Raw genomic sequence first — 54,765 nt, 5'->3', positions numbered from 1 at the left:
CAGGCGGCGGACGGGTTGGGAAAAGACGATTTCCAGCGCGGCGGGGAAGGAGAGGTCGGAATAGAAGTGGTCGAAGGCGAGCCATTTTTCGAGGGCACGCGGGGGGAGGCTGGAGAGACCTTCATATACGGTGGGCCAGCTGCCGAATACTTTGAGCCCGGCGGGTCGGCCTTCGAGCAGGGCGGCTTCGAGGTCGAATGTGCCTTGGTAGCAGACGTCGTGCACGAAATCCATGTTGATGGGGGATATGGGGTCTTTGATTAAAAACCAGCCGACTTTGCTGATGCGGTAGCGTTCGTTTTCGCAGAGGACGGTGCCGATGGAGAGGGAGGCTTCGAGCAGCACTTGGGCGGCGTAGCGGCTGAGCTTGGCTTCTTGGGCGATTTCTTCGAGGGTTTGGCCTTTGGCGGCGCGGTTGAGCCGATTGAGGATGCCGAATTTCACCATCAGGCGGGAGGCTTGGAAGGCGATGGGGCCGAAGATGATTTGTTGGGCAAGGCGCTGGGCTTCTTGGGCGGTGTACTGCTCTTGGTTGTAGCGTTCGAGGGTGTGTTTGGCGTTCATAAATGGATTGGCCGATGAAGGGGTTTGGGTTTCAGGTAGCCTTTAAGCAAAGGAGAAGGCTACCTGAAAGCGTCAGCTTCAACGAAGTTAAAAAGAGGCGGAATTTCTATAAAACTAAAACGGATTTTGGATCAATCAGTATCAGCCTGCCCATTGCCCGCTGATGCGGGCGGCTTCCTGCAAACGTTCGGGCGTGCCCACGTCGAGCCACAGGCCGGTGTGTATTTCGCCGCTCACTTGGCCTTGCCGCATGGCTTGGCGCAGCAGGGGGGCGAGTTTGGCGCGTTGGTGGGCGGCGGTGTGGGCGAAAAGCTCGGGGCGGTAGAGGCCGATGCCGCTGAAGGTGCGGGCGGGCTCCGGGGATTCGGCGTCGGTAACTTGGCCGCCGGGTTGCAGGCGGAAATCGCCTTGCGGGTGGTGCGGGGGGTTGGGCACGAGCCAGAGGTGGGCTAGGGTGTGCGTACTCATTTGGGCGGCACGTTCGATGGCGGTGCGGCAATCGAAATCGGTGAGGATGTCGCCGTTAATCACCAGGAAGGGGTCGCTGCCCAAGAGCGGCAGGGCGGTGGCGATGCCGCCTGCGGTTTCCAGCCCGCCGGGTGCTTCGGGCGAATATCGGATAGACACGCCGTAACGGCTGCCGTTGCCAAGGCCTTGTTCGATTTTTTCGCCGAGCCAGGCGTGGTTAATAACGATTTCGCTGATGCCGGCGGCGGCCAGGCGGCGCAAATGCCAGCCGATGAGCGGCTCGCGGCCGCAGGGGAGCATGGGTTTGGGCAGGGTGTCGGTGAGCGGGCGCATCCGCTCGCCGCGTCCGGCGGCCAGTATCATGGCTTTCATGGTTTCAGGTAGCCTTGGAGTCAAAACCGGGCGATTATATAGCGGAATGGGTTTTCAGGTAGCCTTTTTGGTGGCAAAGGCCGGTGGGGTTGGCGATGGTGTGTGGGCTGCGGCTGCCTAAATATAGTGGATTAACAAAAATCAGGACAAGGCGGCGAGCCACAGACAGTACACACGTTACGGCAAGGCGAGCCAACGCTGTACTGGTTTAAATTTAATCACTATATAAAGATGGGGTAGGGCGGGAGCGGGCTACGTTTGGGTTAGAGGCTACCTGAAACAGGCAAACGGTTTTCAGGTAGCCTTTTTGTTTAACGCGGCTATTCTGCCTTGGGCGTGCGGTGGGAGCCGCGCACCATGTCGAGCAGGAACAGGCGGCAGTCGAGGTTGCCGTTGTAGAGGGGGATTTTGCGTTTTGGGGACAGGCGCATGAGTTTGGGCAGGTCGCGGTCGGCGGTGAGCAGGCCGCAGAGCCAGCCGGGGTAGTGCTGTTTGAGCCAGGAGCCGAGCTGGGGGTAGAGGGCGTGCAGGGTTTGGATTTCTTCGAGGCGTACGCCGTAGGGCGGGTTGGCGAGGAGGATGCCGTTTTCGCCGTTGGGTCGGGTGTCGCGCACGTCGGCTACCTGAAAAACGATGTGCCCGGCCACTTGGGCTTCGCTGGCGTTGATGGCGGCGGTTTGGATAAGGCGGCGGTCGGTGTCGCTGCCGGTGATGGGGGCGGGGGCTTGCGGCAATACGGTGGCTTGGGCTTCTTGACGCAGGCGCTGCCAGAGGCCGGCATCGAAGTTGGCCAGCTGCTCGAAACCGAAGCGGCGGTTGAGGCCGGGGGCGCGCCGGGTGGCGATGAGGGCTGCTTCGATGGGGAGGGTGCCGCTGCCGCAGAAGGGGTCTTGGAAGGACTGGCTGCCGTTGTAGCCAGCGAGCAGGAGCAGGCCGGCGGCAAGATTTTCGCGCAGGGGGGCGGCACCGGTGTCTTGGCGGTAGCCGCGTTTGAACAGGGCTTCGCCGCTGGTGTCGATAAAGACGGTGGCGTGCTGCTCGCTGATGAAGGCGTGGATGCGGATGTGCGGATTGGCTTTGTCTACGCTGGGGCGTTGGCCTTGGCTGCTGCGGAAGCGGTCGCACAGGCCGTCTTTGATTTTGAGGGCGGTAAAGTCGAGACTTTTCACGCGGGCGCGTTTGCCTTCCACTTTGATTTTGAAGGTTTGCCCGGCATGAAACCAGTCTTCCCAACGAATGCTTTTGGCGGCGCGGTAAATGTCGTCTTCGCTGCGGTAGGGCTGTTTGGCCAGTTGCAGCAGGATGCGGCTGGCGGTGCGGGAGTGGAGGTTGGCGCGGTAGGCGGCTTCGAGGCTGCCTTGGCAGGATACGCCGCCGTCGGTGGGGGCGATGTGGGTGCAGCCTTGGTCGGCCAGCTCTTGGGCGAGGATGGTTTCGAGGCCGCGCGGGCAGGTGGCGAAGAGGGTGTGGTTGGTCATGAACGGCAATCGGGGTTGGTTTGGGCTGCGATTATAGCGGGAAACGGACGGATTGCGGCGGAAGGCTATCTGAAAACCATCCGGCGGCAGCTTGCGCAGTATCATTGCCATTTTAATCCGCTATACAATACGGGATTTTCGGTTTCAGGTAGCCTTATATATGAACACAGATTTCTCTGCCCGGCTGGTGCGCTGGCAAAAGCAACACGGGCGGCACGGCCTGCCTTGGCAGGTGCGCGATCCTTATGCGGTGTGGCTTTCGGAGATTATGCTGCAGCAAACGCAGGTGGCCACTGTGTTGGAATACTATCCGCGCTTTCTGGCGGCGTTTCCAAACGTGGCTGCGCTGGCTGCGGCGGATGAAGACGAAGTGCTCGCGCTATGGGCCGGGCTGGGCTACTACAGCCGCGCCCGCAATCTGCATGCGGCGGCCAAACAGGTGGTGCGCGATTTCGGCGGCCGCTTTCCCGATACGCGCCAAGGCTTGGAAACGCTCAAGGGCGTGGGGCGCAGTACGGCAGCGGCGATTGCCGCCTTTGCCTTCGGCCGGCGCGAGGCGATTTTAGACGGCAACGTGAAGCGAGTTTTGTGCCGCGTGTTTGCGCAAGACGGGGCAATCGGCGATAAAAAATTTGAAACCGTTTTGTGGGATTTGGCCGAAAGCCTGCTGCCCGCAGCCGAGGACATGACCCCCTACACGCAAGGGCTGATGGACTTGGGCGCGATGGTGTGCAAACGCAGCAAACCGCATTGTGATGCCTGCCCGATGGCGGAAATCTGCCTGGCCAAACAGCAAGGGCGGATTGCCGAACTGCCGCGCAAGAAAACCGCGGTGGAGGTGAAGGAAGTGGCGCTGTATTGGCTGGTGTTGCGCGACAAACAGGGCAGGGTGCTGCTGGAAAAACGCCCGTCCGGCGGCATTTGGGGCGGGCTCTACTGCGTGCCCTGCTTTGAGCGGCTGGATGACTTGTATGAACGTGCAGCCGCTTTCGGCGTGGCGGCGGAAGATTTGGCCGAAGGAGATTTGGTGAGCCACCGCCTCACGCACCGCCTGTTGCAGATTACGCCTTTGCAGGCAAACGGCGTGGCGGCGGCCGCGGCACACGGCAGCCTGTGGGCCAATGCGGCGGAATACGGTTTGCCCAAGCCGCTGGCGGAATATTTGCGGTGCGGGTAAAGCAAGAGGCTACCTGAAAACCGGTTTTCAGGTAGCCCTTTTCTGTGGCGGGCAGTTAGAAAGCAATAAATTCACCCTTAGGTTTACAGTGTCGCAACAATTCACTTGCTAATGCTAAAGTTCCTTTACCTCTTTTAAAACGAAATATAGAATTGTTATCACTTATATTATGGTGGCAGCCTAATGAATACCGTCCAGGCTGTTTTTTCATACAGTCATTCCGTTTCGAGAACCCAAATGCACACACCGCCCCATCCATTTTCCTGCCTGCAGAGCCGCCTGTTATCTGCCTTATGCCTGCCAGCCGTATTCGGTTTCGCTGTTTTGCCTGCCCGGGCAGCCGGTGAAATCGGCGATAGCGCCGTATTGCCCGTGATTGAAATCAAAGGGCAGCGCGCGCTTTCCACTCAGGCCGGGCAATCCCGCCTTACCCGCGAAAACATCGACCAGCAGCAGGCCGACAACGTGGCCTCCCTGCTCGACCTGCTGCCCGGCACCAGCAGCTCCGGTTCGCCGCGCCCCGGCGGGCAAACCCTGAATATCTGGGGCTTCGGCGATAACGAAGATATCAAAATTTCCATCGACGGCGCAGCCAAAAACTTCGAGCGCTATCGGCAAGGATCGGTGTTTATCGAGCCGGAACTGCTGCGCCAAGTTACGGTGGACAAAGGTTCGTTTGACGTATCGCGCGGCAACGGCGGTTTCGGCGGCGCAGTCAAGCTGGAAAGCCGTGATGCAAAAGAGTTTTTGCGTGAAGGGCAAAACGTGGGCGGGCTGCTGAAAATCAGCCATCATACCAACGACGAGCAATGGCAAACCAGCGCAGCCCTCTTCCTGCAAAACAACAACCAAAGCTGGGACGGCCTGCTCTACACCTCGGTGCGGCGCGGTCACGATATTGAACAGCCCGATGGCGAGCGGCTGGCGTATTCCGCCAACAACCAGCAGAGCTTCCTCATCAAAAGCAACTACAGTCCGGCTTCCTCCCACCGCTTCACCCTATCGGCCATGTACGGTCGGCATCATGCCTGGGAGCCTTTTGCCGCCAAACGCGGCGAATTGCGCGGCCCTTCACAAGCCGAAATTCGCCGCTACGGTCTGGATGCCGCCTGGAAGCGCAAACTGGTGTACCGCCGCCAAGACGACCAAAGCTATTCGCTCAAATACCGCTACATGCCGGAAAACCCGTGGTTCGACCTCACCGTGCAGCTCAACCACGCTAAAACCGTGCAAGACGATACCCGCCCGGAAAACGCCGGCTCCGGCTTCCTCGGCAGCATGGGCAACCAAAGCCACACCGCCTATCAGGACACCGGCCTAGACATTAGCAACGTGAGCCGTTTCTCCACCGGCAGCCTGCAACACCGCCTCACCCTCGGCCTACAAACCAACCGCCACGTACGCGAAGTGATGATGTACGACAAGAGTCGGCAAAACAACGCCAATTTCAACTACGGCCGCTTCCAACCCTACTACATGCCTGCCGGCAAGCAGCAGCAAAACAGTTTTTACGTACAAGACGAAATCCGCATCGGCACATGGACTCTTACCCCTGCCCTGCGCTACGACCATATCCACAACCAAGGCGAGCCCAATTTGGCACGCGGCTACAACACCCCATCCGCCGGCCACGACTACCGCAGCAAAACCTACAGAGGCTGGTCGCCGTTTTTGGGCATCGCCTGGCAGCCGAGCGAAAATATCTTGCTGTTTGCCAACGCCAGCCGCACCTGGCGCGCCCCCGTAATCGACGAACAATACGAAGTGCAATCCGCCGCTAGCAGCGCTTCCGCCACCAGCCGCTACCTCGAACCCGAGCGCCTTACCTCCTTCCGCCTCGGCGGCATCCTGCGCTGGCAGAACCTGCTGCGTGCAGAAGACAGCCTGCAACTGCGTACCACCCTGTTCCACATACGCGGCAAAGACGAAATCTTCAAAAGCAGGGGCATTTTCTGCCGCGAACAGCTGCCCAACCGCCCCAGCAGTGTGTGCGCCCAACCCATCGGCAACTACCGCAACCTGCCCGGCTACACCATACGCGGCGGCGAAATCGAGGGCTACTATGAATCCGACCGCTGGTTTGCCGGTCTCACTTATTCCTTCATGCGCGGCAAACGCCAAGGATCGCCGCGCAACCCCTGGCACGACCAAGACACCTGGCTTGCCGATATTCCGCCGCGTAAAGCTACCGCCACCCTCGGCGCACGCTTCTCCGCGCAAGGCCTAACCTTCGGCTGGAAAGCCGAATTCATCCGCCGCCAAGACCGCTCGCCCACCGACGGCGACCCGATGGCCGCCTACTGGGCGCTACCCAAATCCAAAGGCTACGCCCTACACGGCCTCTTCGCCACCTGGCAGCCGCCACGCCAAAAACAGTTCACCCTGCGTCTGACCGTGGACAATCTGTTCAACCGCCGCTACGCCCCCTACTTGGGTGAGGCCGTGAGCGGCGTGGGCAGAAACATCAAAGGCAGCCTGTCGTGGCAGTTCTGATGGCAACCATTGGATGAACCAATAAGAATTAACGAACCAATAAGAAAAGGCTACCTGAAAAATTGTTTTCAGGTAGCCTTTGTATTGGTATGGCAAAACAGTCGGATATAGTGGATTAAAATTGCAATGATATGGTGTTGGCTCGCCTTGACGTACTGCCTATACGCCTTGCCTTAATCCACTATAGTTTTCAGGTAGCCTTTATCCGCGCCATAGAGGCTACCTGAAAGCGAAGCTGCAATGCAGTTCAAACGTAGTGCGGCACAGTTTCTGTGAGGCTGATCACACTGCCACGCCCAGCTTCGCCAGCAGCCAATCCAAATAAAACAAGCTGTAAATCGCTGCGAGTGCCAGCACAATGCCGGCTTGGTTCACTGCCGAAATCTTCTCCTTGAACGCCAGCGCGCCGGTGAGCGTACCCAACACAATCACACCCAAGTTCATACCGGCAAATACCAAGGTTGGGTCGCCGGAAAATGCATGGTGTGCCTTGATATAAAACAGGATATTGCCGAAATTCAACAATCCAAGCAGCAGCCCGCCGGCAAAATCCGCCGCCTTGAGCGGTTTGCCCTGCCGCCAAACATAACCCCACATCAGCACGCAAGCCAGCGCGAAGGCCACAAACAAATTCAGCGACAGCGCCTGCCCGGTTTTGGATAACTGCTTAAACAGAATATCAATCACTCCGAAGCCCAGCCACACTCCCACCAGCCAAAACATCCCGCCGCCCTGTTTGCCCTTGCCCGGCTTATAGAGCAAAGCCGCCAGCGCGCTGAAGGCCAGCACGATGCTCACGATTTTGTTGCGGCTCAGCTGTTCGCCAAACAGCAGAAAAGCCGCCAACACCGGCAACACCAGCGACAGCCGCTGCGCCGCATCCGAGCGCACAATCCCCGCCTGTTCCACCGCCCGCGCCATCACCACAAAGATGCTCGGCAACAGCACGCCCAAAGCCAAAAACGGCCACAGGCTGCCAATATCCGCCCCGCGCAGACCATCCAGCGGCGGCTCAAGCAAAAACCAGCAGCAGGCCGTGGCCACAATATAGTTCACCGCAATCGCATGCTCAATGTGAACCCCTTGTTTGCGCGCGATTTTCAGCAGCACCGAAACCGCCACGCTGCACAAAACCGCCAAGGCGAGAAACTGCCATGTCCAAGAGGTGGGAAGAAAAGATAAAGCAGATAAAACCAGCATGATTGATGTTTAACGATAAAAGAGAAAGAAGAATGGGCAACGGGATGCTTAGAAAAAATCGAAATCCATCTGTTCCGGCAGCTCAATGGAAACGGTCTGCTGCTCAGCCGCCAACTGCAACAGCTTGCGCTTGCGCAAACGGCACAGGCGCAGCACGTTCTGCTTCTGCGTATCCGTCAGCTTCAGCCAATACAGCCGCTCCTCACGGCTGCGCAAACAGCCTTTGCAATAGCCCTTGCTATTGGCCTGGCAAACGCCGATACAGGGGCTGGGAATGCTGAAAAATTCGAGTTGTTCCATTGGCGGGAAAACCGGCAGGCGTGGAAAGCGGCATTGTATAGCGGATTAAAATCAGAAAGCCAACGCTTTGCTCAGCCTTACCGTGCTTCCGGAGCGCTTGCGGGGCGGCTGAAAAAATAAGGCGGCTTGAAAACGATGGCTTCGGCTGTGCAGAAACTTGGGCATATTATGTTTTCAGGTAGCCTTCCGCTTATGAATAGGCTACCTGAAAATTGATTACCGCCCCTATTCAAACAGAGGTCGGCGTTAGCGTCGGCTGTCGAGTTTGTATTCTTCCGGCAGGGTGTTGAGAAAGCCACGACCGAAGCCTTTGAGGATGCTGTATTCTTCATTGATTCGCACAGCGCGTAGGCGGAAGACGGAAGCGAGAATTATCAGCACCAGCCAAATTAAAACTAAACCGATATACAACAGCGACATCAGGCTACTATCAACCATGCCGTTTTCGGTGGAGGCAAAATACGGCAGGAACAGCGTGATCAACAACAGAATGAATATACCAATATAAATTTGGCGCATCTGTTTGCGGTGTGTGGGGCAACGTGCGGCCGTAACCGTAATTTTTTTTCGTACAATCAAGGCCACAATCAGATAAACCAATAGCCCTGGCAGGCCGATAAATGCAGTGAATATCAACAAATATAGTGCGGGATGATGCCAATAGAGTTTACGTTGTCGGCGTGGCGGTGCAGCCTCTTCGCCACAATGGATGCAGCGGCAAGGCAGGTCGGTACCGGCAGGCAGAAAGACGCGTTTGCCTTCGCGCCAGCATTCACTTGTACTTTGCGGCAGATATTCTTGGCTTTGCGGGGCCTGGTAGGGATTGAAATTTTGGTTCATTTCGCCCCCGCCCGCTAGATATACAGCACTTCGATAACTTCGTATTCGCGCACGCCGCCGGGCGCCTGCACTTCGGCCACGTCGCCTTCTTCTTTGCCGATAAGGGCGCGGGAAATGGGCGAGCTGATGGAGATTTTGTTGTCTTTAATGTCGGCCTCGTCGTCGCCAACGATTTGGTAGCGCACTTGGGTTTCGTTTTCCAAGTCTTCCAGCACGACGGTGCAGCCGAATACGATTTTGCCTTCGGCGTGGATTTCTGTGGGGTCGATGATGTGGGCTACGGAGAGCTTGTTTTCCAGCTCGGAAATGCGGCCTTCGATGAAGCCTTGTTTTTCTTTGGCGGCTTCGTATTCGGCATTTTCAGACAAATCGCCGTGGGTGCGGGCTTCGGCGATGGCTTCGATAATGGCGGGGCGCTCGACGCTTTTAAGATGCTGCAATTCTTGCTTGAGCATTTCGGCGCCGCGTACGGTTAATGGAATCTTTTGCATGATTTTCTCCACAAGGGCTGCGGGGCAGCCGTTTTTGCATAAAAATGCAAGCCGCCCGGTGCCGGCGGCTTGTGAACTCAAATTTTTAGCCAATCAAACGCAGAATCGGAAGCTGCGTTTTGATTGACTGTATGGGTTACCATTCTATCAGATGGCGGGCGGAACGCCAACTGCGGGAAGGGATAGTTGGCAGTGAGGAATTTTGTGCCAATAATTTGATTATTGGCATTTATTGTTGCTTTCCGGCTATGTTGGCGGCGCCTTGGTTGGCCAGTTGGTCGGCGCGTTCGTTTTCGGGGTGGCCGGCGTGGCCTTTCACCCATTGCCAGGATACTTGGTGGCGGGCGACTTGTTGGTCGAGCTGCTGCCACAGTTCGGCGTTTTTCACGGATTGTTTGGCGGAAGTTTTCCAGCCGTTTTTCTTCCAGCCGTGTATCCAGCTTTCCATGCCGTTTTTCACGTATTGGGAGTCGGTGTGGATGGTTACTTGGCAGGGGCGGTTGAGGGCTTCGAGGCCGCGGATAACGGCGGTGAGCTCCATGCGGTTGTTGGTGGTGTCGGCTTCGCCGCCGCAGAGTTCTTTTTCATGACGGCCGTAGCGCAGCAGCACGCCCCAGCCGCCTGGGCCGGGATTGCCTTTGCAGGCGCCGTCGGTGTAGAGGTGGACGGTGGTGTCGGTCATGGTGTTTGGTTGGGCTACCTGAAAGTTTCAGGTAGCCTTTGCTGTGTTTGATGTGGCAAAAGAGTAAGGCTACCTGAAAAAAGGGTTTTCAGGTAGCCTGATGTGGCTAAGCGCTTAGATTTTAGAAACCGTTAGATTTCCAAAATCAGGCGAGCCGGGTCTTCGAGGGCTTCTTTGATGGTAACCAAAGTGAGCACGGCTTCGCGGCCGTCGATGATGCGGTGGTCGTAGGAGAGGGCCAGATACATCATCGGGCGCACCACGACTTGGCCGTTTTCCACCACGGCGCGTTCTTTGGTGGCGTGCATGCCCAAGATGGCGGATTGCGGCGGGTTGATGATGGGGGTGGACATCATCGAGCCGAAGGTGCCGCCGTTGGTGATGGAGAACGTGCCGCCGGTGAGGTCTTCAATAGCGATTTTGCCGCTCTTGGCTTTATTGGCGTAGTCCACGATGGCCAGTTCGATGTCGGCAATGCTCATCTGATCCACATTGCGCAGGATCGGCACTACCAGGCCGCGCGGGCTGCCCACAGCGATGCCGATGTCGAAGTAGCCGTGGTAAACGATGTCGTTGCCGTCAATCGAAGCGTTTACGGCGGGGAATTTCTTCAGCGCGGCCACGGCGGCTTTCACGAAGAAGGACATGAAGCCCAGTTTCACGCCATACTGCTTCTCGAACTTCTCTTTGTATTTGGCGCGCAAATCCATAATCGGCTTCATGTTCACCTCGTTGAACGTGGTGAGGATGGCGTTTTGCGACTGGGATTGCAGCAGGCGTTCGGCCACGCGCTGGCGCAGGCGGCTCATCGGTACGCGCTGTTCTACGCGGTCGCCCAGCGGCACGGCCGGGGCGGCAGCGGCTTTGGGTGCGGCGGCAGGCATAGCGGCCACGTCTTCTTTCAGCACGCGGCCATCGCGGCCGGAACCTTGTACGCCGGATACGTCCACGCCTTTTTCGGCAGCCAGTTTGGCGGCGGCGGGCATGGCCACGCCGGCTTGCGCGCCTGCGGCGGCCACGTGGCCTGCGGATTCGGCAGCGGGGGCTTGGGCGGCAGCCGGGGCGGCTTCTGCTGCTTTGGCTTCGGTGTCGATTTTAGCCAACAGCTGACCGGCGGTAACGGTGGCGCCGTCTTGTTCGATGATTTCCACAATCACACCGGCCTGCTGGGCGGGCAGTTCGAGCACAACTTTGTCGGTTTCGAGGTCGATCAGGTTTTCGTCGCGGTTCACATAGTCGCCCACCTTCTTGTGCCAGCTCATCAGGGTGGCTTCGGTAACGCTTTCCGGCAGCGGGGGTACGGTAATTTCGATAATCATGGTTTTATCCTTTAGTGAATTGAAAAATAGGTAAATCGTGTTCTAGGAGGCTACCTGAAAACGGTTCGGCATGTTTCAGGTAGCCTGTTGGCGCTTTAGAGCTTCATCGCGTCTTCAAGCAGGCCGTCCAAACCGGCTTTGTGTTTCACGGCATAGCCGACGGCGGGCGAGGCGCTGGCTGGGCGGCTAGCGGTGGTGAGGCGCTGGTTGGCGCCGAGCACTTTTTCCAAGCGGTGGCGGATTTGGTACCAAGCGCCTTGGTTTTTCGGCTCTTCCTGCGCCCACATGATTTCGGTGGCGTTCGGGAAGCGTTTGAGCTCGGCGGCCACTTCTTCGTAGGGGAAGGGGTAGAGCTGCTCGACGCGAACGATAGCGATGTCTTTTTCCAAGCCTTTGTCGGCGCGGGCTTTGGCCAAATCGTAGTACACCTGGCCGGCACACAGAATCACGCGTTTCACGTCTTGGTCGCGGCCATGTACGGTGTCGCCGATAACGAGGCGGAATTCGCCGTCGGTGAAGTTGGCCAGCGGGCTGCAGGCGTCTTTGAGGCGCAGCAGGCGTTTGGACATGAAAATCACCAGCGGTTTGCGGTAGGGCCGCAGAATCTGGCGGCGCAGGGCGTGGAACATCTGCGATGCTTCAGACATCATCAGCACTTGGATGTTTTCTTCGGCACACAGTTGCAGCCAGCGTTCTACGCGGGCGGAAGAGTGTTCCGGGCCTTGGCCGTCGTAGCCGTGCGGCAGGATGACGGTGAGGCCGCACCAGCGTCCCCATTTGGTTTCGCCGGAGGTGATGAACTGGTCGATGGCGATTTGCGCGCCGTTGGCGAAGTCGCCGAACTGGGCTTCCCAAATCACCAGGTCTTCCGGTGCGGAGGAGGCATAGCCGTATTCGTAGGCCATCACGGCTTCTTCGTTCAGGATGGAATCGATTACGTTGAAGCGGCCTTGTTTTTCGCCGATGTGTTGCAGCGGGATATACACGCCGCCGGTGCGTTCGGCACGGTTTTGGTCGTGCAGTACGGCGTGGCGGTGCGAGAAGGTGCCGCGGCCGGAGTCTTCGCCGGAAATGCGGATATCGTGGCCGGCTTCGAGCAGGCTGGCATAGGCTATGGTTTCGGCCATACCCCAGTCAATAGCTTGCTCGCCAACAGCCATGGCTTTGCGGTTGTCGATGATTTTGCTCACAGTGTTGTGCAGTTTTACATCGGCGGGAATGTCGGTGAAGCGGTCGGCCAGGCGTTTGATTTCGGCGGCGGGCAGGGCGGTTTTCACCGGAGTGCGCCAGCTGATGGGCTGGTATTTGCTCCAATCCACGGCGTGTTCGCGTTTCTGCTCGGGCAGAATTTCCTGGATGCGGTCGCCTTTGTCCATCGCGGCGCGGTAGTCGTTGATGAGTTTTTCGGCTTCTTCCTTGGTTACCACGCCTTCTTTAATCAGCTGCTCGGCATACACGGCGCGGGAGCCGGGGTGCGCGGCCACTTTTTTGTACATCAAGGGCTGGGTTAGGGTGGGGTCGTCGCCTTCGTTGTGGCCGAGCTTGCGGTAGCACACCAAATCGATCACGATGTCTTTGTGGAAGGTGGTGCGGTAGTCCAGCGCGATTTGGGCGGCGTGGCACACGGCTTCCGGGTCGTCGCCGTTCACGTGCAGAATCGGCGCGCTCACCATCTTGGCGATGTCGGTGCAATACAGGGTGGAGCGGGTGTCGCGAGGGTCGGAAGTGGTGAAGCCCACTTGGTTGTTGATCACGAAGTGGATGGTGCCGCCGGTGCTGTAGCCGCGGGTTTGCGACATATTGAAGGTGGCTTGGTTCACGCCCAAACCGATGAAGGCGGAGTCGCCGTGGGTCAGGATGGGCAGCACTTGTTTGCGGCCTTCGTCACCTCGGTGGTCTTGGCGGGCGCGCACGGAGCCTTCAATCACGGGGTTGGTGATTTCCAGGTGCGAGGGGTTGTAGGCCAAAGAGAGGTGCACCGGGCCGTGCGGGGTAGGCACGTCGGAGCTGAAGCCCATATGGTATTTCACGTCGCCGCTGGGGAATTTGGCGTCCACTTTGCCTTCGAACTCGTCGAAAATGGCTTGCGGGGCTTTGCCCATGGTGTTGACCAACACATTCAAGCGGCCGCGGTGCGCCATGCCGATTACGATTTCCTGCACGCCTTTTTCGGTGGAGGCGCGGATCAGGTGGTTCAGCGCGGGCACGGTGCTTTCGCCGCCTTCGAGCGAGAAGCGCTTCTGACCCACATAGCGGGTGTGCAGATAGCGCTCCATGGTTTCGGCGGCGGTGATTTCTTTGAGGATGCGGCGTTTGGTTTCGGCGTCAAACTGCGGGCGGGCACCGTTGGCTTCCAGACGTTCCTGCAGCCATTCGCGCTCGGCGGTGTCGGGAATGTGCATGTATTCCAGCGCCAGGGGGCCGCAGTAGATTTGTTTCAGATGGCGGATGATTTCGGCCAAGGGCAGCTTGGGGCTACCTGAAAGATCAGTGCCGACATGGAAAGGGGTGTTCATGTCGGCATCAGTGAGGCCGTAGGTTTTGGGATCGAGCTCGGGCAGTTGTCTGATATGGGTGCGGTCGAGCGGGTTGAGGTCGGCGGCGCGGTTGCCCAAGGAGCGGTAGGCGGAAATCAGGCTCAACACGGCCACTTGCTTCTGCATGGCGGCAAAATCCACGCCGCCCGCGGCTGCGCCGCCGCGCTGCTGTGCCAAGTTGGCAAAGGCTTCCTGAATCGGGCGGTGCGCCACATCTTTCGGAGTGTTGCCGGGCATGGCGGCCACTTGGTCGAAATACTGCCGCCATTGGCTGTCCACGGAGTCAGGGGAGCTCAGATAGGCTTCGTACAAATCTTCAATATACGGGACGTTGGTACCGTATAGGTAGGACAAACTACTTTGTTCTTTCATCATGGCAAGATCCTTATTTAAGGTGAAGGTTTGAAGAGCAGCACGCTTGCTTATCGGGCTGCCTAAGCGGGCAGCCTTTATCCTATCTGCAGCGAATGCCGATTCCGAATCGCCACACGGCAGGCGGCTAAAAATGAGTATGGCGATTCGGAATAAGCATTTTCAGGTAGCCTTTTGCTGGCATCCTGATTGCGCTTGGCGCAGAAAATAGTTTGCTTGGAAAGGGGGAGAATGGAGAATCTGGCGCGGTGGAATGGCCGGGGAGGGGAATATGATAAAAACTCGAAACCGGCTACCTGAAAAGGTTGCTCTTTCTGTCGCTAAGATTCTGGAATCAGCCCGGCCTTTCTTTGAGTTTCAAGGGTTTACCAGGCAGCGGCAGAAATGTTGCTGGAAGTTTGCCAAACGCCGGTATAACGGCTGAATAATACGACCCGATATGGGGAACGTCAATAAGAAAAATCCCTTTTACGGTAGGCACGGCGGGATGGGTGTGGGCTGGCGGCAGAGGGTGGGTGCTGGAGGGATAGTGAATTGTTGATTAAACAGGAAAGATGGAGGCAATAGGCTACCTGAAAACCGGAATGTTAAAGTTACTTGCGACGTACTTGAGTGCCGGCTGTGGTCGGTAAAGAAAAAGGCTACCTGAAACTTTGGCTTGGCAGAAACTCTGCAGTGTTTTCAGGTAGCCTTATGTGTCTGAATTTTATATGTGCGAACTTCGAAGTTATGCTTTCAGGTAGCCTTAAAGGAATGCGGTTCAAGCAGTACGTCGGCTACTGCGGATTTTATCCAATAAGGCTGCACTTTCGGCATTAGCGGCAGGGTTTTGGCCGTTGAGTTGGGCGAATAATTCAGGGTCGGGTAGGGCGAGCAGTTCGGTGAATACGGTTAGCTCGGCATCGCTCAGGCGGTCGAATTCGGCGGCCATGAACTGCTTGAGCAGGATATCCAGCTCCAGCAGGCCGCGCCGGGTTTGGAAGCGCAGGCGGCGTTTGGCGGTGTCGTCAAAGGTGGGCATGGCTTAGCTATGGGATTATTTAACTGGGGATAAGGAGGCTGGCTGCAGACAGTACAGCCAGTACGGCTAGGTGGGGCAAAACCGTACTGGCTGAAGATTATCCGCTATACCACGCGTTTGAGCATGATTTCTTTGATCTTGCCGATGGCGCGGGTGGGGTTGAGGTGTTTGGGGCAAACGTCTACGCAGTTCATGATGGTGTGGCAGCGGAACAGGCGGTAGGGGTCGTTGAGGTTGTCCAAACGTTCGTTGGTGATGGTGTCGCGGGTGTCGGCGATGAAGCGGTAGGCATTTAGGAGGCCGGAGGGGCCGACGAATTTATCGGGATTCCACCAGAAGGAGGGGCAGGCAGTGGAGCAGCAGGCACAGAGGATGCATTCATACAAGCCGTCCAGCTCGGCGCGCTCGGCCTGGCTTTGCAGGCGTTCCTGCCGCGGGTCGACAGGGTTGTCGTTGACCACATAGGGTTTGATGGAATGGTATTGCTTGAAGAATTGGGTCATGTCCACGATGAGGTCGCGGATGACGGGCAGGCCGGGCAGGGGGCGCAATACGATGGGCTGCTTGAGGCTGCGGATATCGGTGAGGCAGGCGAGGCCGTTTTTGCCGTTGATGTTCATGCCGTCCGAGCCGCAGATGCCTTCGCGGCAGGAGCGGCGGAAGGAGAGGCTGTCGTCTTTGGCTTTGAGCTTCATGATGGCGTCGAGCAGCTTCACGTCGGTGGGCTCGATTTCGAGCTCGTAGTCCTGCATATAGGGTTTGGCATCGGTATCGGGGTTGTAGCGGTACACTTTGAGGCGGATAGTTTCCATGGGTGTTCCTTCGGTTTGGTGCGGCAGTATTTTCAGGTAGCCTCAATGCGGCATGGAAGGGCTACCTGAAAATTCCAGATAGTTGTTTTTATTCTAGTAAACGCGCTTGGCAGGCTTAATGTATTCCACGCTGAGCGGCTGGGTGTGCACGGGTTTGTAGGCCAGGCTATTGTCGGCGGAGTAGAACAGGCTGTGCTTCATCCAGTTTTCGTCGTCGCGCTCGGGGTGGTCGTCGGAGGCGTGGGCGCCGCGCGATTCTTTGCGGGCTTCGGCAGCAATCATGGTGGCTTTGGCCACTTCCATCATGTTGTCGAGCTCCAGCGCTTCGATGCGGGCGGTGTTCCACACCATGCTCTTGTCGCCGATTTCGGTGTGTTTGTTGCGTTCCACCAAGGCAAGTACTTTGTCCACGCCTTCTTTCAGAATGGCGTCGGTGCGGAATACGCCGGCGTGGCGTTGCAGCGTGCGTTGCAGTTCGCCGCGCAGCACGTCCACGTTTTCACCGCCAGTTTGGCTGTTCAGCCGTGCCAGGCGTTGTTCGGTGAGCGCACCGGCGTTTTCGGGCAGCGGTTTGATGTCGGGGTGCTGCTTGATGAACTCAATCATGCTGTCTCCGGCGGATTTGCCGAACACCACCAAGTCGAGCAGGGAGTTGGTGCCGAGGCGGTTGGCACCGTGCACCGAGGCGCAGGCGCATTCGCCGGCGGCATACAGGCCGGGCACGACGGCTTCGGGGTTGCCGTTTTTCGGCGCAACCACTTCGCCTAAGTAGTTGGTGGGGATGCCGCCCATCATGTAGTGCACGGTGGGCACGACGGGAATCGGGTCTTTAATCGGATCGACCCCGGCGAAGTTGATGGAAATCTCGCGGATACCGGGCAGCTTGGACATGATTTTTTCTGCGCCGATGTGGTCGATTTTCAGCAAAACGTGGTCTTTGTTTTTGCCACAGCCGCGACCTTCCAGAATTTCCAGCGACATGGCGCGGGAAACGACGTCGCGCGAAGCGAGGTCTTTCACGGTGGGGGCGTAGCGCTCCATGAAGCGTTCGCCGTCGGCGTTGAGCAGGATGCCGCCTTCGCCGCGCACGCCTTCGGTAATCAGCACGCCCGCACCGGCCACGCCGGTGGGGTGGAACTGCCAAAATTCCATGTCTTCCAAAGGGATGCCGGCACGGGCGCAGATGCCCAGGCCGTCGCCGGTGTTCATGAAAGCGTTGGTGGAAGAGGCATAGATGCGGCCGGCGCCGCCGGTGGCGAACAGGATGGCTTTGGCGTGGAAGATATACACGTCGCCGCTTTCCATTTCCATGGCGGTGATGCCCACGGCATCGCCTTCTTCGTTGCGGATGAGGTCGAGCGCGGTCCATTCCACGAAGAATTGGGTGTTGGCGCGCACGTTTTGCTGGTAGAGCGTATGCAGCATGGCATGACCGGTGCGGTCGGCCACGGCGCAGGCGCGTTCTACGGCGCGTTTGCCGAACTCGGCAGTATGGCCGCCGAAGGGGCGCTGGTAGATTTTGCCGCTCTCCACACGGTCGAATGGCATGCCCATGTGTTCCAGTTCAATCACGGCTTCGGGCGCGCGGCGGCACATGAATTCGATGGCGTCTTGGTCGCCGAGCCAGTCGGAACCTTTTACGGTGTCGTACATGTGCCAATCCCAGCGGTCTTCCTGCACGTTGCCCAGCGAGGCGGAAATGCCGCCCTGCGCGGCCACGGTGTGGGAGCGGGTGGGGAATACTTTGGAGAGCACGGCGGTGTTGAGGCCGGCTTTGGAGAGTTGCAGCGCCGCACGCAGGCCGGCACCGCCGCCGCCAACGATAACGGCATCGAATTTTCGGATAGGATAAGTCATCTTGTTCAACCCCAAATCACTTTAACCGAGTAAACCATGCAGCCTGCCAGCCAAACGATGGTGGCTACCTGAAGGAACAGGCGCAGGCCGAACGGCTTGATGTAGTCCATCCACAAATCGCGGATGCCCACCCAGGCATGCAGAAACAGCGCGATGAAGCTGATTTGGGTAAACACTTTCACCCAAGTTTGGCCAAAAAACGCCTGCCATGCGGCGTAATCGCCCGGCAGCGCGAGCAGGAATACAATCAGCGCGGCGGTGTAAATCAGCATCAGCACGGCGGTGGCGCGCTGCATCGCCCAATCGCGCAGGCCGTAGTGCGCGCCGGTCAGTTTGCGGTCTACCATAGCCATACCCCCAAAATCGCGGTGCAGATCAAAGCCAGCGCCATCACGGTTTTGGCGGTGGTGCGGGCAGTGTTCAAATCCAGGCCTTTGTGCGCATCCAGAAACAGGAAGCGGATACCGGCAAAAAAGTGGTGCAGATAGGCCCACAGCAGCCCGAGCAGGCCGATTCTCACCAGCGGATGGGCCACGAAGGCGCGGTAAGATTCAAAGGCAGCGGCATTGTCCAGCGTGCCGGCGAGCAGCCATAACAGAAGCGGCAGGCTGATAAACAGCAGCACGCCGCTGATGCGGTGCAGAATGGAAACAATCCCCGGAATCGGCAGCCGGATGCTGATGATGTCCAGGAATATCGGTCTGTTAGTCGTTCGCATGGCGAAACTTCCTCAGATTGGCAATATCCCAAGCCGGCCGTAGCCGACACTCAAAACCAAAAGCCGCCTGCGGATGCTTGAAAACATTTTCAGGTAGCCTTTATCGGGCAGGGCGCGGCAACCGAAAATGGCCACGTTTACCCAGCTATAAATCATATAGCAGCCTTTGTTTTAAATCAACTTAACATAACACGCATCAAAGTGAGTAATTGTTTGCCAAGAGGATTTTGGCTAATTGTCAGATAAATAATCAGGTTATTCGGCATCGCGTTTGTTCTTGTTCTTAATATAAAATAACGGAAAAGCACCACAAATATGCCAACTTTATGTATCATAACGCAGCTTTACACGCTGCCTCAGGCTACCTGAAAATCTGTGGCAGCATTGCACACTTTAAATATCCTTCTTCACTCCAATTCCTCAAGCCATGACCCACACCAGCCCCCAAAAAGCCCCCGTCCGCATCGCCGTAACCGGCGCAGCCGGCCAGATTGCCTATTCCTTATTATTCCGCATTGCCGCCGGCGACATGCTCGGCGCAGACCAGCCCGTTATCCTGCAACTGCTCGATTTGCCGCAGGCGCAGCAGGCCGTGCAGGGCGTGATTATGGAACTGCAAGACTGCGCCTTCCCGCTGCTGGCCGATGTGTTTGCCGCCAGCGACCCCGAAGCCGCGTTTCAAGATGCGGAAATCGCTATTTTGGTCGGCGCACGCCCGCGCAGCAAAGGCATGGAGCGGGCCGACCTGCTGCATGCCAATGCCAACATCTTCACCGCGCAGGGCGCCGCGTTGAACAAAGTGGCCAGCCGCAACGTGAAAGTGCTCGTGGTGGGCAACCCCGCCAACACCAACGCCTATATCGCCATGAAATCCGCGCCCGACCTGCCCGCGCGCAATTTCACCGCCATGCTGCGCCTCGACCACAACCGCGCCCTGAGCCAAATCGCCCTCAAAACCGGCTGCTCCGTGAGCGGCATCGATCGCCTGTGCGTGTGGGGCAACCACAGCCCCAGCATGTATGCCGACTACCGCTTCGCCACCGTAAACGGCCGAAGCGCAAAAGAGCTGATCAACGATGATGCGTGGAATACCGGATATTTCCTGCCCACCGTGGCCAAACGCGGCGCCGCCATCATCGAAGCGCGCGGCCTTTCTTCCGCCGCCTCCGCCGCCAACGCCGCCATCGAACACATCCGCGACTGGGTGCTCGGCAGCAACGGCCGCTGGGTAACCATGGGCGTGCCTTCAGACGGCGCCTACGGCATCCCCGAAGGCCTTGTTTTCGGCTTGCCCGTGGTGTGCGAAAACGGCGCATACCGCGTGATTAAAGACTTGCCGATCGACGACTTCAGCCGCGAACGCATCGGCATCACGCTCAAAGAGTTGGAAGACGAACGCGCGGCGGTGGCGCATTTGTTGTAACGCTGGCGCGGGAGCAAAATGTTCAGGTAGCCTTTCGTGTGCAAGAGGCTGCCTGAAAATCCATCGGCAAAGAAAAGGGAAAGGCTACCTGAAAACTTGGATGACGGTTTTCAGGTAGCCTTTCCTTATGCAGCAAGACGCCGATTAATCGTGCACTTTCAGCAATTCCACTTCAAAAATCAAAGTGGCGTTCGGCGGAATCACGCCGCCGGCGCCGCGTGCGCCGTAGCCCATTTCCGGCGGGATGGTGAGCTTGCGTTTGCCGCCTTCGCGCATGCCGCCGAAGCCTTCGTCCCAGCCGCGGATAACCTGACCCACGCCCAGGATGATGGTGAGCGGTTGGCCGCGGTCGAGGCTGGAGTCGAATTTGCTGCCGTCGGCGAGGTAGCCGCTGTAGTGCACAGAAATCCGCTTGCCTTTTTCGGCGGTTTTGCCGCTGCCGGTTTCGATGTCTTCAATAATCAGATTGCTCATGATGTTTCCTTACGTGAGGGATGGAACGGGAGGCTACCTGAAAAATAAGCGCTTCGGTTTCATTTGAAACCGCGTTGAGGCTTAGGCTTTCAGGTAGCCTGCTGATGCGGGCAGCATTCTCAAACATAAAATGCAGTTCGGCAACTGTTTTGCCGCCTTCGGGCAGGATATTTCCATGCCGCCGTTTTTTCCGTGCGGTAATTGGACTAGAATACCGACTTTCCGACCACCCGCCCGATAATCCATCATGACCACTATTCCGTTGAAAAAAATCTATTCCGGCAAAGTGCGCGACCTGTATGAAATCGACAGCCGCAGCATGCTCATCGTTGCCTCCGACCGTCTCTCCGCCTTCGATGTGATCTTGACCGAACCCATTCCCGGCAAAGGCGAAATCCTCACCCAGATTTCCAATTTCTGGTTTGGCAAACTCTCGCACATCATGCCCAACCACTTCACCGGCCAAACCGTATACGACGTGTTGCCGCACGACGTAGCTGCCGCGCTGGAAAAGCGCGCCGTGGTGGCCAAACGGCTCGAACCCTTAAAAATCGAAGCCATCGTGCGCGGTTATTTGGCCGGCAGCGGATGGAAAGAATACCGCCAAACCGGCGCCGTGTGCGGCATCAGGCTACCTGAAAACCTGCGCGAAGCCGAGCAGCTGCCCGAAATCATCTTCACCCCGTCCACCAAAGCCGCAGTGGGCAACCACGATGAAAACATCGGCTTTGACGAATGCGCCCGCATCATCGGCCGCGAGCTGGCCGAAGAAGTGCGCCGCAAAGCCATCGCCCTCTACAGCGAAGCCGCCGACTACGCCCGCACCCGCGGCATCATCATCTGCGACACCAAATTCGAATTCGGCCTAGACGAAAACGGCACGCTCACCCTGATGGACGAAGTGCTCACCCCCGATTCCAGCCGCTTCTGGCCTGCCGACCAATACCGGCCCGGCAGCAACCCGCCCTCGTTCGACAAACAATTCATCCGTGATTGGCTCGAACAAAGCGGCTGGAACAAACAGCCCCCCGCCCCCGCCGTACCCGCCGAGATTATCGAAAAAACCTTGGCCAAATACCGCGAGGCTTTGGCACTGCTCACCCAGTAATCCGTTTTTCAGGTAGCCTCAAACACAATCAAGGCTACCTGAAAACCTATCCTGCTATTTAAACCGTATTTTCTGCCATGCCTACCCGCAAACAAACCGCTCTGCAAACCGCCGCCAAGCTCAAACAGGGCAAAACCGCCAAGCTCAAAGAATGGCAGGCGGTATCTGCCCAGCGGCAGTTTGCCAACGAATACACCGTGGCCGCCCGCCTCGGCGAACCCGCGTTTACCGAAGAGCAGGCTGAGATGGTGGCGGCGTTGTTTGGCAAGTAAGCTGCGTGGTGTTTTAATCATCAAAAGGCTACCTGAAATGTTTCAGGTAGCCTTTTTATAGTGAATTAACAAAAACCAGTACAGCCATACTATCTGTACTGTTTGCGGCTCGCCGCCTTGTCCTGATTTTTGTTAATTCACTATATTGCCGACAGAGCCCGGAGAGCGTTCGATTGCCGTGTATTGCCTGCGGCTTACCGCTTGGTATCGAAAGTTAATCTAATCCGTTATAATTCGCCGCTTTTCGGTTTTAAAAAAGGAAATAACAATGAAAGACACACCACAATACTACGGCACCCTCAGCCGTTTTTTCCATTGGCTGATGGCGGCCATGTTTGCCTTTATGCTGTGCACAGCGGCCATGTGGAATATCAACGAAAAATATTACAGCCTGATGGGCTACCACAAATCGGTGGGCTTCCTGCTGCTGGTTTTGGTGGCCTTGCGCCTAGTTTGGGTGCTGGCCAACTGGCACAACCGCCCGCACGGCAGCTTGGTGGTGAAGCTGGGGCATGCCGCGCTGTATGTGTTGATGGCTGCGGTGCCGGTGGTGGCGATGATTCGCCAGTACGGTTCTGCACGCGGTGATTTGGAAGTGTTCGGCATCACGGTGATGCATAAAATCGAGCAGCCTATCGAGTGGATGACGCAACTGGGCAACGCGGCACACGGCAAGCTGGCGTATTTGCTGTTTATGCTGGCTTTCGGGCACATCGCCATGGCGGTGCTGCACCAGCTGCGCGGCGAGAAAATCATCAATCGGATGGCTGGCAAACCGGCGGTTGGGGGCGAGTAAACAGCGTCAAATTGCTGCCGGAAGCAGCGGAATAGGCTGCCGTAAACCCTGTTTTGCTATGTTTTCAGGTAGCCTGGCTTGTATGCTCAAAAGGCTACCTGAACTACCTAATATATTTATTTTTAATGATAAATACGGCTTGCTAACCCGCATTGCCCACGCTTGGTAGATCATTCCGGCAAGCAAGTTTTAATCTATGCAATATTTCGCACAAGCCGGCAAAATAGGCTACAATCGCCCCGTTTTCGACCACCCACCAAATATAAGGTTGAGCCATGCTAACCGGTAGTCTTGTCGCCATCATCACCCCGATGCGTGAAGATGGCAGTGTCCACTACGAACAATTCCAACGCCTGATTGATTGGCATGTTGCCAACGGCACCGATGCCATTGTCGCTGTCGGCACCACCGGCGAGAGCACTACGCTCAGCGTGCCGGAAAAGATTGAAGTAATCGAGGCGGCCATTCGTTTTGCCGACGGCCGCATCCCAGTAATCGCCGGTACCGGCGTGAACAGCACCAGCGAAGCCATCGAGCTGTCCCGCGCGGCAGTCGGCTCCGGCGCGTATGCTACGCTCTCCGTGGTACCGTACTACAACAAACCGCCGCAGGAAGGTATCTACCGCCACTTCGCCGCTATTGCCGAAGCGGCGGATATTCCGATGATTGTGTACAACGTGCCCGGCCGCACCGTGGTCAATATGAATAACGACACCGTGCTGCGCCTGGCCAAAATCCCCAACATCATCGGCATCAAAGAAGCCAGCGGCGACATCGGGCGCATGGTTGAACTGCTCAACCGCGTACCCGAAGATTTTGCCGTGTATTCCGGCGACGACCCCACCGGCATGGCCGCCATGCTGTGCGGCGCACACGGCGTGATTACCGTGGCGGGTAACGTGGCACCCAAGCTGTTTGCCGATATGTGCCGCGCCGCGCTGACCGGCAATCTGGCCGAAGCCCGTGCGCTGAACGCCAAATTGGTGCCGCTGTACCAAGAAATGTTTTGCGAGCCCAGCCCGGCCGCGCCGAAATGGGCGCTGGAAAAACTGGGCTTGTGCGGCCGCGCCGTACGCTTGCCGATGGTCAGCCTGAGCGAAGTTGGCCAAGCGCGCGTGAACGCCGCACTGCAGAAATTGCAACTGATTTAATTGGATTTCATCCCAAGTTTCAACCCTGAAGGACATAGCTGTATGAACGCATTCAAACTGCCCGCCGCCTTGTTGATGGCCAGCCTGGTGGCCGGTTGCTCCACCAAAAACGAAACCCCCAAGCTGGACTACCAAACCGAAAACCGCAAAGTGGTGAGCTTGGAAGTGCCGCCTGATTTGGACAACCCTTCGCAAGGTAATGTGTACAACCTGCCCGCAGGCGGTTCGGTGCGTGCCAGCGATGTGGCGCGCAACCGTCAGGCCACGGCCAACAAAGCCGGCTCGCCTGTGTTGGCCGAAGTGAAAAACATCACCATGCATCGGGAAGGTGGCGAGCGTTGGCTGAACATCGCCAACAAAACCCCGGCCGAAGTATGGCCGCTCTTGCATGCCTTCTGGCAGGAGCAGGGTTTCGTGATTGCCCGCGAAGAGCCGGGCATCGGCCTGATGGAAACCGATTGGGCGGAAAACCGTGCCAAACTGCCGCAAGACGGCCTGCGCCGCCTGTTTGAACGCGTCGGCCTGGGCGGGGTGTATTCCACCGGCGAGCGCGACAAATTCACCATCCGCTTGGAGCGCAACAGTAAGGGTGGTACCGATGTATTCTTCACCCATCGCGGCATGAAGGAAACCTACGCCGACCGCAACAAAGACACCACCATGTGGCAGCCCTCGCCACGCGATACCGCTTTGGAAGCCGCCTTACTCGGCCGCTTCATGCAGTATTTGGGTGCGGACGAACAGCAGATTGAGCAGGCGCTGAAGCAGCAGCAATCTACCGCCCCGCGTAGCGGCGATTTGGCCAGCCTGGAAAACGGCCGCCTGATTTTGCGTGGCGACCAAGCCCGCAACTGGCGCCGCGTCGGCCTCGCGCTCGACCGCATCGGCCTGAGCGTTACCGGCCAAGACACCCAGCGCCAAGCCTATCTGGTTCAGGTAGCCCCCGCAGAGGGCGAAGCCGTACGCACAGAAAAACCCGGCTTCTTCGGCCGCCTGTTCGGCCGCAGCAGCAAACCCGCCGAGCCGCAGGCACGGCCCGAATTTGTGGTGGCGGTGCAGCCGCAGGGCAACAATGCCAGCCAATTGGTGTTGGCAAACAAAGACGGCAGCCCCTACCAAGGCGCAGATGCGCAAACCTGGTTAAGCCGCCTGTATAACGAACTGCGCTGATCACGCAATGAGAAAGCAGCCTTTAATGCAGATTAAGGCTGCTTTTGTGTTGTCTTCAAATTATAGTGAATTAAAATAGGAATGCTACAGCGTTGGCTCGCCTTGCCGTATTGCTCATACTGTCTGTGGCTCGCCGCCTTATTCCATTCTTATTTTAATCCACTATACCTGCAAGTTGATTGTATCCACAGGGCTGTTTCTCCTTAGCACAACTCGATGGTTTTTAGGTAGCCTTACCTTGCGGCCGGTTGTCTAGCAAGACGTGAGGCAAACAAAAACAAATGGAGAACTGTTACAATACGCCGCGTTTGTTTCCTTATTTTCGACCATTATTCAGGAGTTGCACACATGCTTTTGTTCTTGCTAATTATTGTTGCCGTTGCCATCGGTTGGCTGGTTAAGGTTTACAACACCTTGCAAAGCAGTATGCAGAGCATTCGTGAAGGGTTTTCCAATTTGCAGGCCGGTTTGAAAAAACGCCAGCAGCTCAGCGGGCAGATTATCGAAATTGCATCCGGCTATTTGGAGCACGAGCAGATCACGCAACTTAAAGTGGCTCAGGCTAACAATACCCAACAGATGATGGCCATGGCACAATCGTTTCCGCAACTGAAAGCCGATGCCACCTATCAAAAGCTGATGGGGCAGCTGGAGCGTTTGGAAAATGAAATTCTCGAGCGTCGCGAAGGCTACAATAACCGCGTGCGCCGTTTCAACAGCTACCGCAACTCCTTCCCCGCCGTGTTGGTGGCGCAGAAGTTGTCGTTTGGTACGGTGGAATATTTCAACAGTGATGATGAAAAATTCGATGCACAAGCACAGAGTTTTGCCCGCGATGATACCGAAGGCCTGCAAAAAATCATTGGTAGTAGCGCACAGGCGGTTAAATCGGCGTCCGAACACGCGGCACGAGTAGCTAAAGAGGGTGTGTCGCAGCTAAAACAGCAATATGGCGATAAGCCCGATATGACGGATATCCAGCAGGATGTGGCAGAACAACATGAGGCCTCGCAGGATACCGAACAGCCAAACGATCCGCTGCAATAAATAAAAGATTGGTAGTTATGTTTTCAGGTAGCCTTCAGGCTACCTGAAAACATAGGGCTGTCATGCAACCAGGGTAGGGCAGTTATAGTGAATTAACAAAAACCAGTATAGCGTTGCCTCGTCTTGCCGTACTATCTGTACTGTCTGCGGCGCGTCGCCTTGTCCTGATTTAAATTTCATTCACTATATCATTCGGCTAATTTTTATTTATTGAAACGATTAATGATTCAGGCTACCTGAAAGCACCATGTTCAACGGAGTTAAAATTGGATTAGTAGTTTTGTCCTGTTTTCTTTATAGCCAAGGCGCTTTGCTATCCTGATACGTTGGCTCAACGTACTATTGCCGTATTGTCTGCAGCTTGCTGCCTTTCAATATAGGCGATAATTGCTTTGGTCATAAAATTTTTGAAATTCAATTATTCCAATTAAATCTTTACTTGTTCCACCGCATATCGCCATGAATAAAACCAGACGCTACCTGAAACTTACCGCGCTGTTTACCATTTTATTTATCCTGCTGCTGCTGGCAGGCAATGTGTTGTTTATTCTAAAACACACCGCCGCCGCCATCGCCTGCTTTTTGGCTGCCTTCTTGTGTGTGGCCGGGCAGATGGCTTCGTTGGCCAAGTTCCTGCGCGAAAAGCAGCTGATTGCCGCCCAACAGATGCAACAGGCTGCTTTGCAGCAGCCGGAAAGCGAAGATCAGACGGCAGACAAGGAGGCATCGTGAAAGAATTGGTATTGGCCAGCGGCAACGCCGGGAAATTGCGTGAATTCAACGCCCTGTTTGCCGAGCTCGGCTGGCGGGTTCGGCCGCAGTCGGATTTTGCCGTGCCCGAATGCCCGGAGCCGTATGTGAGTTTTGTGGAAAATGCGTTGGCCAAGGCACGGCACGCCAGTCGGCACAGCGGCCTACCTGCTCTGGCCGACGACAGCGGCATTTGCGCCCCCGCCCTAAACGGCGCGCCGGGCGTGCTCTCCGCACGCTATGCCGGAGCAGAACCGCGCTCCGATGCGGCCAACAACGCCAAACTGAGCGCTGATTTGGCTACGCAGGCCGACCGTGCCGTGTATTACGTTTGCGTGCTGGTTTTGGTGCGCCATGCCGACGACCCGCAGCCGCTGATTGCCGAAGGCGTGTGGCACGGGCAATGGCAGGAGCAGGCGGCCGGAAGCAACGGCTTCGGTTACGACCCGCATTTCTACCTGCCCGAATGGCAGCAAACCGCCGCCCAGCTTGATCCCGACACCAAAAACCGGCTCAGTCACCGTGCCCAGGCTCTGCGGCAGTTGCTGGAGAAGATTTTGGTTTTGGATTTGGCCGATTAACGCTGGTTAGAATCGAGATGAAACAAGGCAGACTGTAGAACGGTATAGGCAGTATGGCAATTCGGTGCAGCGCAGCAGCCTTCTTCTGCAGACGGCTTCCGTTGATTTCCATACCCGTTTAAGCAGGCTGCTCTTATGCTCCCTCTTGCTTCTGCGCCACCGCCCATTCATACAGCGCCTTCTTGTTTGCCCCGCTGATTTCCGCAGCCAGCGCGGCGGCTTTTTTCGGCGGTAGTTCGGCGGCGAGCAGGCTCATGATGTGCCGCGCCTGGTCGTTCAGTTCGTTGGCGGCGGCAGTTTCGGGCGGGTGCAGCACCAGCACCATTTCGCCGCGCGTCTGGTTGGCATCGGCGCGCACGGCAGCCAGCACGTCGGCCACGCTGCCGCTGATAAAGGTTTCAAACGTTTTACTGATTTCGCGTGCCAGCACCAAATGCCGGTTGGGCAGGATTTCGGCCATTTGGGCGAGTGCCGCCTCGATGCGGTGCGGCGTTTCAAACATGGCCACGGCATAGGGCACTTCGCGCCAACGCTCAAACCATTGCGCCCGTTCGCCCGCTTTGGGCGGCAGGAAGCCGGCAAAATAAAAATCCGACTGCGTTACCCCGGCCACGCTCAAAGCCGCCATCACCGCGCTGGCCCCGGCCACCGGCACTACCTTGAAGCCCGCTGCCCGCACGCCCGCGGCCAGCCGCGCACCAGGGTCGCACACTGCCGGCGTGCCCGCATCCGATATCTGCGCCACCACCTGCCCGGCGGCGAGCGCGGCGGTGATGGTGTCGGTCATTTGCCGTTCGTTGTGTTCGCGCACGCTCACGAGCTTGGCACGGATGCCGTAGGCCGAGAGCAGCTGCTGGCTCACGCGCGTGTCTTCCGCGCACACCAAGTCTGCCCGTTGCAATACCGCCAGCGCGCGCAGCGTGATGTCGGCCAGGTTGCCGATGGGCGTTGCCACCACATACAGCGTTTGCGGCTCAATCTGCGCAGCCGCCTTATCCAATATTTTTTGCCACATTCTCTTCGGGTATGATTGCGTTTGAAACGCCGCAAACTATAGCAAATTAAACCAGCTTCCGATACAAGGCGGGGTAGGCCGTGGCGGAAGCGGAGCTGATTTGCGGTATCGCACGAAAGGAAAACCATGCGCCTCAACCACGCCACCGGCCAAGCTGCCGAAGATACCGCCGCAGGCTACCTGAAAAAACAGGGGTGCCGCATCCTGGCGCGCAACTGGCATTGCCGCTATGGCGAAATCGACATCATCGCCGAGCAGGGCGGGGTGTATTTGTTTGTGGAAGTGCGGCAGCGGCGCAGCCAAAGCTTCGGCGGCGCGGCAGCGAGCATCACTCCGGCCAAACTGGCCAAACTCAGCCGCAGCGCCGAAACCTGGCTCCAGCAAAATGCGCCGAATCAACCTTGCCGTATCGATGCCATCTTGATTGAAAGTGATCAACCGCCGCAGTGGTTGCAGAATATCGGCGGGTATTGAAGCTGGCGGTTGTGGAGCAGACAGGCTAGCTGAAAAAGGATGAGGTTTTTGGCTTGGCTGAAACTTGTGATTGTGTGTTGCGCTTCGCCGAACTAGCGCTGCTTGTTTTGGCCGTATTGCAGCCAATGCTTTCAGCAAATCTCTTCCCGCTTACCTGTTATCGGTAATTGTTCAAACCAGCATATGCCGCTACAATAGCCGGCGTTCTCATTTACTATTTTCAGGTAGCCTGTTGTGAACCCAGCCGCCCAACGCGTATTACAGCATTTCCAGGAAAGCATTGCCGCCAAACAGCAGTGTGCCGAACAATTGGCCGAGCCGACGGCGCGGGCCGCGGCGTTGCTGTTGGATTCGCTGATGGCCGACGGCAAGATTTTGGTGTGCGGCAACGGCGGTTCGGCAGCCGATGCGCAGCATTTTGCCGCCGAGCTCACCGGCCGTTTTGAAAAAGAACGCATGCCGCTGGGCGCCATCGCGCTCACCACCGATACTTCCGCGCTCACCGCCATCGGCAATGATTATGCCTTTGATCAGATTTTTGCCCGCCAAGTGTCTGCCCTCGGCCGCCCGGGCGATGTGCTGGTGGCGATTTCCACGTCCGGCAATTCCGGCAATGTGCTTGCCGCCATCGAAGCCGCCCGCGAGCAGGGCATGAGCGTGGTGGCGCTCACCGGGCGCGACGGCGGCAAAATCGCCGGTGTGCTGGCTGAGGGCGATGTGCTGCTCAATGTGCCGCATCAACGCACGGCACGGATTCAGGAAATCCATATCCTGTTGATTCACGCCCTGTGCGATCATATCGATACCGCTTTGTTTGAAGAATAAACGCTTCACCTATTTCCGCTCAAAAGGACAATAAATCATGAAAAAAAGTTTCCGCCTCCTGCTGTTGTGCCTGCTGCCGTTGTCGCTCTCCGGCTGTGTTACCGCGCTGGTGGGTGCTGGCGCATTCGGCGTGATGTCGGCCACCGACCGCCGCAGCACCGGCGCGCAGGCTGATGACCAAGTGATGGAAGTGCGCATCCAAAACACGGCACTCACTCATCTGCGCAACAACAACACCATGCAGGGCTTTGAGCCGAAGCTTTCTGTAGTGAGCTTCAACCGCCAGGTGCTGCTGATGGGCCTGGTGGCCAGCGAGGCCGACAAAGCGTTTGTGGAGCGCGTGGCGCGCGCCCAGCCCAACGCTCAGAAAGTTTACAACTATATTCAGGTAGCCTCCGCAGCCCAGCGCGGCTTCGGCGATGTGAGCAGCGATTCATGGATTACTTCCAAAGTGCGCACCACGCTTATCGGCACCAAGGGGGTGTCGGCCAACCATGTGAAAGTGGTAACGTATAACGGCGTTACTTATGTGATGGGCATCCTCACGCCTGAAGAGCAGGCGCTGGTTAGCAATACCGTGAGCACCACTGCCGGTGTGCAGCAGGTGGTTACGCTGTATGAAACCTTTGTGCCCGGTAATGTGCGCTAATCCCCCTGTTTCGGAATCATAAGGAAAACCCATGTCCGGCAAAGAAATGCCTTCTTCTTACAAAAAACCGCCGCGCAGTATATTCAGCCGAGCAGTGCAGATTTTATTTATTGTGGCGTTTATCGTGGTGATTGTATTGCTGGCGATGGTGTGGCTGATGCTGAGCAGGCCGGATAGCGCCCGCATGGGAATCGGCGATGCTTCCGCGCCGCAGCAGGGCGTGGAAATTTGGCAGCCTAACGGCGCATCGGCTGTAAGCGGGCAAACCTACAGCCCGCCGTCTGCTGCCGATATGAATGCTGCCTCCCAGGCATCCGAGCCGGAAGAGCGCCCGAATCCGCGCCGCGCTGCGCCGACTACTCCCGTCGAGGAAGTGCCGATTCAGCCGATTGCTCCGCAGGAAACCGAAATCCGACCGGTTGAGGTGCCGGTGAAACCTGCGCCCCAGCCCCAGCCGCGCCAGCCCGGGGGTGATGGCGGAGAGGGTGGCGGCAATCCGGTGGATAGCCTGTTTTAAAACGGAGGCTGCCTGAAGGCCAAACTGCAACGCCGTTAAATCGCCGGGCAGCAAAGCAAAGTTTCAGGTAGCCTGTTTATGGCCATGTGTGCGGCAATGCTTCATGGCCGGTATTGAAGAGGAGAGAGATAATGAAAGTTTACCGTTTGCTCACCGGCACAGACGATTCCGTGTTCTGCCGCCGCGTAACCGAAGCCTTGCAACAAGGTTGGGAACTGCACGGCAGCCCGACCATGGCGCACACCGATAACGGCGTGCGCGTGGGGCAGGCGATTGTGAAAGAAGTGGCGCAATACGACCCGAACAAGCCCTTGAGCGAATATTGATGTGCAGCAAATAGCAAAGGCTACCTGAAAAGTTTTCAGGTAGCCTTTATGGTGTCTGGGTGCGTAATTAATTATTCTGCACCTGAACCCGGCTCGGAAACTTCGCGGCCACTTGGGTAATGATACTGTGCGTACGGGCACCGCGTTCAAGCACCTGTTTCAGCCGCGCCTCATCCAACCCTTGTTTTTCCACTTCTTGCAGCACGCTGTGGTATTCGCTAAAGGCACTGGTGCATTCGGCCAGCAGGGCATCATCGGGAATCGAGTGGCAGCCGCCTCGGTTGGAATTGGCCATAAACCCAGCACTATGCCGCACCGGCATCATCACGGCTTCGGGCACGCTGCCGAAATCGGTGCGCTCGTTTAGGTGGGTGAGGAAACGGTTTTCGTTGTTGATGAACACATTGTAGTGCTCGACAAACTCTTTCAGTTTCACGGTCTTGACAGCATCGTAGCCGCGCCAGCCCAAAAGGGCGAGGGCCAGGGTGCCGCTGATGAGGATTTTTTTGGCTTTAGGGGACATGGTTTTTCCTTGGTTTTGTGTGAAAAGTTGTGATGAGCTTGCTATATTGCTGGCGGATATTTTCAGGTAGCCTCTGCGGTGTGCGGGAGGCTACCTGAAAATATAGTTACTGTCCTAAAAGGGGCGATAAGGCTTTGGTTTGCGGTACTGTTTGTACTATTTTCGGTGCGCGCCTGCCCCATTTTTTGTTAGGACATCTTTCCGGTTGCGGTTATTCCGATACCTAATTATCCGGCCAGACTCACCAGCAGCTGTCGGATGGCGGGCCAGGCTTCGCCGGTTTCCGCGCCTTTGATGATGCGGTCGATGCGGGCGCATTCTTGCAGGGCGGCGATGAGGCGCGGGGTGGGGATGCGGCGCACGGCCAGGGGGGCTAGCTGTTGTTTGCTGCCCCACAGGCGCAGGCTGTTGCGCACTTGGGCTACGGTTTGCCCTTGTTTGAGGGCGGCAGTGAGGCGGATGAGGGTGCGGATGTCGTCGGCCAGCATCCACAGCAGCATCACGGGTTCTTCGCCGTCGGCTTCTAGGCCTTCGAGCAGGCGCACCACGCGGGCGGGCTCGCCGCTCATCCAGGCGGCGGCAAGCTGGAATACGTCGAAACGGGCTACGTCGGCCACGGCGGCTTCGGTTTCGGCAATGCCCAATTCGTGACCGGCGGGGTAGAGCAGGGAGAGTTTGTCGATTTCCTGCTTGGCGGCCAAGAGGTTGCCTTCTACGCGTTCGGCAAACAGAGCAAGCGCCTCGTTGTCGATAGATAAATGATGCTGCGCGAGGCGGCCGCGTATCCAGCCGGGCAGGGCCTGGGCATCAACGGCTTTGGCTTCAACCACGGTGCCGCTGCGGCTGAGGGCGGCAAACCATTTGGCCTGGGTTTGGGTGCGCTCGAGTTTGGGCAGGAGGATGACGGTTACGGTGTCGGGCGGGAGGTTGGCGGCCAGTTGTTCGAGGGCTTCGCCGCCGGCTTTGCCGGGTTTGCCGCCGGGCAGGTGGATTTCGAGCAGTTTGAGTTCGGCAAACAGGCCGATGCTGTTGGCGGAGGCAAGGAGGTCTTGCCAGTCGGCGGCGGTGTCGGGAGTGTGGGTTTCGCGGTTCAGGTAGCCCTGCTCTTTGGCGGCGGCGCGGATGGCGTCTAAGGCTTCTATCCGCAGCAGGGCTTCTTCGCCGTGCAGCACATACAGCGCTTGCAGGGGCTGTTTGAGCTGCGGCAGCAGGCGTTCGGTGCTGATGGCGGCCATTATTCGGCTTTCAGGTAGCCCAGTCGGCGCACGAGCTGGCGGGCGGCGTCCACGCGCATGTCTGCCCAGAGTTGGGCTTCTTCTTCTTGTTTACCGAGGATTTCGCTGTCGCTGTAGTCCAGCGTGCGGTATACGGTAATCATCATCGGCTCGCCCAGGGCTTTTTCACCGCGCCAGGCTTGGGCGGCTACTTTGAGCTCCAGCCGGTATTCGGTTACCGTGCCGGAGAGGTTGAGGGTTTGGATGTTTTTATTGGTTTGGATATCGGTTACTTTGACGATGGCATCGGCAAAGGCGCTGTCGAGTTTGGCGTGTCGGCGCAGCAGTTCGGTTTCGATGTTTTGCTGCAGTTCGCGCCCTTCTTGTACGGCCCAGGTTTGGTAGGGCAGGGGCGGGTTGAGCGCGGGGTCGCTGCCGGCCAGGCGGAAGCCGCAGGCGGCCAACAACAGCAAAAGGGGCAGCATCAGATATTTTTTCATGGTGTTTCCTTGGCTTGCGCCGCAAGAGGCGGCGGTTAGGGGCGTATTCTAGCGGATTGTGGACGGGAGAGGCTACCTGAACATTCTGCAGCATGCCCATCCTTTAAAACCAATAGTCCTTCATGGTTGCCAATAACTCCGGGGTGATTGTGTATCCGCAATTTTCGCCGATAACGCTGTCGATGCCGCAATAAGGGCAGCATGCCGTGTATTGCCCGTTGTCTTCCGGCACAAAGTCGTTTTCCTCCAACTCGGTGGAGCGGAAGATGGCGAGGCAGGAGAAGCAGCCGCAACGCTGGGGTGGCAGCAGATAGGCTTTATTCTTGAATGAAAATGGGTGCGCGGCTATGGCGGCGGCGCCCAATGCTTCATCTGTTGATGGGTTGGTCATCTTGTTTCCGGAAGATAAGGAGGCTACCTGAAAACGGCCGGGCATTTTCAGGTAGCCTTTCGGGATGGCTTAAGGCTGCACATTATTTTTCCGCTCGCGCAGAATCGGCAGCGCCAATCTGTTTTATCCGGCATTCATACTGTTGGGCATACCTATCCGGGCGGCAAACTTGATTTGCTCCTGCATTAGCGGAGGCGGTTTAAGCCAAACACATAGTTTTGCCCGTCTTTCCAGGCGAACCACCAATACAGGCGCATATTCGGATTGTCGGGCTTGCTCATGCGGCAGAAGGCAAAAGCCTTATTGTGGATGCACGCCATTGGCATGGCTTGGAGTTCGGCGGGCAGCATGGCTTTCCATTCGCGCACTTTCCGTGCAGGGGAAGTTTGCAGGCGGCATTCACCCGTACCTTGGCACACCGGCATCCACTCGCCATCGCCGAATTTTCCGTCCATCACCCATTGCGTGCCACGCTGGTAATAACGCATCTGCATTTGTGTGGGCTTTTGGTCTTTGTCCAGCTGCACATAGTCGCCGGCATCGGATGCGTCCAAGCCTGCTGCGAACGCGCTGCCGGACAAAGCCAGCCATAAGGCCATGATTTTGGCAAATTTCATAATAATCTCCTAAGATGAAACACCCTTGCTTAGCCCTGCTAAAGCGCGGGTTGATTGAGTAAACGGCGCAGTGTGCTCTCTAGCAGGCAAAAGCAGCCTGCGCCTTGGTTTGGTAATTCAGACAGATGCTCAGGCGGCATTATAAGGCTACCTGAAAATACTGGGCACGGTATTTATTCGGCATCCAAAGTGGTGCCGTCGCTCAGCTGCTGTTCGATTTGATACATGATGTGTGCTGAGGAGGATGTGGGGTTGTCCGACCAAATTTCGTGGCGGCCTGTGTCCGCGTTGAATTCGTATGACAGCTCAACGTAGCTTTCTTCATCGTCTTCGTCGCCCATTCCATAGAAACAGAGGTTTCCCCTACAGTCTTCGCATTGCAGGAAGAATTCTTCGGTGAGCAGGCGGCGCACTTTGTCGGCGTCTTCCAGCCATTGGTTGGGGTGGTCGGTATGGTTGCGGAGTATGAGATAGTAAGACATGGGATTCCTTTGGCAGTGGGTTAAAATTGCCATGATACGGTGTCGGCCTGCATGGACGTATCGTTTGTACGCCTTGCATCATTTTTATTTTTAACCCGCTATATTAAACAGGCTACCTGAAAATCCTTGTTCTCGTTTTCAGGTAGCCTTTCCATCAGGCTTAAGGCTACACATAGCTTTCCGTGCGCGCCAAATCCGTAATCAGCAGGGGGTTGTCGGCACGCATTTTGTCGATAAGCTCTTGGCAGCGGGCGGTTGAAGGATCTTGCCACAGCCAATCGAGTTCGGCCTGGGTGAGGCCGACCATTTGTAGGAACTGGACTTGACCGTTGGGTGTGCCGATGGCGGGCAGTTTGGGGTCGGGGGCGAAGGCAATGCCGACCAGGGCGGTATCAGTGTCGTTCCGAATCGGGCCGTTGGCGGGGATGAAGTGGTAGGGTTCGAACCATTTGCCGCTTTCGAACACATAACGGCCGAGGTTGTTCATTACGTTGATGGCCCAAAAGGGCTCGTGCGGCGTGCCATAGTCGGAATCGGGGTCGAGTTCGCAGGGGGCGATGCGGAAGGTGAATTCGAAGCCCCATTTGCTGAATTCGGCATCGGCGCTTTCGGGGCTGAAATAGAGTTCGCTCATGCCGTAGGAGATGATGTGGCGGTGGAATGCCTGTTCGTTGCAGTCGTAGATGCTGGTTCCGTCCAGTGGGTCTTCGCCGCCCATCCAGTATTTGATGATGCTGCCGTAATGGCGCGGTTCGGTGTCGCCGTAGAGTTTTTTGAGTTCGGCATCGATGGCGTCCCAGCCGACGGATTGGTCTTCGTCGAAGGTTTGGCAGTATTCTTGTTCGGTCATGTTGAGGTTCTCCTATATGGTGGGGTATCGGGCTACTTTTCAGGTAGCCTTGAAAGGGAAACGGGGTTTCCTAAAAGCGCTTTTTCAATGAAGCCAACCTGCGTGCGTTTCGCGCAACCCATACAAGTGCGTTATTCTTGCCTGGTCAAATACACGGAAATGGGCAAACTCACATGGTAGCGGGATAATTCGGCAAGCCACAGTTTGTCGAATATTTCAAAATTGCATTGCCCCGAGCAATACACATCCATCATCAGCCTAAAGTCGTCTGCCCCAGATTCTATTAGCAGGCTGTGATTTTGCTTGAAGAAATCAATAAATTCATTTTCATATTCAATGTCGGGATATTGTTTGGAAAATATATTTTTGTGATTGAGCGTGAGGCCGCCGTAATCTTGAATGATGCCCAGCTCGCCCGGGCAGCCGGTGTCAAAACAACTGCTGATATCCAAGCTGGTATTTAACCGATTAATCAACCGGCTTGGTTTAAAGGTGTTGCCGAATGCGAATATTGTAAATCTGAAATACATACCGGATATTCTTTAATATTGACAGGCGGTTTCTCGGTATCGGCCAGGCATCGTCTTCATTGTCAAAAGACTGGCTCCCTTTTCGATTTCATCGGGAAGAATAGAGGACTCCTCTTTAAATCAGCATGGTTCGGGCTTTCTTTCGGGCAAAAGGACAAATCGGGCGGGGTTTTCAGACGGCCTAAAAAACCGCCCGGCGTTCGGTCGGGGGTGCCTATACCCCTTCTTCATTAAATATCTTACGCGGCTGCAATACCGTTTCGCCGGCAAATTGTTGTAAAACCGGAGTCAGCAAAGTGGATTCCCAGTCGGCAAACTGTTCCAAGATAATAACGGCGACAGTTTTCATTGCATTTTCCTTTTCCGGTTTAAAAACGGTTTCAGGCTACCTGAAAAACCTTTTATCGTTTTCAGGTAGCCTTTACGATGACGATTACGCTACCGCGTCGGTTGTTTTTAAAGTGCAGTCAGAAAAGTCAAAGAACTCAATATCACGCCAACCGCATTGGGCACAATCAAAATCCAGTCTTTTTTGGGTTCTTTACTCCAACCATATAAAACCCAAATCAAACAGGATACTGCCGCAAACAGAGGTTGCCATGGTTGCGCCTTTGCTCCATCCAAATTGGCGATAATTTGGGGAATATAGGCGATGAATACAAAAATCCCGATTGCCGCGCCTATGCTTCCGATAAAAGTATTGAATTTTTTCTTGCTTATCATGAATAAGTATCCTTTCTCAAAAACTATTATTATACAGCCAGTTATATAGTGTGTCAATATTGCTGCCGAAATAAAGGCTTACCGAACAATGGCTTGACCGGCTGTGGAGCAAATATTGATACCCGCGCGGTTTCCTGTAGGAAATCGTTGCGCTGTTTACACTTTTCCTAACTATCTAGGACAGCCCTTTTTTTAATCGACAGGCTGCCTGAAATCCGAAAATCTGTTTTCAGGCAGCCTGCACTTTATTTACCCCAACTTCGCTTTAATCAGTTCCTGCACCTGCGCGGGATTCGCCTTGCCTTTGCTGGCCTTCATCACTTGTCCCACAATCGCATTCAGGGCTTTTTCGTTGCCGGATTTAAATTGTTCCACGGCTTTGGCGTTGTTTGCCAGCACTTCGTCCACCATGGCTTCAATCGCGCCGGTATCGGTCATTTGCTGCAAGCCGTGTTTTTCAATGATTTCGGTAATGGAAGCTTCGGGTTCCGCCCACATGGCTTCAAAGGCTTTTTTCGCCAATTTGCTGCTTAAAGTACCGTCGGCGATTTTGCCTACCAACGCGGCGAGGCGCGGGGCGGTAATCGGGTTGTCGGCAAGTTCCATGCCTTCTTTGTTCAGCGTGGCGGCGAGTTCGCCGTTCATCCAGTTGGCAGTCAGCTTGCCTTGTCTGCTGGCTTTGGCGGCTTCTTCAAAATAGGCAGCCTGCACGCGGCTCGCAGTGAGCAGGCGCGCGTCGTAGTCGCTCACGCCATAATCCGCCACGAAACGCGCCGCCATTTCTTTCGGCAGCTCGGGCATTTCTGCTTTGGCTTTTTGCAACAGGTCGTCTGAAATGATGACGGGCAGTAAATCGGGGTCGGGGAAGTAGCGGTAGTCATGCGCGTCTTCTTTCAAACGCATCACGCGGGTTTCGCCTTTTTCAGGGTCGAACAGCATGGTTGCCTGCTGTACTTTGCCGCCGTCTTCCAAAATCTCGATTTGCGCTTCCACTTCGTAATTAATCGCCTGCTCTAAGAAACGGAAGGAATTGAGGTTTTTAATCTCGCGGCGCGTGCCGAATTCCGCTTGGCCTTTCGGGCGCACGGATACGTTGGCATCGACGCGGAACGAGCCTTCCGCCATATTGCCGTCGCAAATGTCCAGCCATGTGACCAAGCTGTGTAAGGCTTTCGCGTAGGCAACGGCTTCGGCGGCGGAACGCATTTCAGGTTCGGATACCACTTCTAACAACGGCGTGCCGGCGCGGTTCAGGTCGATGCCGGTTGCACCGTTCAAGCCTTCATGCACAGATTTGCCTGCGTCTTCTTCCATGTGCGCGCGGGTTACGTTGATGGTTTTCACCGCGTCGCCGACCACGATTTCCAGTTTGCCGTGTTCCACAATCGGTAAATCCAACTGGCTGATTTGATAGCCTTTTGGTAAGTCGGGGTAGAAGTAGTTTTTGCGGTCGAACACGTTTTTCTGATTGATTTTCGCATCCAACGCCAAGCCCAATTTGATGGCTTTTTCAACGACTTCGCGGTTCATTACCGGCAGCACGCCCGGCAGCGCGCATTCCACCACGCTGGCGTGCGCATTGGGTTCTGCACCGAATGCAGTCGATGCACCGCTGAAGATTTTGGATTTGGTGTTGAGTTGGACGTGGATTTCCAGTCCGATTACGGTTTCCCAGGTCATAAGGGGTCTTTCTGTTGAAGAAGGGTTAATCGGTTTGGCTAGAGGCTACCTGAAAAACCGTATTGTAGCTTTCAGACGGCCTTTTGCCGCTATTTTTTGTGCGGCTGTGAGCCGGGCAGCAGCCATTGCGGTATCAGCACGGCGTACACCGTCATGAATACGGCGTATATCAGATGGAACAGCCATCCGTCCCCCTGTATCCAAAGCGCAAAGCTTATGGGGCGGTAATATTCCGGATTAAACAGGCTCGAGGTCAAGATGAAAAACAGCGCAACGGAATACGGCAGGCTGATGAAAAACGCGGCGGCGGCAAAGCGTTTTTGCCAGCGCACGCATCGGGTTCGGCAGCACCATGCGGCAAGCAGCACAATGGGTGGTGTGAATACCAGTATCAACGCCAAGCCCGTGTTGAGCAGGCCTGCCATGCCGTCAAACGAGTCGCGGTCAAACAGTTCGACCAAAAACAAAAATGCAAACAAGGCAATCGGCATGGCGAGTGCGGTCAGCGTGAAGCCGCGCCATATTTTCCGGTGGGGGTACATTTTGATTCTCCTTGTTTTGCCGCTATTTTCTGCGCGGCTGGAAGCCGGGCAGCTGCCAGTGGAAGCGGTAGGCGGCCAGCCGTAGGACGAGGCCGGCGGCAAACAGCAGGTGCAGGGTGAAGGCGTTTATCCAGCCGAGCTGCGCGAGGAAATACATCAGCCCGCCGATAAAGATGGCAACGCTGCCGTAGAGGTCGGCGCGTAATATGATGGGCACGTCGTTCACCAGAATATCGCGGGCGATGCCGCCGCCCACGGCGGTGACGAAGGCGAGCACGATCACGCCGAACAGGTTGAGCTGCAGGCTAATGCCGATTTGCGCACCGGTGATGCTGAAAGCGGCCAGGCCGATGGCGTCGGCAATCAGGAAGGCGGCGGCAAGCTGGGTGCGGCGGTAGCGTTGCACGTGCAGCAGCCAGGCGATAACGAGGGTGGCGAATACCACAATCAGCGCATCGGTGTGCCGGAATACCTGCGGCACATGTCCCACCAGCGCATCGCGCATCATGCCGCCGCCCACGGCGGTGAGCAAGGCGGTGATGACCACGCCGAGCACGTCGAGCCGCTTGCTGTAGCCGACGAGGTAGCCGGATACGGCAAAGGCGGCGGTGCCGATGATTTGGATGAAGTCGGTGGTAGTCATGGTGGAAGCGAAAATTGGTTATTCAAGTATGCCTTCGGTTTTAATTTGACGGATAAAATCTGGTAGCGTTGTTAGATTATATAAGCTGGGAATAATGCTAAAGGCTTCTTCCAACTTGTTTTTTGCTGTGTGCCAAATCTTACCATCGGTAATCCAAACAAATTCAAAGGCGGGATATTGGTTGATTTTAGGTGCGATATCCGAATAAGAACGGGCAGTTTCATTCAACTTTGACCCGCTGCTATTGTAAAAGTTAGTTTCTATTAGATAAGTTTTAACTGCAGTTTTAATCACAAAATCAAAACGTTTTACATCTACTCCCAAACTGATGATGTCTAGGAATTCTGTACTCCGAACTTCGGTTCGATAGGTTACGCCGGCAGCATCAAACATCCGTGCGACTGTGGCAGCCATGTTTTTGCCGGTACGATTTTTCCGTGAATGGCTGTCCATACCGATTTCAACACCGAAAACATAATCAACCAAGTTAGTGATTTCTTTATTTTGAAAGATTTCAGCTAATCCTGTTTCTGTAATATAGGCAAAGACCTTTTCGGGAGAGGTAAAATAACTGTCCAACAAAACAGTTTCACCATCGGAAGTTAAAACTTTTTTATTGTCGCGCACGGCAGTCAATATACTTAATATATCAAAAACTGCCGAATTCTCGTTAAACAGATCATAAACAGCCTGCCGCAGATCTTCTTTACCAATTAGATAGTTTAATTGGTGTAGCTTGATGGATATCTTGCCTACATTTTTTCTGGCCTTGGCAAAATCAGCAATAATATCCAAAGTCATATTGGTTTCTATCAATTGTGAAAAAAACGTTTCAAAATTTTTAGACATAACCTTTTTGCAACCTTTTTTTAGCCAATTCAAAATATTCCGTTTCTATCTCGCAGCCGCAGAAATATCGGCCATGTTTTAAGGCTGCCACACCGGTTGTACCACTACCCATAAAGGGATCGAAAATCAAGTCTCCGACATTGGACGCCGCCAGAATGCAGCGTTCCAATAGGGCAAGTGGTTTTTGCGTCGGGTGTTTGCCAAATGCTTTTTCTGCTTTGTTCGGCGGGGTAAACTGCCACACACATTTCATTTGCTTGCCATTGTTTTGGGCTTTCATAAAATCGTAATGAAATATGTGCTTGGCAGTTTTGCTTTTCTTTGCCCACAACAAGGTTTCGGTGGAGTGGGTAAAAAATCTGCAGGATAAATTCGGCGGCGGGTTGGGTTTCTCCCAAGTGATGTTGTTCAATGTATGGAAGCCTATGGTTTGCATCAGGTAGCCGATTAGGTAAATATTATGGTAGGTGCCACATACCCAAATTGTACCGTTCGGCTTGAGCAGCGCATAACACAAACGCAACCATTCTTCGTAAAACTCCATATCGGCAGCCATGCCGTTTGATTTATCCCAGTTACCTTTGTTTACGGAAACCATTTGCCCGTTTTGGCAGGTAAAGCCGCCATTGGAAAGAAAATAAGGAGGGTCGGCAAAAATCATATCGAAGCAGCCGTTGGGATGTTTGTCCAATATTTTCCGCATCAGCAGTAGAGCGTTTGCGTGGTAAACCACCATATTTTCCGTACAGTATTTTTGTAGGCTGCTTTGATAGTCTGCAGTGGCTTCTTTCAATAAATCTGAGTTAGGCATAAATCGCTAATAGTTCTCCCACTTTCTGCCTACTGCTACTTTTTGCCGCGATATTGCGCTGCACTGAGATAGTTTCCAAGCGGGCATCTTTATAGATTTCACGGGTAAATTCGGTATCGTGGTTGGAAATCAACACACCTTGCACGGTATCTGCCGTCTGCTTTGCCGTGTGCGCTAAGCGTTTTTGATCTTCCCAATTAAAACTGTTTTGCGCGTAGGCTGTGAATGAAGCAGTATCGCTTAACGGCACATAAGGCGGATCGCAATAAACCATATCGTGCGTTTCCGCCTGCATTAAGGCTACCTGAAAATCGCCACACACCAATTCTATCCTCTCGGATTTTGCGATAAATCTCTGCATTTCCTTTTCGGGGAAGTAAGGGGATTTATAGCGGCCGAATGGTACGTTGAATTCGCCTTTACTGTTGTAGCGGCACAAGCCGTTGAAGGCATGGCGGTTTAAGTAGACAAACAATGCCGATCGTTCGTGCCTGTCCGTGCTACGGTTGAATTGGGCACGCAGTTCGTAGAAGCGGTCTTCAAGATTATTTTCGGGAAGGAAAAAGGAGCGGGCATAATCGATAAACTGCTGCTTTTCCTGCTTTAATGTTTGAAACAGTCCGATGAGGTCGTGATTGCTGTCATTGAGCAGGTAGCTGTCAAACTCTAAAGCAAGCGACAAGGCGGCTGAACCTGCAAACGGTTCAATCAGGCGTTTGCGCGGACGTTTGGGCAGGCTATTTTCGATAAAAGGGACGAGCTTGGATTTGCCGCCAGCCCATTTTAGAAAGGATTTGGTTTGCATAATTATATTCTCTATTTTTCAGGTAGCCTCAAAGCAAAGGCTGCCTGAAAACTTCACTCCGGCGCTTTCGTATGCCAATCACTTGCCAACTGTACTTGATGCGCTGCGCCAAGGATTTTGGCTTCGGAGAAGTGGTTGCCGATAAATTGCACGCCGATGGGCAGTCCGCTGCTGCTGAAACCTGCGGGCAAGGTCAGGGCGGGCAAACCGGCCAGATTCACGGCGATGGTGTAGATGTCGGAAAGGTACATCTGTACGGGATCGTGGATGTCGCTACCGAGTTTCGGGGCGGCAGTGGGCGCAGTCGGGGCGAGGATGAAATCACATTGTGCGAAGGCCGTCTGAAAATCGTTGGCAACAAGGCGGCGCAGTTTTTGGGCTTTCAGGTAATAGGCGTCGTAGTAGCCGTGCGACAACACATAGGTGCCAATCATGATGCGGCGTTTGACTTCGCTGCCGAAGCCTTCTACGCGGGTGTTGCTGTACATTTCTTCAAGGTCGCCGAATTGGGCGGCGCGGTGGCCGTAGCGCACGCCGTCGTACCGTGAAAGATTGGTGCTGGCTTCGGCAGAAGCGAGGACATAGTAAGCGGGGATGGATAGGGCGGTTTGCGGCAGGGAAACTTCAATGGTTTCCGCGCCTTGTGCTTTTAAAAGGTCGATGACGTTTTGCAAGGCAGCCTGCACATCGGCATCCGCGCCTTCGCCGAAATATTCTTTAGGTAGGCCGATTTTCATGCTTTTGAGCGGTTTGTTCAAATCGCGGGTGTAGTCTTCTTTGCTGCGTTCCAAGCTGGTGGAATCACGCTCGTCGAAGCTTGCCATCGCATTGAGCAAAATCGCGCAGTCTTCGGCGGTTTGCGCCATCGGGCCGGCTTGGTCGAAACTGGAAGCGTAGGCAACCATGCCGAAGCGGGAAACCGTGCCGTAGGTGGGTTTGATGCCGGTGATGCCGCAGTGTGAAGCAGGCTGGCGGATGGATCCGCCGGTGTCTGAACCGAGCGCGGCAGGGGCAAGGCGTGCGGCAACGACTGCTGCGGAACCGCCGGACGAACCGCCGGGAACGTGTTCGGGATTCCACGGGTTTTTAGTCGCGCCGTAGAACGAGGTTTCGTTGGTCGAGCCCATGGCAAACTCGTCCATATTGGTACGACCGAGCGTTACCATACCTTCATTAAGCAGGTTTTGTACGACGGTAGCCGTGTAGGGGGAGACAAAGTTGTCCAACATTTTGGAGCTGCACGCGCTGCGCCAGCCTGTTTGGCAGAAAATGTCTTTGTAGGCGATGGGTACGCCGGTAAGCGCGGTGGCGTTGCCTTGAGCGATACGAGCATCGGAGGCACGGGCTTCGGCGAGGGTTTTGTCTTGGTCGAGAGTAATGTAGCCGTTGATTGCCGGGTTCTGCGCAGCAATGGCGGCGAGGTATTCGGTGGCCAGTTCGACGGCGGAGATTTGTTTGGATTGGAGCAGTTGACTGGCTTGTTTGAGGGTGTATCGGGTCATTTTCGGGTCTTTCGGTTGGAATTGAAAAATAGATAGATTTTATTGGGTTAGTTGGGTGCAGGCTGTTTTTTAGGCTACCTGAAAGTAAAATTTATGCTCAGCGTTGATATCGGCATTCGGGCAGGGCTTCGGCAATGAAATCGATATCGGGGCTGGTGCAGCTCCAGCCGATAATCATCAGGGCTTCCATATTGGTTTGCGGCGTGAGGATAATGGTGCCGCGCAGTTTTTCCGGATTGAAGCGCAAGACCAATATGCCGCCCTGCCGCATTTCGATGGCAGACAGGTTAACGCTGGTTACGCCGCCTGCCCAGCCGATTTCATTCAAGCTATTGGGCATTCGGCCATGGTCGGCGAGAAATAGGGCAATATCGGTACGCAGCCCGCTGGCAGACGATACGCCGTCGAACAGAATCTTGTTGCGCACCGCATTTTTGACAGCCTGCTCGTTGGCCTGCTTGATTTCATCATGGATGATTTCTGATGCGGCAACGGCAATTTCGCGGCGGCTGCGTTCGGCTTGCCGTTGCTCGATATCGGAAGCCGCTTGGGCCACGGCCTGTTGCGTTTCCCTGCTGATGGCAGGGCGGCTGAAACCGAAATGATAGGCGGCCAGCAGCGCGGCAGTGCTGACAACGGTAAGAATGACGGTGTTGGTGTTGGCGGACATATCTTTTTGATGAAAATGGTTAAGCTAAATTATGGGATACGGTTTTCAGGTAGCCTTTGCCGCTTTGAGGCTACCTGAAAATCTTGCGGGCAGATTTATTTGGCTGTGCTAACGTGGCCGCACACGGCTTGCAGCAATTTTATGAAGCATTACTCAGATTACCTGTGGAGTTGAGTTTGCAGGAGGGTATGCTTATTATGGATGGGTATTTGCCGTTGCCGCGCGGGATATTCGGTTTATGTTTTCAGGTAGCCTTCAGGGATTGAGGCTACCTGAAAATTATTCCTCAATCACCTGCGGCACGATATACAAACGGTCGCGCACTTCGGGGGCGCAGGCCTGATATTCGGCGGCGTGGTCGGTTTCCGTTACTTGGTCGGCACGCAGGCGCAGGGCGAGTTCGTGCGGGTGGGTCATCGGTTCGATGCCGTCGGTATTCACGCTCTGCATTTGCGCTACCATGGCGAAAATGCCGTTGAGTTCGTCTAGAGTGGCAGCTTTTTCGGCTTCGGTCAGGCTCAAACGTGAGAGGCGGGCGATTTTTTCAACGTCGGAAAGTGTAAGCGACATAAAAATTCCTTAAATTATGTTTAGCAAACAGCCCAATCTCAGGTATGATTACGCGTTTCTTTTGAGGCTGGCTTGCAAAGTTCGGATTATAGCCTAAAAGCCTGTCTCTCGGCACAGCATAAGAATAAGGCTGTGCGAAGTAGTGCCAATCTCTCCACAGGCTTGGTTTCTTTACAGTATTCATCAGTATTCAAACGCTAGGATTTAAAGCAATGTTCCGCTTTCTCACCCGATATTTCTCTAATGATCTGGCCATCGATTTAGGTACGGCCAACACCCTGATTTACATCAAAGGCCGCGGTATCGTTTTGGACGAACCTTCGGTGGTGGCGCTGCCCAACGACATGAGCAACAATAAAAACGCCACAGTGGCGGTGGGCGCGGAAGCCAAGCGCATGCTGGGGCGTACACCCGGCAGTATCCAGACGGTGCGCCCGATGAAGGACGGGGTGATTGCCAATTTCAATGTTACCGAGAAAATGCTCAAGCATTTCATCCGCAAGGTAAACAACAGCCGCTTCGCCGCCACGCCGCGTATTGTTATCTGCGTCCCCTGCGGCTCTACTCAGGTGGAACGCAAGGCGATTCACGATTCGGCACAGGCTGCCGGTGCGGCTTCGGTAAACTTGATTGAAGAGCCGATGGCAGCAGCCATCGGTGCGGGTTTGCCGATTGAAGAGCCGACCGGCTCCATGGTGGTGGACATCGGCGGTGGTACCACCGAGGTGGGCATTATTTCTTTGTCGGGCGTAGTGTATTCCCACTCCGTGCGGGTAGCGGGCGACGCGTTTGACGAAGCCATCATCAATTATGTGCGCCGCAACTACGGCATGCTGATTGGCGAGGCCACCGCTGAGGAAATCAAAAAGGCCATCGGCACGGCTTTCCCGGGCAATGCGGTTCGGGAAATCGAGGCCAAAGGCCGCAATTTGGCCGAAGGTGTGCCGCGTGCGTTTACCATCAGTTCCAACGAGGTTTTGGAGGCGCTGACCGAGCCGTTGAATCAGATTGTGCAGGCGGTGAAAACCGCATTGGAGGAAACCCCGCCGGAATTGGGTGCGGATATTGCCGACCGCGGCTTGGTGCTGACCGGCGGCGGCGCGCTGCTCAATGGCCTGGATCGCTTGCTTTCCGAGGAAACCGGCCTGCCGGTGAGCATTGCCGAAGACCCGCTTACCTGCGTGGTGCGCGGCTCGGGCAAGGCGCTGGATTTAATCGGCAAGATGAACTCGGTGTTCACTACCGTATAATTTCTCTTTTCCGGCATTCCGCATGGCCAGCCATTTGCGGGATGCCGGTTTCTATGCCGCCGGAGATGCCCGCAAGGTATGGCGCTTTCAGTTTTTCAGGTAGCCTGTTATTCCCTTTATGTCGCAAGAAATTAATTTTGTCAGCCCGATTATCACGCCAGCCGGTAAGCTGGTGCTGTTGGGCATGCTGTCGATAGCGTTGATGGTGCTGGACAACCGTTATGCGGCATTGCAGCAAGGCAAGTCTTATGTTTCCGCCGGGCTCTACCCCTTGCAATGGGCGGCGCGCCAGCCTGCCCAATGGGTGAGCGGCGGCACGGCGTTTCTGCGCGACAAGCAGGATTTGCTCGCCGAAAACAGCCGATTGAAAGAGGAAAATGCCCGTTTGAATATGCAGTTGCAGCTGCAAACTCCGGCAGCTCGCGAATTAGCTGCATTGAAAACGTTAAACCGCCTGCAGCCGCTGCTCGCACCTAAGGCTGTGCTGGCGGAGGTGGTGTCTAACGGCCGTATTCCGCAGACCAACCGCCTATTGGTTACCAAAGGCAGCAGCAGCGGTATCCACATCGGCGACCCGGTGAGCGACGAAAAAGGCCTCATCGGTCAGATAACCGCCGTACAGCCGGCCACGGCGGAGGTTACGTTGATTAACAACCGCCAGTCGGTGATTCCGGCGATGGTGGCTGAAAGCGGTGTGCGTACGTTGGTGTACGGGCGTGGCGAAACGCTGGATTTGCGTTATTTTCCGGTGTCGGCGGAATTGAAAGAGGGCGATTTGCTGGTTACTTCCGGCATCGACAGCATCTATCCGGCCGGTATCCCGATTGCCAAGGTGGTGAGTGCCGACCGCAATTCCGGCACGCCGTATTACCGCACCGTGCTGACGCCGGCAGCCAATTTGAGCAGTAGCAATTATGTGCTGGTGATTCCGCAAAAACCGCAGGCAGCAGTAAGGCTACCTGAAACCGCTTCCGAACCGGCTGCCGAACAAGAGACGCAGGAATAAGCAGTATGTCTCCGATTTCCCCGCTCCAAGAATCCACGCCCAAACGCTGGGTGGCATTCAGCTTTTTGCTGGTGTTGCTCTTCGATTTCATTCCGATTTCCCCGCCTTGGGTGTACCCCCTGCCTGATTTCACGCTGATTATGCTGGCTTATTGGCTGTTGCACCGGCCACAGCTTATTGGTATCGGCGTGGCGTTCTGCCTCGGCCTGTTGGTGGATATCGGCACTAATTCGCTATTGGGCCAGCACGGCTTGGCTTATACCGTGGCTGCATTTCTGATTGAACGCAACCGGCGGCAGGTTGCGCTCAATTCCTTTGGCTGGCAGGCTGTTGCCGTGGCCGGCGCGGTGTTGGTAAGCCAGTTGGTGATTTTCTTGGTCAGCCTGTTTCAACAGCAGCCGTTTTCTTTGTGGCGGCTGTGGCTGCCTCCAGTCGTTACCGGCCTGCTGTGGCCGCAGTTGAACAATATGATGCTCGCCATCGCTCACTACCGTCGTTCCCGCAAATGAAGCCGAGTCATCATTACAGGCCTATTAAAGCGCCGCACCGTAGCCGACAGAAGGATTACCTGCTGAGGCTGGTGGTGGCGTTTGTCATGATTTTGGTGTTTTTCAGTGTGCTGGTGTGGCAGTTTGTGCGGCTTCAGGTAGCCCGGCACGAGGAATTTGTGGATAAAGCCGCCGCCAACCGCATCTCTCTTATCCCCACCCCGCCGATTCGCGGCGAAATCACTGATGTGAACGGCGTGGTGCTGGCGCACAATTATCCGGCCTATTCGCTGGAAGTCATTCCCAACGAGATGGAAATGAAAGTGGAGGATTTGATACCGGCCTTGAGCCCGTATGTGGAAATCAGCGAGGCCGATGTGAAGCGTTTCCAGCGCTTCCGTGCCGAATCCCGTTCCTACGAACGCATTCCGTTGAAATTGAAACTGAGCACCGAAGAAGCGGCAAGGCTGGCGGCGGTGTTGTTCCGCTTCAAAGGCGTGGAAGTGAACGCCCGTACCTTCCGCGAATACCCCTACGGCGGGCTCACCACCCATATTGTCGGTTATATCGGCCGCATCAGCGACAAAGACCGCGACCAGCTGGAAAGCGAAGACCGCTACGAACTCTATCGCGGCACCACCCATATCGGCAAAATGGGCCTGGAAAACTTCTACGAACAGCAGCTGCACGGTATGCCCGGCTATCAGGAAGTGGAAAAAGACGCGCAGGGCAATATTGTGCGCACCCTGAAAACCGCCACGGCCGTGAGCGGGCAAACCCTTCGCCTGTCGCTGGATATCCGCATGCAGCAGAAAGCCAGCGAATTGTTGGGCAACCGGCGCGGCGCGGTGGTGGCCATCGATCCGCAAACCGGCGGCGTACTGGCGCTGGTGTCGAAGCCGACTTACGATGCCAACCTGTTTATCGACGGCATCGACAGCGATACCTGGAAAAGCCTGAATAACGATTGGCAAAAACCGCTCATCAACCGCGTTACCCAAGGGCTGTATCCGCCCGGTTCTACTTTCAAGCCGTTTATGGGCATGGCCGCGCTGCAAAGCGGGCAGATTACGCCCAATACCGTGCTGCCTGCGCCCGGCGCATGGAGTATTCCCGGCAGCCGCCACCAGTTCCGTGATTCGGTGCGCAGCGGGCACGGTTCGGCCAATTTGGGTAAGGCCATCCAAGTATCATCCGACACCTTTTTCTACCGCTTGGGCTACGAAATGGGCATAGAAAAGGCTTATCCCTATCTGGCGCACTTTGGTTTCGGTCAGCCGACAGGCATCGACTTGCCCAACGAATACAAAGGCATCCTGCCCAGTCCGGAATGGAAGGCGCGGCGCTTTGCCCATGCCAAAAACGAAACCGCCCGCCAGTGGAAGCCTGCTGATATGGTAACCATCAGCATCGGCCAGGGCTTTAACGCCTACACGCCGCTGCAGATGGCACACGCCACCGCCACGCTGGCCAATAACGGCGTGATGTACCGGCCGCACTTGGTGCGCGAACTCATCGACCACCAAAAGCAAACCCGTATTTTGGTGGGTACCCAGCCCAGCGCCACCCTGCCGTTCAAGCCGGAGTATTTCGCTTTTGTGAAGCAGAGTATGGAGCGCGTGTTGCGCCCGGGCGGCACGGCCTGGCGCGTGGGTGTGGGGTTGAAATACAGCATGGGCGGCAAAACAGGTACGGCGCAGGTGGTGCAGATTCGGCAGGGTGCATCGTATAACGCGGCCGCGCTGGCCGAACGCCACCGCGACCATGCCTGGTTTATTGCTTTTGCGCCGGCAGATAATCCGAAAATAGCCATCGCCGTGCTGTTGGAAAACGGCGGCTGGGGCGCGAATGCCGCGCCGATTGCCCGCCAGTTGGCCGATTTTTATCTGCTGCAACTGCAGGGTGAAAACGGCAAAAACCTGCCGTTGCCCAAGCCCTCTGTGCCGGGAGATGGCGCGATGAGTCAGGCTGAGTATCCGCTGATTCACGCTCAAGCGGCGCGTACCTTGTCTGTCTATCGGGCGGTTTCAGGTAGCCAGCCGGCTGCCGCATCTGAGGTTCGATAATATGCAACACCCGTCTGAACACGCTATCCGCCGCTACTGGCGGAAAATCTGGGATCCGATGGATATGTGGCTGTTCTACAGCATGCTGGCTATCTATGTGATGAGCCTGTTTTTGCTGTATTCGGCCGACGGTCAGAGCATCGGCCAGCTGGAAAATAAAACTCTGCACACGATAGTAGGCTTTGTGCTGCTGTGGTGTATTGCCCGTACACGGCCGCAGGTGCTGAGTAACTTCGCCATTGTGCTGTATGGAGTGAGTCTGCTGATGCTGGTGGGGGTGCACTTTTTCGGCGTGATTGTGAACGGCTCGCAGCGCTGGCTGAATTTGGGCATCATCCGTTTGCAGCCCTCTGAATTGATGAAAATCGCGCTGCCGATGACGGTGGCGTGGTATCTGCAGAAACACGAAACGGAGCTGGGCTGGCAGCATTACTTGGCTGCATTGGTGCTGATAGCTGTGCCGGGCTTCCTGATTTTGAAGCAGCCTGATTTGGGTACAGCCGTGCTGATTATGGCATCTGGTCTGTTTGTGATATTTTTTGCCGGGTTGCCGTGGCGGGTAATTGCGGTGGCCATGGTCGGCTTTTTTGCTTCACTGCCGCTGCTGTGGCAATACGGTATGCACGACTACCAGCGTACCCGTGTGCTGACCCTGCTCGATCCGACTAAAGACCCGCTCGGCGCGGGCTACCATATCTTGCAGTCAATGACTGCTATTGGCTCCGGCGGCGTGTGGGGCAAGGGCTGGCTCAACGGTACGCAGACGCATCTCGACTACATTCCCGAATCCACCACTGATTTCATCTTTGCCGTGTATGGCGAAGAATTCGGCCTCATCGGCAATATCCTGCTGCTGACGGTGTACACCATCATGCTGGGGCGCGGCCTCTATATTGCCGCCAAAGCCCCCACGCTCTACAGCCGAACCCTGGCTGGCGCACTGACCATGACGCTGTTTTGCTATGTGTTTGTGAATATGGGCATGGTGAGCGGCATTCTGCCGGTAGTGGGTGTGCCGTTGCCGCTGGTGAGCTACGGCGGCACGGCCACGCTTTCTATCATGATCATTGTGGCCATGCTGATGGGCATCAGTAACCAGCAGAGTAAGATGTAGGGCGGTGGAGGCTACCTGAAAAAGGCTACCTGAAATTTCAGGTAGCCTTTGTTATGGATGGGGTGGTTGCCGAGAAGGATGGCGATATGTGTGTTGAATTTGCAATATATTTGACCTGATACGGCATCTGGTCGTAGCAAAGCTTGTGCCGCCCGTATAGAATGGCGGCAGTTCTCCGGCCGAATGCCGGGGTTATTCTTTTGGGCTGTTTGGGAACGAGTATTTCGGCTTCATGGAAACAAGCGTTTTCAGGTAGCCTTAGCCACGGAAAGGGCATAATGAAGAAAACGGTTTTATTGGTTATTGATACCCAGCAGGCATTGCTGGATATGGGTGCTTATCGCGGGGCAGAAATGTTGGATGCTATCGGTCGAATGTTGCTTGCTGCCCGCACGCACGGGCGCGAAGTCATCTATGTTCGGCACAATGAGGCGGATTCGCCCTTTGCACCGAACTCGCCCGGTTGGCAGATTGCTGCCGCCGTTGCACCGCAGGCCGGTGAGAAAGTAGTGGATAAATGGTATAACAGCGCTTTTCGCGGTACGGATTTGCTGGATTACCTGCGTGGCAACGGAGTTGAGCGCTTAGTGGTGGTTGGCATGATGACTGAATATTGCGTGGAAGCTACGGTACGGGCTGCCAGCGATTTGGGCTTTGAAGTGATTTTGCCGGAAGGGGCCAACAGCACGCTGGATAATGGCCGCTGGTCGGCTAAAGAGCTGTATGAACACCATAATTTCGATATTATGCGCGGTCGTTTCGCCGCCATGCCGAGCGTAGATGAAACTGTGGCGCTGTTGTCTGACTGATTTGATGTTTAACGAGAGAAAAGATGATTACTCATATCTTATATTTGTTTACCGGTTTAATTGTATTGAATAACCCATTAATTGCACTGGGATATTTTGTAGATAAGACAGCGGACTTTACGCCGAAGGAGCAGCGCAAAACTGCACGCCTGGTGTCAGTTAGTGCATTTATTTGTATGGTGGTGGCTGGAGTGATTGGTACCCCGTTGTTGAAAATCTTGGGTATCAGTATTCCGGCCTTCCAAATTGCGGGTGGTATTTTGGTGTTTGTTATTGCTATGAATCTAATGGGCGGTGATGATGACCCGGTAAAGCCAAAATTAAATCAGGAAAATTCGAGCCTGCCGCCGGAAAAACAGTTCACTTTTGCCGTGGTGCCGATGGCTACACCGATTATCGTCGGCCCGGGTGGGTTTTCCATTGTGATTATTTACAGCAGTCGCGTGGAAAATTGGCAGGGCGCATTGGAATTGTTGATTGCCGGCTTTATGGTGGGGGTTGCCTGCTATTTGCTGTTGTTTGGTTCTGTTCGGTTGAGCAAGTGGCTTGGTAATGCCGGTATTAAGATCATCAACCGTGTATCCGGCTTGCTGCTGGCTGCTATCGCTGTGGAGATCGTTTTGGCCGGTTTGCGTGGTTTGTTCCCGGCCTTGAAAATGATGAGTTAAGCTTGATGATGGCAATAAGGCAAATTTAGCCATATTACGATAAGTGGTGTCTGATGATGGGTGTTCGCTTCCTATCAGCTGATTTAGGGTACAATTCCGAGCGCTGTACTCTTCATTTTCTGACTCTTTAAGTTTGGAGACTGTTATGCCTCAATTGTCCGACGTACAAATTGCTCAAGCCGCTTCCATCAGGCACATCGATGAAATCGCCGCCAAGCTCGGCTTGAAGCCGGAACAACTGGAGCATTACGGCAAATATAAAGCCAAGATCAATCCGGATGATGCATTCAGGCTACCTGAAAAACGGGGCAAGCTTATTTTGGTAACCGCTATCAGCCCTACGCCGGCCGGGGAAGGGAAAACGACAGTCACCATTGGTTTGGCCGATGCGCTCAACCGGATCGGTAAAAATGCCGTTATTGCCTTGCGTGAGCCCTCACTCGGCCCGGTGTTCGGCATCAAGGGCGGGGCAGCCGGTGGCGGCTATGCTCAAGTGCTGCCAATGGAAGACATCAACCTACACTTTACTGGCGATTTCCATGCTATTGGTGCAGCAAACAATCTTTTGGCTGCCCTTATCGACAATCATATCCACCATGGTAATGCGCTCAATATCGATCCAAAACGGATTCTGTGGCGGCGTGCAGTGGATATGAATGACCGTCATTTGCGTAATATTATCGGCGGGTTAGGTAAAACTGCCGATGGTGTGATGCGCGATGATGGTTTTGATATAACTGTTGCTTCCGAAGTGATGGCTGTATTCTGTTTAGCCAAGGATATTACCGACCTCAAGCAGAGGCTGGGTAATATGTTGGTGGCGTATACAAAAGATGGTGGCCCGGTGTATGCACGCGATTTGAAAGCACAGGGCGCAATGGCGGCGTTATTAAAAGATGCCATTAAACCTAATCTTGTTCAAACCATTGAAGGTACACCTGCTTTTGTGCATGGCGGTCCGTTCGCCAATATTGCCCACGGTTGCAATTCAGTTGTCGCCACGCGTTTGGCTTGTCATCTGGCCGATTATGCTGTTACCGAAGCCGGGTTTGGTGCGGATTTGGGCGCAGAGAAATTCTGCGATATCAAGTGCCGGTTGTCTGGTTTGCGGCCGGATGCTGCGGTGGTGGTGGCTACTATACGGGCATTGAAATATAACGGCGGTTTGCCCAAGGAGGAGTTAGCTGGTGAAAATCTGGTTGCATTGGAAAAAGGTTTGCCCAACTTGTTGCGGCATATCGATAATCTGAAAAATGTATTTGGCTTGCCGGTGGTGGTTGCGCTCAACCGCTTCAGTGCCGATACGCAGGATGAATTAGATTTGGTGGCTGATGCCTGCCGTAAACGCGGTGCGGAAATCTCGTTTACTGAAGTGTGGAGTAAGGGTGGAGCCGGAGGTGAGGATTTGGCGCATAAAGTGGTTGCCGCTGCCGAACAATCATCTGCACAATTTAGTTTCTGTTATGACGTGGAGAAAAGCATTCCGGAAAAAATTCTTACCATTGCGCAACGGATTTATGGTGCGGAAAATGTGGATTTTAGTTCGGAGGCTTTGGTTGATATTGCCAACTTGGAAAAATTGGGCTGGGATGAGTTGCCGGTTTGCATGGCAAAAACACAATATTCATTCAGTGATAACGCTAAACTGTTGGGTGCACCACAAGGCTTTCGTATCACTGTGCGCGGGCTAACCTTATCTGCTGGGGCGGGGTTCGTGGTGGTGTTGTGTGGCAATATGATGAAAATGCCAGGTTTGCCTAAAGTGCCGGCTGCAGAGCGGATTGACGTGGATGAAGATGGTGTGATTAGCGGATTGTTCTGAATGGTTTTAGTGTGAAAGAGGTTGTAGCCGGGTAGTTGCCCGGCTATTTTTTGTACTGACTACTTTTTCAGGTAGCCTATGGTTGGTTGCGTTTGTGCTGGATAAATTTCATTTCAGCTTAGATGTTTAGTATTTTTGAGTGGTATTTTTGTTTTTAGGCATTTGACAAAGTCATTTTGGTGGCGTATAGTTCTCGTCTTCGCTGTTTCGCATGGCGCAATTTGTTTGTCGCCGGTTCGGTTCAGCAGCTCTTTAACAATCAGATTACCGATAAGTGTGGGTGTTTTACACCTGCACTGTTGAGAAGAAGACAAGACGATGTTTGACATTGTTCTGTCGGTTTCTTTGAAGCAGACCAGAA

General features: G+C 55.4%; 63 protein-coding genes (1 of these 63 only partly in view). 25 read left to right on the top strand and 38 right to left on the bottom strand.

The genetic code is table 11. The features are described 5' to 3' along the window. The 3 genes from A7Q00_RS05530 to A7Q00_RS05520 form a co-directional block, all read right to left on the bottom strand. On the bottom strand, positions 1-564 hold the 5' portion of the coding sequence (locus tag A7Q00_RS05530; protein ID WP_064089615.1) for a FlxJ family methyltransferase. 519 nt of this gene lie to the left of the window's left edge; only the first 564 of its 1,083 coding nucleotides appear in the window; it begins with the start codon at positions 562-564; its stop codon lies beyond the left edge, outside the window. Positions 565-705: 141 nt separating this feature from the next. Then, positions 706-1,404 (bottom strand): N-acetylmuramate alpha-1-phosphate uridylyltransferase MurU, encoded by a 699-nt coding sequence (gene murU, locus A7Q00_RS05525; protein ID WP_064089614.1) that lies wholly within the window; start codon positions 1,402-1,404, stop codon positions 706-708. Between the two features lie 320 nt (positions 1,405-1,724). Next, positions 1,725-2,882 (bottom strand): THUMP domain-containing class I SAM-dependent RNA methyltransferase, encoded by a 1,158-nt coding sequence (locus A7Q00_RS05520; protein WP_064089724.1) that lies wholly within the window; start codon positions 2,880-2,882, stop codon positions 1,725-1,727. Positions 2,883-3,042: 160 nt separating this feature from the next. Between A7Q00_RS05520 and mutY the strand changes: the two genes are divergently transcribed. Then, positions 3,043-4,059, top strand: a complete 1,017-nt coding sequence (gene mutY, locus A7Q00_RS05515) for an A/G-specific adenine glycosylase (RefSeq protein ID WP_064089613.1) — start codon at positions 3,043-3,045, stop codon at positions 4,057-4,059. A gap of 237 nt (positions 4,060-4,296) precedes the next feature. Continuing rightward, positions 4,297-6,552, top strand: a complete 2,256-nt coding sequence (locus A7Q00_RS05510) for a TonB-dependent hemoglobin/transferrin/lactoferrin family receptor (RefSeq protein ID WP_064089612.1) — start codon at positions 4,297-4,299, stop codon at positions 6,550-6,552. Between the two features lie 282 nt (positions 6,553-6,834). Here the strand turns inward: A7Q00_RS05510 and A7Q00_RS05505 are convergent, their stop codons facing one another. The 4 genes from A7Q00_RS05505 to greA all read right to left on the bottom strand — a co-directional run bounded on the left by A7Q00_RS05505 (position 6,835) and on the right by greA (position 9,383). Then, positions 6,835-7,752 (bottom strand): hypothetical protein, encoded by a 918-nt coding sequence (locus tag A7Q00_RS05505; protein ID WP_064089611.1) that lies wholly within the window; start codon positions 7,750-7,752, stop codon positions 6,835-6,837. 48 nt (positions 7,753-7,800) lie between these two features. After that, on the bottom strand, positions 7,801-8,052 hold the full coding sequence (locus A7Q00_RS05500; RefSeq protein ID WP_064089610.1) for a DUF1289 domain-containing protein: 252 nt from the start codon (positions 8,050-8,052) through the stop codon (positions 7,801-7,803). 246 nt (positions 8,053-8,298) lie between these two features. Then, complete coding sequence (locus A7Q00_RS05495; protein WP_064089609.1) at positions 8,299-8,892, bottom strand: hypothetical protein; 594 nt, start codon at positions 8,890-8,892, stop codon at positions 8,299-8,301. Between the two features lie 14 nt (positions 8,893-8,906). Continuing rightward, positions 8,907-9,383 carry a transcription elongation factor GreA gene (gene greA, locus A7Q00_RS05490; RefSeq protein WP_064089723.1) on the bottom strand — a complete coding sequence of 159 codons (477 nt, stop codon included), beginning with the start codon at positions 9,381-9,383 and terminating at the stop codon, positions 8,907-8,909. Here greA and A7Q00_RS14150 point away from each other — a divergent pair. Continuing rightward, on the top strand, positions 9,382-9,510 hold the full coding sequence (locus tag A7Q00_RS14150) for a hypothetical protein (protein WP_281179002.1): 129 nt from the start codon (positions 9,382-9,384) through the stop codon (positions 9,508-9,510). The two genes, greA and A7Q00_RS14150, sit on opposite strands and share 2 nt — an antisense overlap. 102 nt (positions 9,511-9,612) lie before the next feature. On the opposite strand, the gene rnhA is transcribed toward A7Q00_RS14150, so the two are convergent. The 8 genes from rnhA to sdhC all read right to left on the bottom strand — a co-directional run bounded on the left by rnhA (position 9,613) and on the right by sdhC (position 18,701). After that, a complete protein-coding gene (gene rnhA, locus A7Q00_RS05485; RefSeq protein WP_064089608.1) occupies positions 9,613-10,065 on the bottom strand; it encodes a ribonuclease HI in 453 nt (150 codons plus the stop codon). A gap of 131 nt (positions 10,066-10,196) precedes the next feature. Then, positions 10,197-11,384 carry a 2-oxoglutarate dehydrogenase complex dihydrolipoyllysine-residue succinyltransferase gene (gene odhB, locus A7Q00_RS05480; protein ID WP_064089607.1) on the bottom strand — a complete coding sequence of 396 codons (1,188 nt, stop codon included), beginning with the start codon at positions 11,382-11,384 and terminating at the stop codon, positions 10,197-10,199. Between the two features lie 95 nt (positions 11,385-11,479). After that, positions 11,480-14,296, bottom strand: coding sequence for a 2-oxoglutarate dehydrogenase E1 component (locus tag A7Q00_RS05475; protein ID WP_064089606.1), 2,817 nt, complete (start codon positions 14,294-14,296; stop codon positions 11,480-11,482). 757 nt (positions 14,297-15,053) lie between these two features. Further along, a complete protein-coding gene (locus tag A7Q00_RS05470) occupies positions 15,054-15,314 on the bottom strand; it encodes an FAD assembly factor SdhE (RefSeq protein ID WP_064089605.1) in 261 nt (86 codons plus the stop codon). A 104-nt stretch (positions 15,315-15,418) separates the two neighbouring features. Beyond that, positions 15,419-16,126 (bottom strand): succinate dehydrogenase iron-sulfur subunit, encoded by a 708-nt coding sequence (locus A7Q00_RS05465; protein ID WP_064089604.1) that lies wholly within the window; start codon positions 16,124-16,126, stop codon positions 15,419-15,421. Positions 16,127-16,219: 93 nt separating this feature from the next. Next, positions 16,220-17,983: a succinate dehydrogenase flavoprotein subunit gene (gene sdhA / locus A7Q00_RS05460; RefSeq protein WP_064089603.1), complete on the bottom strand. Its 1,764-nt coding sequence runs from the start codon at positions 17,981-17,983 to the stop codon at positions 16,220-16,222. A 5-nt stretch (positions 17,984-17,988) separates the two neighbouring features. Then, complete coding sequence (gene sdhD / locus A7Q00_RS05455; RefSeq protein WP_064089602.1) at positions 17,989-18,330, bottom strand: succinate dehydrogenase, hydrophobic membrane anchor protein; 342 nt, start codon at positions 18,328-18,330, stop codon at positions 17,989-17,991. After that, positions 18,324-18,701, bottom strand: a complete 378-nt coding sequence (gene sdhC / locus A7Q00_RS05450; protein ID WP_064089601.1) for a succinate dehydrogenase, cytochrome b556 subunit — start codon at positions 18,699-18,701, stop codon at positions 18,324-18,326. The genes sdhD and sdhC overlap by 7 nt, the downstream gene beginning before the upstream one ends. 427 nt (positions 18,702-19,128) lie before the next feature. Here sdhC and A7Q00_RS05445 point away from each other — a divergent pair, with 427 nt between their 5' ends. After that, positions 19,129-20,124, top strand: coding sequence for a malate dehydrogenase (locus A7Q00_RS05445; RefSeq protein WP_064089600.1), 996 nt, complete (start codon positions 19,129-19,131; stop codon positions 20,122-20,124). A 144-nt stretch (positions 20,125-20,268) separates the two neighbouring features. Here A7Q00_RS05445 and A7Q00_RS05440 read toward each other — a convergent pair whose 3' ends face one another. Both A7Q00_RS05440 and A7Q00_RS13425 read right to left on the bottom strand, forming a co-directional pair. Continuing rightward, positions 20,269-20,598 (bottom strand): FKBP-type peptidyl-prolyl cis-trans isomerase, encoded by a 330-nt coding sequence (locus tag A7Q00_RS05440; protein WP_064089599.1) that lies wholly within the window; start codon positions 20,596-20,598, stop codon positions 20,269-20,271. An 81-nt stretch (positions 20,599-20,679) separates the two neighbouring features. Further along, entirely contained in the window at positions 20,680-20,847 is a 168-nt protein-coding gene (locus A7Q00_RS13425) for a hypothetical protein (RefSeq protein ID WP_156503747.1), read from the bottom strand. On the opposite strand from A7Q00_RS13425, the gene A7Q00_RS05435 reads away from it, so the two are divergent. The 8 genes from A7Q00_RS05435 to A7Q00_RS05400 all read left to right on the top strand — a co-directional run bounded on the left by A7Q00_RS05435 (position 20,846) and on the right by A7Q00_RS05400 (position 27,473). Beyond that, positions 20,846-21,706: a phosphoribosylaminoimidazolesuccinocarboxamide synthase gene (locus A7Q00_RS05435; protein ID WP_064089598.1), complete on the top strand. Its 861-nt coding sequence runs from the start codon at positions 20,846-20,848 to the stop codon at positions 21,704-21,706. The genes A7Q00_RS13425 and A7Q00_RS05435 overlap by 2 nt on opposite strands. 77 nt (positions 21,707-21,783) lie before the next feature. Beyond that, a complete protein-coding gene (locus A7Q00_RS05430) occupies positions 21,784-21,978 on the top strand; it encodes a hypothetical protein (protein ID WP_003822771.1) in 195 nt (64 codons plus the stop codon). 268 nt (positions 21,979-22,246) lie between these two features. Beyond that, positions 22,247-22,774, top strand: coding sequence for a cytochrome b (locus A7Q00_RS05425; protein ID WP_082887759.1), 528 nt, complete (start codon positions 22,247-22,249; stop codon positions 22,772-22,774). Between the two features lie 275 nt (positions 22,775-23,049). After that, on the top strand, positions 23,050-23,925 hold the full coding sequence (gene dapA, locus A7Q00_RS05420; protein ID WP_064089597.1) for a 4-hydroxy-tetrahydrodipicolinate synthase: 876 nt from the start codon (positions 23,050-23,052) through the stop codon (positions 23,923-23,925). Positions 23,926-23,967: 42 nt separating this feature from the next. After that, complete coding sequence (bamC, locus tag A7Q00_RS05415) at positions 23,968-25,095, top strand: outer membrane protein assembly factor BamC (RefSeq protein WP_064089596.1); 1,128 nt, start codon at positions 23,968-23,970, stop codon at positions 25,093-25,095. 348 nt (positions 25,096-25,443) lie between these two features. Continuing rightward, a complete protein-coding gene (locus A7Q00_RS05410; RefSeq protein WP_082887758.1) occupies positions 25,444-26,142 on the top strand; it encodes a LemA family protein in 699 nt (232 codons plus the stop codon). 459 nt (positions 26,143-26,601) lie between these two features. Further along, complete coding sequence (locus A7Q00_RS13865; RefSeq protein WP_064089595.1) at positions 26,602-26,874, top strand: NGO_0222 family membrane protein; 273 nt, start codon at positions 26,602-26,604, stop codon at positions 26,872-26,874. After that, complete coding sequence (locus tag A7Q00_RS05400) at positions 26,871-27,473, top strand: non-canonical purine NTP pyrophosphatase (protein WP_425387501.1); 603 nt, start codon at positions 26,871-26,873, stop codon at positions 27,471-27,473. Before A7Q00_RS13865 ends, A7Q00_RS05400 begins: the two co-directional genes overlap by 4 nt. Before the next feature lie 133 nt (positions 27,474-27,606). Here A7Q00_RS05400 and rsmI read toward each other — a convergent pair whose 3' ends face one another. Continuing rightward, positions 27,607-28,488: a 16S rRNA (cytidine(1402)-2'-O)-methyltransferase gene (rsmI, locus tag A7Q00_RS05395; RefSeq protein WP_064089594.1), complete on the bottom strand. Its 882-nt coding sequence runs from the start codon at positions 28,486-28,488 to the stop codon at positions 27,607-27,609. 126 nt (positions 28,489-28,614) lie between these two features. Between rsmI and A7Q00_RS05390 the strand changes: the two genes are divergently transcribed. From A7Q00_RS05390 to A7Q00_RS05370, 5 genes are all read left to right on the top strand, one after another. After that, on the top strand, positions 28,615-28,962 hold the full coding sequence (locus tag A7Q00_RS05390) for a YraN family protein (protein ID WP_064089593.1): 348 nt from the start codon (positions 28,615-28,617) through the stop codon (positions 28,960-28,962). Between the two features lie 234 nt (positions 28,963-29,196). Next, entirely contained in the window at positions 29,197-29,787 is a 591-nt protein-coding gene (locus A7Q00_RS05385) for a phosphoheptose isomerase (protein WP_064089592.1), read from the top strand. Positions 29,788-29,824: 37 nt separating this feature from the next. Beyond that, on the top strand, positions 29,825-30,436 hold the full coding sequence (locus A7Q00_RS05380) for a BON domain-containing protein (RefSeq protein ID WP_064089591.1): 612 nt from the start codon (positions 29,825-29,827) through the stop codon (positions 30,434-30,436). Positions 30,437-30,467: 31 nt separating this feature from the next. Continuing rightward, a complete protein-coding gene (locus A7Q00_RS05375; RefSeq protein WP_064089590.1) occupies positions 30,468-30,953 on the top strand; it encodes a hypothetical protein in 486 nt (161 codons plus the stop codon). A 131-nt stretch (positions 30,954-31,084) separates the two neighbouring features. After that, entirely contained in the window at positions 31,085-31,279 is a 195-nt protein-coding gene (locus A7Q00_RS05370) for a DUF1737 domain-containing protein (RefSeq protein ID WP_035580172.1), read from the top strand. A gap of 67 nt (positions 31,280-31,346) precedes the next feature. Here A7Q00_RS05370 and A7Q00_RS05365 read toward each other — a convergent pair whose 3' ends face one another. From A7Q00_RS05365 to gatC, 19 genes are all read right to left on the bottom strand, one after another. Next, positions 31,347-31,802 carry an SH2 domain-containing protein gene (locus A7Q00_RS05365; RefSeq protein ID WP_064089589.1) on the bottom strand — a complete coding sequence of 152 codons (456 nt, stop codon included), beginning with the start codon at positions 31,800-31,802 and terminating at the stop codon, positions 31,347-31,349. A 227-nt stretch (positions 31,803-32,029) separates the two neighbouring features. After that, positions 32,030-33,037, bottom strand: coding sequence for a DNA polymerase III subunit delta (gene holA, locus A7Q00_RS05360; RefSeq protein ID WP_064089588.1), 1,008 nt, complete (start codon positions 33,035-33,037; stop codon positions 32,030-32,032). After that, positions 33,037-33,516 (bottom strand): LPS-assembly lipoprotein LptE, encoded by a 480-nt coding sequence (locus A7Q00_RS05355; protein WP_064089587.1) that lies wholly within the window; start codon positions 33,514-33,516, stop codon positions 33,037-33,039. The genes holA and A7Q00_RS05355 overlap by 1 nt, the downstream gene beginning before the upstream one ends. Positions 33,517-33,619: 103 nt before the next feature. Further along, positions 33,620-33,952: a hypothetical protein gene (locus A7Q00_RS05350; protein ID WP_245637533.1), complete on the bottom strand. Its 333-nt coding sequence runs from the start codon at positions 33,950-33,952 to the stop codon at positions 33,620-33,622. 140 nt (positions 33,953-34,092) lie between these two features. Beyond that, positions 34,093-34,524 carry a hypothetical protein gene (locus tag A7Q00_RS05345; protein WP_064087399.1) on the bottom strand — a complete coding sequence of 144 codons (432 nt, stop codon included), beginning with the start codon at positions 34,522-34,524 and terminating at the stop codon, positions 34,093-34,095. A 173-nt stretch (positions 34,525-34,697) separates the two neighbouring features. Beyond that, positions 34,698-35,006: a hypothetical protein gene (locus A7Q00_RS05340; protein WP_064089585.1), complete on the bottom strand. Its 309-nt coding sequence runs from the start codon at positions 35,004-35,006 to the stop codon at positions 34,698-34,700. 166 nt (positions 35,007-35,172) lie between these two features. After that, positions 35,173-35,856 carry a suppressor of fused domain protein gene (locus A7Q00_RS05335; protein ID WP_064089584.1) on the bottom strand — a complete coding sequence of 228 codons (684 nt, stop codon included), beginning with the start codon at positions 35,854-35,856 and terminating at the stop codon, positions 35,173-35,175. A 131-nt stretch (positions 35,857-35,987) separates the two neighbouring features. Continuing rightward, entirely contained in the window at positions 35,988-36,386 is a 399-nt protein-coding gene (locus A7Q00_RS05330; protein WP_179946198.1) for an interleukin, read from the bottom strand. Between the two features lie 214 nt (positions 36,387-36,600). Continuing rightward, positions 36,601-36,735 (bottom strand): hypothetical protein, encoded by a 135-nt coding sequence (locus A7Q00_RS14145; protein WP_003784706.1) that lies wholly within the window; start codon positions 36,733-36,735, stop codon positions 36,601-36,603. A 107-nt stretch (positions 36,736-36,842) separates the two neighbouring features. After that, the gene (locus A7Q00_RS05325) at positions 36,843-37,109 is read right to left on the bottom strand and encodes a SemiSWEET family transporter (RefSeq protein WP_064089583.1); all 267 of its coding nucleotides are present in this window, start codon (positions 37,107-37,109) and stop codon (positions 36,843-36,845) included. Between the two features lie 249 nt (positions 37,110-37,358). Next, on the bottom strand, positions 37,359-38,789 hold the full coding sequence (gene gatB / locus A7Q00_RS05320; protein WP_064089582.1) for an Asp-tRNA(Asn)/Glu-tRNA(Gln) amidotransferase subunit GatB: 1,431 nt from the start codon (positions 38,787-38,789) through the stop codon (positions 37,359-37,361). A gap of 89 nt (positions 38,790-38,878) precedes the next feature. Continuing rightward, complete coding sequence (locus tag A7Q00_RS05315; RefSeq protein WP_064089581.1) at positions 38,879-39,331, bottom strand: hypothetical protein; 453 nt, start codon at positions 39,329-39,331, stop codon at positions 38,879-38,881. A 22-nt stretch (positions 39,332-39,353) separates the two neighbouring features. After that, a complete protein-coding gene (locus A7Q00_RS05310) occupies positions 39,354-39,974 on the bottom strand; it encodes a trimeric intracellular cation channel family protein (RefSeq protein ID WP_064089580.1) in 621 nt (206 codons plus the stop codon). Positions 39,975-39,992: 18 nt separating this feature from the next. After that, on the bottom strand, positions 39,993-40,823 hold the full coding sequence (locus tag A7Q00_RS05305) for a type II restriction endonuclease (RefSeq protein WP_064089579.1): 831 nt from the start codon (positions 40,821-40,823) through the stop codon (positions 39,993-39,995). Then, positions 40,816-41,634 (bottom strand): DNA-methyltransferase, encoded by an 819-nt coding sequence (locus tag A7Q00_RS05300; protein ID WP_064089578.1) that lies wholly within the window; start codon positions 41,632-41,634, stop codon positions 40,816-40,818. Before A7Q00_RS05300 ends, A7Q00_RS05305 begins: the two co-directional genes overlap by 8 nt. Beyond that, on the bottom strand, positions 41,627-42,439 hold the full coding sequence (locus A7Q00_RS05295) for a Dam family site-specific DNA-(adenine-N6)-methyltransferase (RefSeq protein WP_064089577.1): 813 nt from the start codon (positions 42,437-42,439) through the stop codon (positions 41,627-41,629). Before A7Q00_RS05295 ends, A7Q00_RS05300 begins: the two co-directional genes overlap by 8 nt. Positions 42,440-42,492: 53 nt before the next feature. Then, positions 42,493-43,941 (bottom strand): Asp-tRNA(Asn)/Glu-tRNA(Gln) amidotransferase subunit GatA, encoded by a 1,449-nt coding sequence (gatA, locus tag A7Q00_RS05290; protein ID WP_064089576.1) that lies wholly within the window; start codon positions 43,939-43,941, stop codon positions 42,493-42,495. Positions 43,942-44,038: 97 nt separating this feature from the next. Continuing rightward, positions 44,039-44,611, bottom strand: a complete 573-nt coding sequence (locus A7Q00_RS05285; RefSeq protein WP_064089575.1) for a pilin — start codon at positions 44,609-44,611, stop codon at positions 44,039-44,041. A gap of 279 nt (positions 44,612-44,890) precedes the next feature. Next, positions 44,891-45,181, bottom strand: a complete 291-nt coding sequence (gatC, locus tag A7Q00_RS05280) for an Asp-tRNA(Asn)/Glu-tRNA(Gln) amidotransferase subunit GatC (protein WP_064089574.1) — start codon at positions 45,179-45,181, stop codon at positions 44,891-44,893. Between the two features lie 212 nt (positions 45,182-45,393). Here gatC and A7Q00_RS05275 point away from each other — a divergent pair, with 212 nt between their 5' ends. The 8 genes from A7Q00_RS05275 to A7Q00_RS05240 all read left to right on the top strand — a co-directional run bounded on the left by A7Q00_RS05275 (position 45,394) and on the right by A7Q00_RS05240 (position 54,404). Continuing rightward, entirely contained in the window at positions 45,394-46,431 is a 1,038-nt protein-coding gene (locus A7Q00_RS05275; RefSeq protein WP_064089573.1) for a rod shape-determining protein, read from the top strand. Positions 46,432-46,549: 118 nt separating this feature from the next. After that, entirely contained in the window at positions 46,550-47,437 is an 888-nt protein-coding gene (mreC, locus tag A7Q00_RS05270) for a rod shape-determining protein MreC (RefSeq protein WP_064089572.1), read from the top strand. Between the two features lie 5 nt (positions 47,438-47,442). Continuing rightward, on the top strand, positions 47,443-47,946 hold the full coding sequence (mreD, locus tag A7Q00_RS05265) for a rod shape-determining protein MreD (protein ID WP_064089571.1): 504 nt from the start codon (positions 47,443-47,445) through the stop codon (positions 47,944-47,946). After that, positions 47,943-49,991 (top strand): penicillin-binding protein 2, encoded by a 2,049-nt coding sequence (gene mrdA, locus A7Q00_RS05260; RefSeq protein WP_064089570.1) that lies wholly within the window; start codon positions 47,943-47,945, stop codon positions 49,989-49,991. The genes mreD and mrdA overlap by 4 nt, the downstream gene beginning before the upstream one ends. Position 49,992: 1 nt before the next feature. Next, positions 49,993-51,105, top strand: a complete 1,113-nt coding sequence (gene rodA / locus A7Q00_RS05255; RefSeq protein ID WP_064089569.1) for a rod shape-determining protein RodA — start codon at positions 49,993-49,995, stop codon at positions 51,103-51,105. Positions 51,106-51,383: 278 nt separating this feature from the next. Then, positions 51,384-51,914 carry a cysteine hydrolase family protein gene (locus tag A7Q00_RS05250; protein ID WP_064089568.1) on the top strand — a complete coding sequence of 177 codons (531 nt, stop codon included), beginning with the start codon at positions 51,384-51,386 and terminating at the stop codon, positions 51,912-51,914. Between the two features lie 23 nt (positions 51,915-51,937). Next, positions 51,938-52,582: a MarC family protein gene (locus A7Q00_RS05245; RefSeq protein ID WP_064089567.1), complete on the top strand. Its 645-nt coding sequence runs from the start codon at positions 51,938-51,940 to the stop codon at positions 52,580-52,582. A gap of 145 nt (positions 52,583-52,727) precedes the next feature. Then, a complete protein-coding gene (locus A7Q00_RS05240; protein ID WP_064089566.1) occupies positions 52,728-54,404 on the top strand; it encodes a formate--tetrahydrofolate ligase in 1,677 nt (558 codons plus the stop codon). 113 nt (positions 54,405-54,517) lie between these two features. Here A7Q00_RS05240 and A7Q00_RS13940 read toward each other — a convergent pair. Then, positions 54,518-54,765, bottom strand: a 248-nt coding sequence (locus A7Q00_RS13940; protein WP_218915557.1) for a hypothetical protein, incomplete at its 5' end; no start/stop codon positions are given.

The sequence above is a fragment of the Eikenella halliae genome, from assembly GCF_001648475.1.
Classification (GTDB): domain Bacteria; phylum Pseudomonadota; class Gammaproteobacteria; order Burkholderiales; family Neisseriaceae; genus Eikenella; species Eikenella halliae.
The sequence above is the reverse complement of the archived record's forward strand: the minus strand, read 5'-3'. Positions and strand labels throughout refer to the sequence as shown.

Coding starts and splice junctions, on each gene's coding strand:
- murU (WP_064089614.1), bottom strand. CDS start 1,404: ATGAAAGCCATGATACTGGCCGCCGGACGCGGCGAGCGGATGCGCCCG.
- A7Q00_RS05520 (WP_064089724.1), bottom strand. CDS start 2,882: ATGACCAACCACACCCTCTTCGCCACCTGCCCGCGCGGCCTCGAAACC.
- mutY (WP_064089613.1), top strand. CDS start 3,043: ATGAACACAGATTTCTCTGCCCGGCTGGTGCGCTGGCAAAAGCAACAC.
- A7Q00_RS05510 (WP_064089612.1), top strand. CDS start 4,297: ATGCACACACCGCCCCATCCATTTTCCTGCCTGCAGAGCCGCCTGTTA.
- A7Q00_RS05505 (WP_064089611.1), bottom strand. CDS start 7,752: ATGCTGGTTTTATCTGCTTTATCTTTTCTTCCCACCTCTTGGACATGG.
- A7Q00_RS05500 (WP_064089610.1), bottom strand. CDS start 8,052: ATGGAACAACTCGAATTTTTCAGCATTCCCAGCCCCTGTATCGGCGTT.
- A7Q00_RS05495 (WP_064089609.1), bottom strand. CDS start 8,892: ATGAACCAAAATTTCAATCCCTACCAGGCCCCGCAAAGCCAAGAATAT.
- A7Q00_RS14150 (WP_281179002.1), top strand. CDS start 9,382: ATGATTTTCTCCACAAGGGCTGCGGGGCAGCCGTTTTTGCATAAAAAT.
- greA (WP_064089723.1), bottom strand. CDS start 9,383: ATGCAAAAGATTCCATTAACCGTACGCGGCGCCGAAATGCTCAAGCAA.
- rnhA (WP_064089608.1), bottom strand. CDS start 10,065: ATGACCGACACCACCGTCCACCTCTACACCGACGGCGCCTGCAAAGGC.
- odhB (WP_064089607.1), bottom strand. CDS start 11,384: ATGATTATCGAAATTACCGTACCCCCGCTGCCGGAAAGCGTTACCGAA.
- A7Q00_RS05475 (WP_064089606.1), bottom strand. CDS start 14,296: ATGATGAAAGAACAAAGTAGTTTGTCCTACCTATACGGTACCAACGTC.
- A7Q00_RS05470 (WP_064089605.1), bottom strand. CDS start 15,314: ATGCCCACCTTTGACGACACCGCCAAACGCCGCCTGCGCTTCCAAACC.
- A7Q00_RS05465 (WP_064089604.1), bottom strand. CDS start 16,126: ATGGAAACTATCCGCCTCAAAGTGTACCGCTACAACCCCGATACCGAT.
- sdhA (WP_064089603.1), bottom strand. CDS start 17,983: ATGACTTATCCTATCCGAAAATTCGATGCCGTTATCGTTGGCGGCGGC.
- sdhD (WP_064089602.1), bottom strand. CDS start 18,330: ATGGTAGACCGCAAACTGACCGGCGCGCACTACGGCCTGCGCGATTGG.
- sdhC (WP_064089601.1), bottom strand. CDS start 18,701: ATGCGAACGACTAACAGACCGATATTCCTGGACATCATCAGCATCCGG.
- A7Q00_RS05445 (WP_064089600.1), top strand. CDS start 19,129: ATGACCCACACCAGCCCCCAAAAAGCCCCCGTCCGCATCGCCGTAACC.
- A7Q00_RS05440 (WP_064089599.1), bottom strand. CDS start 20,598: ATGAGCAATCTGATTATTGAAGACATCGAAACCGGCAGCGGCAAAACC.
- A7Q00_RS05435 (WP_064089598.1), top strand. CDS start 20,846: ATGACCACTATTCCGTTGAAAAAAATCTATTCCGGCAAAGTGCGCGAC.
- A7Q00_RS13425 (WP_156503747.1), bottom strand. CDS start 20,847: ATGATGGATTATCGGGCGGGTGGTCGGAAAGTCGGTATTCTAGTCCAA.
- A7Q00_RS05430 (WP_003822771.1), top strand. CDS start 21,784: ATGCCTACCCGCAAACAAACCGCTCTGCAAACCGCCGCCAAGCTCAAA.
- A7Q00_RS05425 (WP_082887759.1), top strand. CDS start 22,247: ATGAAAGACACACCACAATACTACGGCACCCTCAGCCGTTTTTTCCAT.
- dapA (WP_064089597.1), top strand. CDS start 23,050: ATGCTAACCGGTAGTCTTGTCGCCATCATCACCCCGATGCGTGAAGAT.
- bamC (WP_064089596.1), top strand. CDS start 23,968: ATGAACGCATTCAAACTGCCCGCCGCCTTGTTGATGGCCAGCCTGGTG.
- A7Q00_RS05410 (WP_082887758.1), top strand. CDS start 25,444: ATGCTTTTGTTCTTGCTAATTATTGTTGCCGTTGCCATCGGTTGGCTG.
- A7Q00_RS13865 (WP_064089595.1), top strand. CDS start 26,602: ATGAATAAAACCAGACGCTACCTGAAACTTACCGCGCTGTTTACCATT.
- rsmI (WP_064089594.1), bottom strand. CDS start 28,488: ATGTGGCAAAAAATATTGGATAAGGCGGCTGCGCAGATTGAGCCGCAA.
- A7Q00_RS05390 (WP_064089593.1), top strand. CDS start 28,615: ATGCGCCTCAACCACGCCACCGGCCAAGCTGCCGAAGATACCGCCGCA.
- A7Q00_RS05380 (WP_064089591.1), top strand. CDS start 29,825: ATGAAAAAAAGTTTCCGCCTCCTGCTGTTGTGCCTGCTGCCGTTGTCG.
- A7Q00_RS05375 (WP_064089590.1), top strand. CDS start 30,468: ATGTCCGGCAAAGAAATGCCTTCTTCTTACAAAAAACCGCCGCGCAGT.
- A7Q00_RS05370 (WP_035580172.1), top strand. CDS start 31,085: ATGAAAGTTTACCGTTTGCTCACCGGCACAGACGATTCCGTGTTCTGC.
- A7Q00_RS05365 (WP_064089589.1), bottom strand. CDS start 31,802: ATGTCCCCTAAAGCCAAAAAAATCCTCATCAGCGGCACCCTGGCCCTC.
- holA (WP_064089588.1), bottom strand. CDS start 33,037: ATGGCCGCCATCAGCACCGAACGCCTGCTGCCGCAGCTCAAACAGCCC.
- A7Q00_RS05355 (WP_064089587.1), bottom strand. CDS start 33,516: ATGAAAAAATATCTGATGCTGCCCCTTTTGCTGTTGTTGGCCGCCTGC.
- A7Q00_RS05350 (WP_245637533.1), bottom strand. CDS start 33,952: ATGCCCGGCCGTTTTCAGGTAGCCTCCTTATCTTCCGGAAACAAGATG.
- A7Q00_RS05345 (WP_064087399.1), bottom strand. CDS start 34,524: ATGAAATTTGCCAAAATCATGGCCTTATGGCTGGCTTTGTCCGGCAGC.
- A7Q00_RS05340 (WP_064089585.1), bottom strand. CDS start 35,006: ATGTCTTACTATCTCATACTCCGCAACCATACCGACCACCCCAACCAA.
- A7Q00_RS05335 (WP_064089584.1), bottom strand. CDS start 35,856: ATGACCGAACAAGAATACTGCCAAACCTTCGACGAAGACCAATCCGTC.
- A7Q00_RS05330 (WP_179946198.1), bottom strand. CDS start 36,386: ATGTATTTCAGATTTACAATATTCGCATTCGGCAACACCTTTAAACCA.
- A7Q00_RS14145 (WP_003784706.1), bottom strand. CDS start 36,735: ATGAAAACTGTCGCCGTTATTATCTTGGAACAGTTTGCCGACTGGGAA.
- A7Q00_RS05325 (WP_064089583.1), bottom strand. CDS start 37,109: ATGATAAGCAAGAAAAAATTCAATACTTTTATCGGAAGCATAGGCGCG.
- gatB (WP_064089582.1), bottom strand. CDS start 38,789: ATGACCTGGGAAACCGTAATCGGACTGGAAATCCACGTCCAACTCAAC.
- A7Q00_RS05315 (WP_064089581.1), bottom strand. CDS start 39,331: ATGTACCCCCACCGGAAAATATGGCGCGGCTTCACGCTGACCGCACTC.
- A7Q00_RS05310 (WP_064089580.1), bottom strand. CDS start 39,974: ATGACTACCACCGACTTCATCCAAATCATCGGCACCGCCGCCTTTGCC.
- A7Q00_RS05305 (WP_064089579.1), bottom strand. CDS start 40,823: ATGTCTAAAAATTTTGAAACGTTTTTTTCACAATTGATAGAAACCAAT.
- A7Q00_RS05300 (WP_064089578.1), bottom strand. CDS start 41,634: ATGCCTAACTCAGATTTATTGAAAGAAGCCACTGCAGACTATCAAAGC.
- A7Q00_RS05295 (WP_064089577.1), bottom strand. CDS start 42,439: ATGCAAACCAAATCCTTTCTAAAATGGGCTGGCGGCAAATCCAAGCTC.
- gatA (WP_064089576.1), bottom strand. CDS start 43,941: ATGACCCGATACACCCTCAAACAAGCCAGTCAACTGCTCCAATCCAAA.
- A7Q00_RS05285 (WP_064089575.1), bottom strand. CDS start 44,611: ATGTCCGCCAACACCAACACCGTCATTCTTACCGTTGTCAGCACTGCC.
- gatC (WP_064089574.1), bottom strand. CDS start 45,181: ATGTCGCTTACACTTTCCGACGTTGAAAAAATCGCCCGCCTCTCACGT.
- A7Q00_RS05275 (WP_064089573.1), top strand. CDS start 45,394: ATGTTCCGCTTTCTCACCCGATATTTCTCTAATGATCTGGCCATCGAT.
- mreC (WP_064089572.1), top strand. CDS start 46,550: ATGTCGCAAGAAATTAATTTTGTCAGCCCGATTATCACGCCAGCCGGT.
- mreD (WP_064089571.1), top strand. CDS start 47,443: ATGTCTCCGATTTCCCCGCTCCAAGAATCCACGCCCAAACGCTGGGTG.
- mrdA (WP_064089570.1), top strand. CDS start 47,943: ATGAAGCCGAGTCATCATTACAGGCCTATTAAAGCGCCGCACCGTAGC.
- rodA (WP_064089569.1), top strand. CDS start 49,993: ATGCAACACCCGTCTGAACACGCTATCCGCCGCTACTGGCGGAAAATC.
- A7Q00_RS05250 (WP_064089568.1), top strand. CDS start 51,384: ATGAAGAAAACGGTTTTATTGGTTATTGATACCCAGCAGGCATTGCTG.
- A7Q00_RS05245 (WP_064089567.1), top strand. CDS start 51,938: ATGATTACTCATATCTTATATTTGTTTACCGGTTTAATTGTATTGAAT.
- A7Q00_RS05240 (WP_064089566.1), top strand. CDS start 52,728: ATGCCTCAATTGTCCGACGTACAAATTGCTCAAGCCGCTTCCATCAGG.